This is a genomic window from Microbulbifer rhizosphaerae (genome assembly GCF_014191725.1).
Taxonomy (GTDB): Bacteria; Pseudomonadota; Gammaproteobacteria; order Pseudomonadales; family Cellvibrionaceae; genus Microbulbifer; species Microbulbifer rhizosphaerae.
In genome coordinates, this window is the sequence record NZ_JACHWZ010000004.1 from 1 (window position 1) to 47,071 (window position 47,071).

At 60.8% G+C, this 47,071-nt stretch carries 35 protein-coding genes and 2 pseudogenes; 32 read left to right on the forward strand and 5 right to left on the reverse strand.

The genetic code is table 11. From position 1 onward, the window contains the following. Positions 1–174: 174 nt before the first annotated feature. The 10 genes and pseudogenes from FHS09_RS04810 to FHS09_RS04850 all read left to right on the forward strand — a co-directional run bounded on the left by FHS09_RS04810 (position 175) and on the right by FHS09_RS04850 (position 11,940). Entirely contained in the window at positions 175–402 is a 228-nt protein-coding gene (locus FHS09_RS04810; protein WP_183457312.1) for a hypothetical protein, read from the forward strand. A 10-nt stretch (positions 403–412) separates the two neighbouring features. Next, positions 413–681: pseudogene (locus FHS09_RS04815) on the forward strand (GMP synthase (glutamine-hydrolyzing)); the annotation flags it as partial. Positions 682–903: 222 nt separating this feature from the next. After that, positions 904–3,684: an immunoglobulin-like domain-containing protein gene (locus tag FHS09_RS04820; RefSeq protein WP_246394580.1), complete on the forward strand. Its 2,781-nt coding sequence runs from the start codon at positions 904–906 to the stop codon at positions 3,682–3,684. A gap of 272 nt (positions 3,685–3,956) precedes the next feature. Continuing rightward, entirely contained in the window at positions 3,957–5,003 is a 1,047-nt protein-coding gene (locus tag FHS09_RS04825) for an ATP-binding protein (protein WP_183457314.1), read from the forward strand. Positions 5,004–5,231: 228 nt separating this feature from the next. After that, entirely contained in the window at positions 5,232–7,205 is a 1,974-nt protein-coding gene (locus FHS09_RS23070; RefSeq protein ID WP_183457316.1) for a response regulator, read from the forward strand. Further along, the gene (locus FHS09_RS23365) at positions 7,088–7,342 is read left to right on the forward strand and encodes an IS4 family transposase (protein ID WP_221191802.1); all 255 of its coding nucleotides are present in this window, start codon (positions 7,088–7,090) and stop codon (positions 7,340–7,342) included. The genes FHS09_RS23070 and FHS09_RS23365 overlap by 118 nt, the downstream gene beginning before the upstream one ends. Continuing rightward, positions 7,339–8,142 carry a substrate-binding periplasmic protein gene (locus FHS09_RS04835; protein ID WP_183457319.1) on the forward strand — a complete coding sequence of 268 codons (804 nt, stop codon included), beginning with the start codon at positions 7,339–7,341 and terminating at the stop codon, positions 8,140–8,142. Before FHS09_RS23365 ends, FHS09_RS04835 begins: the two co-directional genes overlap by 4 nt. Positions 8,143–8,291: 149 nt before the next feature. Next, positions 8,292–8,500, forward strand: a pseudogene (locus FHS09_RS22715) (IS5/IS1182 family transposase); the annotation flags it as partial. 144 nt (positions 8,501–8,644) lie between these two features. Beyond that, on the forward strand, positions 8,645–11,371 hold the full coding sequence (locus FHS09_RS04845; RefSeq protein WP_183457321.1) for a response regulator: 2,727 nt from the start codon (positions 8,645–8,647) through the stop codon (positions 11,369–11,371). Between the two features lie 152 nt (positions 11,372–11,523). Beyond that, positions 11,524–11,940 (forward strand): zinc-binding dehydrogenase, encoded by a 417-nt coding sequence (locus tag FHS09_RS04850; RefSeq protein ID WP_246394552.1) that lies wholly within the window; start codon positions 11,524–11,526, stop codon positions 11,938–11,940. Positions 11,941–12,034: 94 nt separating this feature from the next. Here the strand turns inward: FHS09_RS04850 and FHS09_RS04855 are convergent, their stop codons facing one another. The 3 genes from FHS09_RS04855 to FHS09_RS04865 form a co-directional block, all read right to left on the reverse strand. After that, entirely contained in the window at positions 12,035–13,093 is a 1,059-nt protein-coding gene (locus FHS09_RS04855) for a tetratricopeptide repeat protein (protein ID WP_183457324.1), read from the reverse strand. Beyond that, on the reverse strand, positions 13,086–14,609 hold the full coding sequence (locus FHS09_RS04860; RefSeq protein WP_183457326.1) for an adenylate/guanylate cyclase domain-containing protein: 1,524 nt from the start codon (positions 14,607–14,609) through the stop codon (positions 13,086–13,088). Before FHS09_RS04860 ends, FHS09_RS04855 begins: the two co-directional genes overlap by 8 nt. 293 nt (positions 14,610–14,902) lie before the next feature. Next, positions 14,903–16,102, reverse strand: a complete 1,200-nt coding sequence (locus FHS09_RS04865; protein ID WP_183457328.1) for a LysR family transcriptional regulator — start codon at positions 16,100–16,102, stop codon at positions 14,903–14,905. Between the two features lie 149 nt (positions 16,103–16,251). Here FHS09_RS04865 and FHS09_RS04870 point away from each other — a divergent pair, with 149 nt between their 5' ends. The 13 genes from FHS09_RS04870 (at position 16,252) to FHS09_RS04930 (ending at position 29,948) form a co-directional block, all read left to right on the forward strand. Then, the gene (locus FHS09_RS04870; protein ID WP_183457330.1) at positions 16,252–16,941 is read left to right on the forward strand and encodes a 4-carboxy-4-hydroxy-2-oxoadipate aldolase/oxaloacetate decarboxylase; all 690 of its coding nucleotides are present in this window, start codon (positions 16,252–16,254) and stop codon (positions 16,939–16,941) included. 1 nt (position 16,942) lies between these two features. Then, positions 16,943–18,052 carry a 4-oxalomesaconate tautomerase gene (locus FHS09_RS04875; RefSeq protein WP_183457332.1) on the forward strand — a complete coding sequence of 370 codons (1,110 nt, stop codon included), beginning with the start codon at positions 16,943–16,945 and terminating at the stop codon, positions 18,050–18,052. Then, a complete protein-coding gene (locus FHS09_RS04880) occupies positions 18,049–18,957 on the forward strand; it encodes an NAD(P)-dependent oxidoreductase (RefSeq protein ID WP_183457334.1) in 909 nt (302 codons plus the stop codon). The genes FHS09_RS04875 and FHS09_RS04880 overlap by 4 nt, the downstream gene beginning before the upstream one ends. Positions 18,958–18,963: 6 nt before the next feature. Further along, positions 18,964–19,983 (forward strand): amidohydrolase family protein, encoded by a 1,020-nt coding sequence (locus FHS09_RS04885; protein WP_183457336.1) that lies wholly within the window; start codon positions 18,964–18,966, stop codon positions 19,981–19,983. Between the two features lie 2 nt (positions 19,984–19,985). Next, on the forward strand, positions 19,986–20,894 hold the full coding sequence (locus tag FHS09_RS04890; protein ID WP_343057405.1) for an amidohydrolase family protein: 909 nt from the start codon (positions 19,986–19,988) through the stop codon (positions 20,892–20,894). 23 nt (positions 20,895–20,917) lie between these two features. After that, complete coding sequence (gene ligA, locus FHS09_RS04895; protein WP_183457338.1) at positions 20,918–21,316, forward strand: protocatechuate 4,5-dioxygenase subunit alpha; 399 nt, start codon at positions 20,918–20,920, stop codon at positions 21,314–21,316. A gap of 4 nt (positions 21,317–21,320) precedes the next feature. Next, positions 21,321–22,160, forward strand: a complete 840-nt coding sequence (locus tag FHS09_RS04900; protein WP_183457340.1) for a class III extradiol dioxygenase subunit beta — start codon at positions 21,321–21,323, stop codon at positions 22,158–22,160. A 213-nt stretch (positions 22,161–22,373) separates the two neighbouring features. Further along, positions 22,374–23,324 carry a Gfo/Idh/MocA family oxidoreductase gene (locus FHS09_RS04905; RefSeq protein ID WP_183457342.1) on the forward strand — a complete coding sequence of 317 codons (951 nt, stop codon included), beginning with the start codon at positions 22,374–22,376 and terminating at the stop codon, positions 23,322–23,324. A gap of 23 nt (positions 23,325–23,347) precedes the next feature. Further along, positions 23,348–24,334: an aldo/keto reductase gene (locus FHS09_RS04910; RefSeq protein ID WP_183457344.1), complete on the forward strand. Its 987-nt coding sequence runs from the start codon at positions 23,348–23,350 to the stop codon at positions 24,332–24,334. Between the two features lie 370 nt (positions 24,335–24,704). Continuing rightward, a complete protein-coding gene (locus FHS09_RS04915) occupies positions 24,705–26,102 on the forward strand; it encodes an aldehyde dehydrogenase (protein ID WP_183457346.1) in 1,398 nt (465 codons plus the stop codon). 37 nt (positions 26,103–26,139) lie between these two features. After that, a complete protein-coding gene (gene pobA / locus FHS09_RS04920) occupies positions 26,140–27,309 on the forward strand; it encodes a 4-hydroxybenzoate 3-monooxygenase (protein ID WP_183457348.1) in 1,170 nt (389 codons plus the stop codon). Positions 27,310–27,346: 37 nt separating this feature from the next. Beyond that, positions 27,347–28,909, forward strand: coding sequence for an AMP-binding protein (locus FHS09_RS04925; RefSeq protein WP_183457350.1), 1,563 nt, complete (start codon positions 27,347–27,349; stop codon positions 28,907–28,909). Between the two features lie 22 nt (positions 28,910–28,931). Next, the gene (locus FHS09_RS04930; protein ID WP_183457352.1) at positions 28,932–29,948 is read left to right on the forward strand and encodes an aromatic ring-hydroxylating dioxygenase subunit alpha; all 1,017 of its coding nucleotides are present in this window, start codon (positions 28,932–28,934) and stop codon (positions 29,946–29,948) included. Positions 29,949–30,209: 261 nt separating this feature from the next. Here FHS09_RS04930 and FHS09_RS04935 read toward each other — a convergent pair whose 3' ends face one another. Further along, positions 30,210–30,665: a MarR family winged helix-turn-helix transcriptional regulator gene (locus tag FHS09_RS04935; RefSeq protein WP_183457354.1), complete on the reverse strand. Its 456-nt coding sequence runs from the start codon at positions 30,663–30,665 to the stop codon at positions 30,210–30,212. A gap of 141 nt (positions 30,666–30,806) precedes the next feature. Here FHS09_RS04935 and FHS09_RS04940 point away from each other — a divergent pair, with 141 nt between their 5' ends. From FHS09_RS04940 to FHS09_RS04975, 8 genes are all read left to right on the forward strand, one after another. Continuing rightward, positions 30,807–31,628, forward strand: a complete 822-nt coding sequence (locus FHS09_RS04940) for a p-hydroxycinnamoyl CoA hydratase/lyase (RefSeq protein WP_183457356.1) — start codon at positions 30,807–30,809, stop codon at positions 31,626–31,628. Between the two features lie 29 nt (positions 31,629–31,657). Beyond that, the gene (locus tag FHS09_RS04945) at positions 31,658–32,980 is read left to right on the forward strand and encodes an MFS transporter (RefSeq protein WP_183457358.1); all 1,323 of its coding nucleotides are present in this window, start codon (positions 31,658–31,660) and stop codon (positions 32,978–32,980) included. Positions 32,981–33,195: 215 nt separating this feature from the next. Then, positions 33,196–35,586: a TonB-dependent receptor gene (locus FHS09_RS04950; protein WP_183457360.1), complete on the forward strand. Its 2,391-nt coding sequence runs from the start codon at positions 33,196–33,198 to the stop codon at positions 35,584–35,586. Positions 35,587–35,977: 391 nt separating this feature from the next. After that, the gene (locus FHS09_RS04955) at positions 35,978–36,943 is read left to right on the forward strand and encodes a helix-turn-helix domain-containing protein (protein ID WP_183457362.1); all 966 of its coding nucleotides are present in this window, start codon (positions 35,978–35,980) and stop codon (positions 36,941–36,943) included. 466 nt (positions 36,944–37,409) lie between these two features. Continuing rightward, positions 37,410–39,932: a TonB-dependent receptor gene (locus FHS09_RS04960; protein ID WP_183457364.1), complete on the forward strand. Its 2,523-nt coding sequence runs from the start codon at positions 37,410–37,412 to the stop codon at positions 39,930–39,932. A 65-nt stretch (positions 39,933–39,997) separates the two neighbouring features. Continuing rightward, a complete protein-coding gene (locus tag FHS09_RS04965) occupies positions 39,998–41,473 on the forward strand; it encodes a benzaldehyde dehydrogenase (RefSeq protein WP_183457366.1) in 1,476 nt (491 codons plus the stop codon). A gap of 84 nt (positions 41,474–41,557) precedes the next feature. Beyond that, positions 41,558–42,658, forward strand: coding sequence for an NAD(P)-dependent alcohol dehydrogenase (locus FHS09_RS04970; RefSeq protein WP_183457368.1), 1,101 nt, complete (start codon positions 41,558–41,560; stop codon positions 42,656–42,658). A 26-nt stretch (positions 42,659–42,684) separates the two neighbouring features. After that, on the forward strand, positions 42,685–43,590 hold the full coding sequence (locus tag FHS09_RS04975) for an alpha/beta hydrolase (RefSeq protein ID WP_183457370.1): 906 nt from the start codon (positions 42,685–42,687) through the stop codon (positions 43,588–43,590). Here the strand turns inward: FHS09_RS04975 and FHS09_RS04980 are convergent. Further along, on the reverse strand, positions 43,587–44,756 hold the full coding sequence (locus FHS09_RS04980; protein ID WP_183457372.1) for a hypothetical protein: 1,170 nt from the start codon (positions 44,754–44,756) through the stop codon (positions 43,587–43,589). The genes FHS09_RS04975 and FHS09_RS04980 overlap by 4 nt on opposite strands. Positions 44,757–45,507: 751 nt before the next feature. Between FHS09_RS04980 and FHS09_RS04985 the strand changes: the two genes are divergently transcribed. Then, complete coding sequence (locus tag FHS09_RS04985) at positions 45,508–46,800, forward strand: carbohydrate porin (protein ID WP_183457374.1); 1,293 nt, start codon at positions 45,508–45,510, stop codon at positions 46,798–46,800. Positions 46,801–47,071: the final 271 nt, after the last annotated feature.

The window sequence follows — 47,071 nt, forward strand, 5'->3', positions numbered from 1 at the left end:
GACCTCGCGGACAAGCCTACAGGGACGTATTCACGGCGTGTCCCGGAAAGGCGCACCCCGCTTCAGCTCCCGGAACTGAACCCCGAAACTTGAGTAACTATAGTACCGTCAGCAACATTTGGACTGGATAAAGGCCCTAATATATTTTGGATTTGAGCAGGGGAGGGGAGAAGAATGTATCGGCAGTTTACAGACAACCTGGTCGCGGGGCTGTCATCGCGAGCCAAGCTGGAGGAGGACCTCTATCTCCAAGTGGACAAGCTGGTGGCCCTGGTGTCGGGACAGACCGCCCTGGATAACGGCGACTACCAACCGAGCCGGGCAATTCGTAATCATTATTCGCTCGTTATTGAGGAGCACGCTCTTGCTGTTCGCAAGCTTTTGAATCAACTATTCAGATAGCCCGAATACCTTTATCGGAGAGCTGCATAAGGCAGAGTGGTATTAGAAGAGCAACTGGGGCTTTTATGGTGTTCCTGCCGGTCGAGCCCGTGGACATGTCGGCGACAGCCGACGCTACGAGTTGGTGGGCTGCGCGTCGTGGAAGCTGTGGACTTTGAGCGCACCTGCCCTACGAACTGATCGAGAAGGTCTCCAATCGCATCATCAACGAGATAGAGCATATCTCCCGCGGACCTACGACGTGTCCAGCAGCCGCCGGTGACTATTGAGTGGGAGTAGGTGGCTCGCGCTCTCCCGCCCCCCTTCTTCGTCGTCCTCTACCAGCCCTTCGAACTGCGGATTCGTCTCTCCATATTTGCCGAGCAGGCGTGTGTAAGGAGCAGCAGGTCACAATTTTCCGACGTCCTCCTTTTTGTCCGACGACGGAGTCGATATCTTTCGCGTTCGATGTAAACGATTACAGCCATTCGCCCACAGCGGCCAGATCATTGAGTGAGCAATATGAATATCGGCAGGGTCCACGGCCTGGTGCTGGCTTTATCCTTGGCCATAAGTGCCTGCGGAGGTAGCAGCGATTCCGAACATACCTTCAGCCTCTCGGCCAACCAGGCGCCGTCCATCAGCCTCAACGGCGATGCCAGTGTGCAGATAACCGTCGGCAGCAGCTACAGCGACCCGGGCGCGAGTGCCGCGGATGGGGAGGACGGCGATCTCAGCGGCAGCATTCGGGTGGACTCGACCCTGGACAGCGACAGGGCCGGCAGCTATCGCATCACCTATACCGTCACCGACTCCGCCGGCGCCAGCGTTTCGGTGACGCGCACTGTGGAAGTGGTGGCCGACTCCGAGTCGCCGCCCATTGTCACGGATCCGGGCGACCCTGAGGGCCCCGTTGTCACGGATCCAGGCGACCCTGAGGTCCGCGTTATCACGCATCCAGGCGCTCCGCTCACCCTCTCGGACCTCGAGACACTCAAAGCCTATGTCGATCAAGGCAAGCAGCCATGGAAGTCCGGCTTCGACCTATTGGCGGGGGATGGCAAAGCCCGGCTCACCTATAACATGCAGGGGCCTCGCGAGAAAGTGAGCCGCGCCCCCCACGAGAATCTGTGGCCGTGGCGCAACGACATGGTCGCGATCTGGAATCTCTCGCGGATGTGGTATTTCACCCAGGACGACAGATACGCGATGAAGGCGCGCGAGATACTACTTACCTGGGCCACCACCCAGACTGAGTTCTCGGGTCGCGAGTCGATGCTCGATCTGGGCGACTACGCCTACATGTTCGTGGGCGGCGCCGAGATCCTGCGAGGCACATGGCCGGGCTGGACGGAGGCCGACACGGCGACCGTTAAGAAGTATTTCAATGATGTCCTGATTCCCGCATCGGCCCCCTATGGCGAAATCCAGTACGGGGCCGCCAACAAAGGGGCGCTGTCCCTTGTCTCTCTTGGACTGATGGCTATTTACAATGACGACATCGAGCTACTGAACAAGGTCGTCTATCAGGTCCGCACGCTCGCCCATATCGGACTGCGCAGTTCCAACGACATTGGTATGCTCGGTGACTACCTTCGCGACCAAGGGCACGCCCACGGGCAGCTCCGGGCACTGGTTATGCTCGCCGAGGCGCTCTGGAAGCAGGGCATCGACGTCTATTCCGATTTTGACAACCGCCTGCTGGCGGCGGGTGAATACTACGCCAGGGTGAACGAACTCGTGCCCACGGAGGCTCTTCCTTTCGGCACTACCGATGCGTACTACCTAGCGGATTATACCAACCGCGGTTGGCGGGCTGCGGGGGGCGGGAACCTCCCGCTCAACCAGATATATGGCGCCTACGTCCTCCGTAAGGGGCTGCAAGCACCCTTTATCGCCCAGAGGCGCCTCTGGATGCCGGTCGACGGCAACAGTTTCATGTTCCTCAAGGACACCGACACCTCGAAGGCGGCGCCTGGGCCGGAGCTCCCCATCCCCTCCACCACCTCGATCACCTCGGGATTCAGCGGTATTGATCTTGGGGGGGCCACCCCGGCCGGCAAGGCTACTTACCATGCCGGCTTAGGAGTATGGATCGTAGAAGGAGCAGGCACCGGCACATGGTCCACAAACGACAGTTCTTACTTCGCTTACAAGGCCATCACTGGTGACAGCGCCATCGTCGCGAAAGTCGAGTCGGTTGAGTACACGCATCAGTCCGCCCAGGCGGGGGTGATGATGCGTACAAGCCTCGAAACAGGCGCCCCCCGCGCATTGATGACCGTCTCCGCCACCGGCGGCCGGGCCCAACAGAATATGCCAAAACTTCAAGTGTATGGCGGCACCAACTATGGGAACAAATCCTTCGAGGTCGCCAGCTCCACAGCCTCGTACTGGCTGAAGCTTGAACGCATCGGAAACGTCATTACCGGCTACGTTTCTCCCGATGGCACCAACTGGGCTGCCACCGATGTCGGCCGTATCAACGCCCCGGTCCCCGATACGATCTATGTCGGTTTGGTGGTCTCCTCCCTCAACAACGGTACGCTGAACAGCTCCACCTTCAGCAATGTCGAGATCACAGGCGGCGATGGTGATGCACTAATCGTCACCCCCGCTGCGCCCGCCGCCCTGCTGGCTTCGCCGGGAAATGGCGCCGTCCCGTTGCGCTGGCAGGCGTCTTTCGGAGCCACTGGCTATACGGTCAATCGTTCCACCTCAAGTGGCGGGCCCTACACAACCGTCGCGTCGGGCGTCAAGGACAGAAGCTACACGGACACGTCGGTAACCAATGGCACGACCTACTATTACACCGTCACAGCGAGCAACTCCGCCGGCACGAGCGATAGCTCTCCCGAGGACAGCGCCACACCGGTTCGCTCGCTGGTGAACGTCGCTGCCGGCGGCACTGCCAACGACAGTGCGGATGAGCCGACCAACGCCAGCAGAGCTTTCGACAAAAACTCGAGGACAGACTGGTTCTACTCGGGCGTGAGTGGCTGGCTGCAGTATGACCTCGGCCACACGGAGGTTGTCCAGCGCTATGCGCTCACCAGCTCCCGCCACCAGGACGCGCGCGATCCGAAGGAATGGCAGTTCCAGGGCTCAAACGACGGCTCCACCTGGACGACGCTTGACACGCAAAGCAATCAGGTATTCGCGGAACGCTTCGAGGTGAAGACCTACACCGTCGCAAGTCCGGCCTCCTATCGCTACTACCGGCTCAACATCACAGCCAATAATGGCGACAGCGCCTCCACGGCTCTCGGCGAATTCGGGCTGTTCGCTTCCAAGCCGCAGTGAACCCGATATTCGATTGACGTCAACAGGGGGCAAACTCTGGTCGAAAGCGGTCTTCTCCCTCGACGAGTGGCTTCTTCAAATCTGTGACGCTGGTATCCGTTTGGAGGGTGATTAAAAATTATACTTCTTCGTGGCGGCGTGTGATTGAGGCGTTTCCATATTCGCCTTTGCCTGGTTCACCAACCCCGTGATTCCTTTTGTGGACTGCATTGCTCACCCGGGTCACGACCTGCCTCCGGCGTCTTTGGACCGCAGAAAGAAGAAAAGTGTGTATGAGCAGTGAACAGGCCTTCGATCCCGAAAGTTATTCCATTTTTGTGAGCGAAGTACGGGAGCTGTTGCAGTGTATTTCCACCGGCGTGAAGCGGCCCCACAACCATATCGATTTGCACGATCTCTATCGTTTTGTCCACACCCTCAAAGGCGTGTTGGCGGTGTACGCCCTGGACGCGGCTGTGGTGGCGGCCCACAAGATGGAGGATCATCTGCACAAACTGCAAACCCTCCGGGAGCCCTTGACCAAAATGGAGCGGCTGCGGCTGCAAAAGTCGGCGCAGAAGGTGGGCAGGGAAGTTGTTGCCGGCTTGCGTAAGCTATCTGCGGCGAAGAACAGAAAATCGCCCAGGAGATCGCAGTCGAGCGAGCAATTGCGGGTGGATGCCCAGCGGTTGATTCCCATCCCTTCGCAACAGGGTCCGGCAGAAAAGCTGCAAAACCTGAAAATCCCTACCCTCTACGATAAGGTGCAGGCACCGCCTCACACCACCATGGCGCCGGTGTTAAAAAAGTATTTAGATACCGCCGATATGCTGGCGCGCAAGCTGGGCAAGAAAATCGACATCCATTTTAGCGGCGGTGAAGTGCCGTTGCCGCAAACCGGCATGACCTTGTTGTTCGCCAGTCTCCTGCATCTGATTCGCAACGCGGTGGACCACGGCATTGAACCCTCATCTAAGCGACTGGCGGGGGGCAAAGCGGAACGCGGCCGCCTGCACTTGATGGCGCGGCGGCACCGCGGCATGTTTATCCTATGCATCGCCGATGACGGCGCAGGTATCGATAGCCGCCAAGTGCGAAACATTGCCTTGCGCCGCGGCCTGATCAACAAGCGGGATGCGGCCCGCTCCAGCCAGGACGAACTGGTGAATTTAATTTTTCTGCCGGGTTTCAGTTTGAAGAAGAAGGTGACGGAAGTCAGCGGTCGGGGCATCGGCATGGACGCGGTGAAGTACGCGGTTGAAAAGCACGGGGGCCGTATCCTGGTCAAAACGGAAGTGGGCAAAGGCACCGCGATGAAGATTATGATTCCCTATGTTTGAGGTTCCAGCCTGTTGAATTTGGAGCTGCTCGACTGGCTGGTGTCGCGCGGGCAGGGACCGAGCAAGGAACGCCACCTCCACGACCCCGGCGCATTGCTCGACGCCTGGGGCCGAGGCAGGAATCGGCCTACCTTGTTGGCGGGCTTCCGGAAAAGGGCATTTATTCTTCCTATACTCCAAACATGACGTCTAGCGGGTGTGCCCCACCACACCGCGTGGGGTAGAAGTGTGCAACAGGACTTCGGCGACTTCGAGTTCCTCACCAGCATTCTTGACGCCCTCGCGGACCCTGTGTTCGTGAAGGATACGCAGCACAACTGGGTGGCTCTCAACGACGCCTTCTGCCGCTTCATGGGGCATCCCCGTGAGGATCTGCTGGGCCGCAGCGATTTCGACTACTTCCCGCACGACGAGGCCCGGGTCTTCTGGAAGAAGGACGACGTGGTGCTTTCCACCGGGCAGGAGAACGTCAACGAGGAGTGCTTCACCGGCGCGGATGGGGTAACGCGGATCATCTCGACCAAGAAGACGCGCATGAAGGTGCGTGACGAGGTCTACCTGGTCGGAGTAATTCGAGACATCACCGAGATGAAACGGGCCGAGAACGATCTCAGGGAGGCCCGGGATGCGGCCGAGGCGGCCAGCCGCGCCAAGAGCCTGTTCCTGGCCAGCATGAGCCACGACCTGCGCACGCCCATGTTCGGCGTGCTCGGATTCACCGATCTGCTCGGGGAAACCGACCTCGACCCGGTCCAGCGTGAGTACGTTCGGCTTGTCGACCAGTCCGCGAACTCCCTGCTGGGGTTGCTCAACGACGTCCTTGACTTCTCGAAGATCGAGGCCGGTGAGCTTGTCTTGGAGCAGGGCACCTTCCGCCTCGACAACGTGCTGGGGGAGTCCCTGCATTCCCACGCGGCGCCCGCGGCGGACAAGAGCCTGGAGCTCGCCTACCGCCTGCCTCCCGATCTGGCGGATCTGACGGTCGAGGGCGATCGGCTTCGCCTCCGCCAGGTCATCGACAACCTGGTGAGCAATGCGGTCAAGTACACGGACGAGGGGCACGTCGCGGTGGACGTCTCGGTCGTCTCCCGCACCGACCGGGAGCTGGTGCTCCGGTTCGAGGTGGAGGACACGGGCATCGGCATCCCGAAGGAGCGGCGGGCCGAAATCTTTGAGGCTTTCCAGCAGCTCAGGCCTCCTGCGCCCCGCCAGGGCGTGGGGCTGGGCCTGGCCATCGCAACGAGGCTGGTGGAGCGGATGGGGGGGGAGATCGGCGTTCAGAGCGAGCCGGGCCGTGGCAGCACCTTCTGGTTCACCGCCCGTCTGGGACTGGCCGGCGAGGCACCGCGCTTCAGGGCGTCGCGGGACCTCCTGCGAGGCCGCCGGGTCCTGGCGGTAGATGACTACCCCCTCAACCTGCGCATCCTCACCGAGGTCGTCGAGAACTGGGGGATGGAGCCCGTCGCAGTGGGCTCGGGCGCCATTGCCCTGGACGAGCTGCGGCGGGCAGCCAGGGCGGGCACGCCCTACGACCTGGTGCTGCTCGATCAGGTGATGCCCGAGATGTCGGGGTTGGAGGTTGCCGAGCAGATCCGCGGGGACGACACCCTGCGGGATCTGCCCATCGTCCTCCTCTCCTCGGCGGCGGTGGGACTGGCCGAGCCCGAGCGCTTCCGATCCGCCCGGATCTCGCATTCCTTGCTCAAGCCCGTCACGCAGCTTGAGCTGTGGACGGCCGTCGTCGAGGCGCTGGGGCCCCCCGCGGAGAAGGCCCCGTCCAAGGCCCGGCCCGGCGTCGTCAGCACCCGCCGGGTGCTGCTCGCGGAGGACTCGCCGGTGAACCAGGCGTTGGTCATCCGCCTCCTGGAGAAGCGCGGCCACGATGTCACTCTCGCGCGCAACGGCCGGGAGGCGGTCGAGGCCTTCGAGCCTGGCCGGTTCGACGTCTTGCTCATGGACGTCCAAATGCCCGAGCTGGACGGCTTCGACGCCACCCGAGCCATCCGAGCCGCCGAGCGGAAGTCAGGCACCCACGTTCCCATCATCGCCATGACCGCCAATGCCATGAAGGGCGATCGAGAGAAGTGTCTCGAGGCCGGCATGGACGGCTACCTCTCCAAGCCGGCCCGGGCCGAAGACCTCTACGCCGCGGTGGAGGGCGCCGGGCCAGAGCAAGCGTCGAGCGCATCCCGCCGTCGCTGAACACCCGTGCTCCGCGTGGTGCCACCCTCGGCGGCTTCCTGGGCCGCAAGCGCGACGGCGAGCCCGGCGCCAAGACCCTCTGGTGGACACTAACTTTAGAAAATATTTTCAATCAAGCTATGGAAGGATCAACATGAATCAAAAGCATCATTCCGGTGGCAAACGGTCTGCTGTAGACATTACGAAAAAGCTAAGTTTCATAATAGCGTTTTTCATATTGTGCTTGCTCTCTGATAAAGGGTTTTCAGAGAATGTAGTCGTCGGATTTGGCATCGACAAACCACCATTTGTGATTGGGTCCTCCAAGAAAGGATTAGAAATTGATATATTTCGTGAGGCGTTAGCATACAAAGGGCATACTTTGGAAGTCGTTCACTTGCCTAATAAACGACTTCAGAAAGCATTGCTCACTATACAAGGTATTGACGCGGTAGCCACAGTTCGGCAGGTACCTGGAGATGGATTATATTATGTCGATGATTTTGTATATTTTGATAATTACGCCATTTCCAGAAAAAAAGACAACTTGAAAATCAATAAAGTTTCGGATCTTGTGGGGAATTCAATTGTAGCTTGGGAGAATGCATATCGGGATCTCGGCGCTACTTTTGAAGAACTTTTCCAACCCGTTCCCCCCAAACCTTACAAGAAATATTATATCGAACATAGTAGTCAAAAGGGCCAAAATGAAATGTTCTGGAGAGGTCGATCCCAAATCATAATAGTTGATAAAGCTGTTTTTGAATGGCATCGAAAACAATTGGGTAAAAAGTATGATACAACTGCTGAGATTGTTTATCATTCTATCTTTTCAGGGAAAACCTATTTTCAAGCTGCTTTCAAGAGCAAGGAATTAGCAAAAGACTTTGAAGAGGGTTTGAAACATATAAAAAGGACTAGTATGTACGATCATCTCTATAAAAAATACACAAAATAAGCACGTGACTTCGCCGGAGCGCAAGGAGGCCCGGACTTCTTCCGTGCCCGACTGGATCAGATGATCGATCTGTGCCATCCGTTGGCAGTGCTGGCCACGCGGATGTTGTGGGTGAGGCCGCCGTGGCCATGTGATGCGACTAGATCGGGCGTTTCCGCCGCGCGCTCGGCGAGGCTGGGGAGGAATGAGGGGCTCAAGGTCACGATCAATGCGGCGGTGCGGCCGGCCGAGTTCGAGCGGGTGATCGTCAGCACCACGGTGCAGGAGAAGGCTATCGCCTGTCCGACGGACAGCCGGCTGCTGGTGATTGCGCGCCACCGGGTGGCCAAGGCGGCACGGAGTTACACTACGTTATACTACTTGAAGGGACGCTACCCGCTTGCCTTACGCTCTTGCGAGTCACGGGCTACCTCTCAACCTCTTTCCACCTGCCCCCTACTGCCAGGAACTCAGAAGAGGTGACGACTATCCTGACACAGGAGGGACGGCGGGAACCAAGCCGATGGACAGCCCGTCGGAAGTCGGAGGACATATTAAAGATATGCGGGTTGGGGAGGCACTGCGGGCATTCTACACGCGGGTGCGTAGCCAGGTCGGCCTGCGCATATTCGCCAGCGTCCTGCTGTTCAGTTTCGCGGTCACCCTGACGCTCACTGCTATCCAGCTCTACCTCGAGTATCGGCGCGGCGTCGATGCAATCGACAGCCAGCTCGTGCAGATCGAATACGGCTATCTCGGCAGCCTGCGCGAAGGCCTGTGGCGACTCGACGAGGGGTACCTGCAGGCCCAAGTGGATGGCATCGTCCGGCTGCCGCACATCCGTGCCGTCGAAATCCGCGAAAATGCAGACAGCGCTCCTCTGGTCGTGACCGCGGGCCAGCGGGCGAGCCAGCGGGCCGTGGCGAGGGAATACCCCATCTTCTATTCCGTCCGGGGCACCGAGCAGCGGATCGGCACCCTCTATGTCGAGGCGACCCTGACCGAGCTTTACCGGGAATTGCGCCGCAGCGCCCTGGTCATCCTGCTCAGCGAGGGCCTGCAGACCTTCCTGGTCTCCGCCTTCATCCTCTACATCGTCCACCGCCTCGTCACCCGCCGCCTGACGACGCTGGCGAGGTTCGTCCAAGGCTACGACCTCCGTAACCCACCGCCGCCGCTGCGGCTGTCGCGCGATCCCCAGGCGGAGGTGAAGGACGAGCTCGGCCAGGTGGCCGCCGCGTTCAATACCATGTGCGCGAACCTGCAGCGGGCCTATACCGATCTGCGAGAGCGGGAAGCGCGCATCCAGCGCCTGGTGGACTCCAACATCATCGGGGTGTTCTTCTGGACCCTGGCCGGTGAGGTCACCGCCGCCAACGACGCCATGCTCCGTATGATCGGCTACGACCGCCAGGCGCTGCGCTCGGGCCGGATCCACTGGGCCGAGCTGACGCCGCCGGAGTACGAGGCGGTCGATGCCCGGGCCGCGGAAGAGCTCCGGGCCGAGGGGGCCTGTCGGCCGTACGAGAAGGAGTTCCTCCGCCGGGACGGCAGCCGGGTGCCGGTCCTCCTCGGCGCCGCGCTGTTCGAGGGCTCCCGGCACGAGGGCGTCGCCTTCGTGCTCGATCTGACCGAGCGCCGGCGGGCCGAGGCCGAACGCGCCGCGCGCCAGAGCGCCGAGGCTGCGAACGTCGCCAAGAGCGCGTTCCTGGCCAGCATGAGCCACGACCTGCGCACGCCCATGTTCGGCGTGCTCGGGTTCACCGATCTGCTCAGGGAAACCGACCTCGACCCGATCCAGCGTGAGTACGTTCGGCTTGTCGACCAGTCCGCGAGTTCCCTGCTGGGGTTGCTCAACGACGTCCTTGACTTCTCGAAGATCGAAGCTGGTGAGCTGGTCTTGGAGAAAAGCACCTTCCGCGTCGACGACGTGCTGGGGGAGTCCCTGCATTCCCACGCGGTGCCCGCGGCGGACAAGAATCTGGAGCTCGCCTACCACTTGTCTCCCGATCTGGCGGATCTGACGGTCGAGGGCGACCGGCTTCGCCTCCGCCAGGTCATCGACAACCTGGTGAGCAATGCGGTCAAGTTCACGGACGAGGGGCACGTCGCGGTGGACGTCTCGGTGGTCTCCCGCGCCGACCCGGAGCTGGTGCTCCGGTTCGAGGTAGAAGACACGGGCATCGGCATCCCGAAGGAGCAGCGGGCCGCAATCTTCGAGGCTTTCCAGCAGGTCAGGCCTCCCGCGCCCCGCCAGGGCGTGGGGCTGGGCCTGGCCATCGCAACGAGGCTGGTGGAGCAGATGGGGGGTGAGATCGGCGTTCAGAGCGAGCCGGGCCGTGGCAGTACCTTCTGGTTCACCGCCCGTCTGGGGGTGGCCGGCGAGGTACCGCGCTTCAGGTCGTCGCGGGACCTGCTGCGAGGCCGCCGGGTCCTGGTGGTAGATGACTACCCCCTCAACCTGCGTATCCTCACCGAGGTCGTCGAGAACTGGGAGATGGAGCCCGCCGGAGTGGGCTCGGGCCCCATGGCCCTGGACGAGCTGCGGCGGGCTGCCAGGGCGGGCGCACCCTACGACCTGGTGCTGCTCGATCAGGTGATGCCCGAGATGTCGGGGTTGGAGGTTGCCGAGCAGATCCGCGGGGACGACGCCCTGCGGGATCTGCCCATCGTCCTCCTCTCCTCGGCGGCGGTGGGGCTGGTTGAGCCCGGGCGCCTCCGGTCCGCCCGGATCTCGCATTCCTTGCCCAAGCCCGTCACGCAGCTTGAGCTGTGGACGGCCGTCGTCGAGGCGCTGGGCGCCCCCGCGGAGAAGGCCCCGTCCAAGGCCCGGCCCGGCGTCGTCAGCACCCGCCGGGTGCTGTTCGCGGAGGACTCGCCGGTGAACCAGGCGCTGGTCATCCGCCTCCTGGAGAAGCGCGGCCACGATGTCACTCTCGCGCGCAATGGCCGGGAGGCAGTTGAGGCCTTCGAGCCCGGCCGGTTTGACATCTTGCTCATGGATGTCGAGATGCCCGAGCTGGACGGCTTAGACGCCACCCGAGCCATTCGAGACGCCGAGCGGGAGTCAGGCACCCACGTTCCCATCATCGCCATGACCGCCCATGCCATGAAGGGCGATCGAGAGAAGTGTCTCGAGGCCGGCATGGACGGCTACCTCACCAAGCCGGCCCGGGCCGAAGACCTCTACGCCGCGGTGGAGGGCGCCGGGACAGGGCAAACGTCGAGCCCATCCACCCGGCGGAGGTAGACGTGGATATACTGCGCGAGGCAGACGCCACCTTTACCAAAGAGCTGCACAAGGCGACTGGTACCACAAGACCAGCCAGCGATTGAATCAGCTTTCTTGTTGCGCCGTGCGCTGCAGGCGGCTGAACGACCAACCGAGTGCTGGCACGATGCATGCCCCGTGATTCTGCGATCGCCGGTATCAACCGGACGCGCTCGCCAGCCTGGGGCGAGCAGGTTAGGGATCTGACGAATGGGCAGGGGGCCCACTTGATGATCGACGTTGGCGGAGCGGAAACATTGACGCACGCGGCTGATGCACTGCATATGGGGGGGCACGTAGCTGTGGTCGGATATGTATCCGGCCCCGAGATACGATTGGACCTGCGCCCCCTCTTCATCGGCAGACGCGCCCGCGTGCACGGGCATACTGTCGGTTCCCGCAAGCAGTTCGAAGCCATGAACCGGGCAATAGAGGCTCACGGGTTGAATCCGGTCATCGATAGCCGCTTCGGGCTGGAAGACCTTGCCAGTGCCTATGTGCGGGTCCGCTCCGGCGAGGCTTTCGGCAAGGTGTTAGTGACGCTGTAGAGGACAGCTACGCCGCCGAGAACGGCGAGCGCATAGGCTTCTACGCCCAACTGGCCTGGGTCAGCCCTCGTTGATAATTGAGCTGGAGTAGGGCCTAAAATTCGGCGGTGGGCGATGCCGACAGGGCCCGCAGGTTTTGCAGTACTTTTTCGGCCCGGGCGATGCTGGCCAGCAATTCGACGTTGTCCGGGTCCAGGGTTTTGGCTTCCCGCCAGACGTCCAGAGCCCGGTCGATATCGCCCTGGCTGTACAAATCATTGCCCCGCTTGATCGCGGTTTTGATCCGGACGTTTAACTGCGTCCGGAACTGCGATTGCAGGGGCAACAGTTGCGGATGTCGCGGCGAGCGTTGCCGTAGCCGGTTCAGATGTTGTCGCGCGCTGAGCAGATCGCCGGCGTCCAGCGCCTGCTGCAATGCCACGACAGCCCCATTGTCAAAGGAAGCCTTGGCAGGTTGGCGTTTCGCCTGGCGAAGCTGGCGGTCGGCCAGGGCCAGGTCGCGTTCGATGTCGTCCTGCTTATCGTCGTCGCCGTACAAACGCTGTGCAATCTGCAAACCGCGGCGGGCCAGCGCATAGTCCCGCCGTTCCAATGCCCGCTGCGCATAAAGCTGCAGCTCTTTTGCCGATTTACGGCATTTGCGGTGATAACTGTTCAGTTCCAGCCAGGTCAGCGGGCCGGGGCCTTTGACCTGCCGCAGGCGCTGGTAGGCCTCGGCGTCTTTCAGCAATCGCTCGCCGCGATGGATCGCCAGTTCCGTGCGCACCAGCTCTTCGCGCAACTGGCGCCGCTCGGCCAATTTCTGCCGCGCCGAGCTCAGTATCCGGCTGTCCGGCAACGCGTGGGAGGCATGACGAAAAATCCCGTCGGCGCCGCGCCAGTCGTCCTGTTGCTCCAGCCGGCTCGCGGCGCGGATTACGTCACGCTCGAACTGCCGGAGGCTGCTGTGCAATTGTTTGATTTGTTGTTGCTGAACCGAGGTCGCAATATCCAGTTTCTGCAGCCGGTCGAGTTCGGTCGACTGACGGCGGACCTGTTGCAGCGCGTTGGGCGGAAAACCTTCCAGCGCCTGCTGCTGCGTCGGTATAAGGCTGCAGGCCGGCAGCAGCGGCAATAGCAGCAGCCATAGCAGCAGCGCTGACCGGCTAGGCATGGCCGACAGCCCGCCGGTTCTGCTGATCGGACCGATAGTTCAGCACTTCCTGCAGATTGGCCTGCAGCAACGGCTGAAATTTGCGATGGATATCCTGCACCGTGTAAATCCTCACCGGCGCCGACTTGCCGCGGATCGGCAGTGTCTGCCCGGCCTGGGCGATGACGCGGGACTGCAGAGTGTGAAACAGTTCTTCTCGCATAATGATTTGATCCGGTCTGGCCACGGAGCATAACCTGGAAGCGAGGTTGACCGCATCCCCGACCACGGTGTATTCCATCCGGTCGTCGGAGCCCAGGTTGCCGGCCAGCATCGCGCCGTAGTTGATGCCGATGCGAAAATGCACCTCGGGCCGGCCGTCGGCGCGGCGCTGCTCGTTTAACTGCGCCGCCAGCCGCTGAATCAATATCGCGCAGCTGACCGCGTTGAATGTGTGCTCGGTATCGTCCTCCAGCACGCCGAACGCCAGCATCGCACAGTCGCCGATAAATTTGTCGACCACGCCTCCATACAACGAACAGGCGCTTGAAATATAAGAGAAATATTCGTTTAACAATTCGGAGACCTGACTCGGCTGCAGCTTTTCCGACATCGCAGTAAAACCGACGATATCGGCGAACAGCACAGTCGCCTCGACCGGCCGGCTGACGAGGCGGATCTCGTCCAGGTTGGCCAGTACCTTGTCGGCGACGTTTTTCGACACATAGCGTGAAAAAACCTGCTCCACTTGCGATTTTTTCAACAGCCCGGCCGCCATATTGTTGAAACCCTCGATTAAAAAGCCGATTTCGTCGTTGCGCCGGTCGTCGAGCCGGACCCCCAGGTCGCCGCGGTCGATGGCCCGGGTGGCTTCCATCAGATGGTGGATCGGCAGCGACAGTCGCCGGCTCAGCCAATAGGCCAGCAGGGACGCCAGTAGGGTCATGGCCAGCGTAGCGTAGATAATCGCGTCGCGGGCCCTGGCCGCGGCCTGATCCATCAGCGACGCCGACAAGGTCACCACCGCCGACCCGACCCGGATGTCCTGGTAGGTGGCCGGTGCGATAAAGCTGATCAGCCGTTCCGGCGGCCTGTCCGCCGTCTGCAGGAACCAGGGCCGGGATATGACCCCGGTTGAATCGAAAACGGTATCGGCCCGGTCCGGCTGGATACCGGCCGCCGACAGCAATTCGCCGTTATGGGTATAAATACCGGCGCCGAGGACTTTTTCATCCTGACCCAGGTTGGCGGTGAGCATGCGCAGGTTCAGGCCGTCCTCCGACAAAATCGGCTCACTGGCCAGTTTCGCCAGTTGCAGCGCCATGGTATGGCCGAAATCTTCCAGTTGCGCGTGCATCAGGCGATTCTGGTTATTGCTGATGAACAAGCCCAGGCTCGCCATCCCCAGCACCAGCAACAGGGTCATGACCAGCGCCAGTTTGAACGCAATCGGGATATGGCCGGGTAACAATCGATACAGGCCCGATTGTGACACGCTGATGATGGGCCGCAGGGCGACTTTGATCTTAGTTTTCAACTGGCGTGTTCTCCATTATTCGTCATGCATTAGCCCGGCGAGCGAGAATAGGACTATAACAGCTCTTGGGCGGCGGCAAGACTGCGATACTCTAGGCCCGCCGCCGACACCGGCCGGCGCCCGAAGTCCGGGCCCGGTGAGCGTGTGAGATAGCCCAATCTATTGATCTGGCAATAGTTCGGATATCCTGCAATGGGTGGGTGTCACAGAGGTTTTTGATCGCCTCTGGCCGGTGAGGCATGATGCGAAGCCTCGCCAGGTGTTTGACAGCGGTGTTTCGGATAGCGCGGTTGTCAGTCGCGCTGGGTCGAGAAATCGTGAAGCAATTCGATAAACCTCGCCTGCACAGCGGTGGGTTTCCAGTCGTTGCGCGTGGTAATGCCAATGGCGCGAGTGGTGCCCGCCAGGGGGGTCGGCATCACCGCCAGCAGCCCGGCTTTCACATCCACTTCCACCTGTCGCGCGGGTAACAGCGCGGCCCGATCGGTATCCCGTAACAAGCTCCGGATAGCGACCAGCGAGCTGCACTCGATCACGTGCTCCGGTGGTGTCAGCTTCTCGCGCTGGAAAAAGTGGCTGAAAGCTTTCCGGGCGGGGGTCCGCTCACGCGGGGCAATCCAGTCCAGTTGACTCAGTACCCTGGCACTGGCCCGCCGTTTCGCCAGCAGGGGGTGGCCCGGCCGCACCACGATGTACAGAGGGTCGTCGAACAGAACCTCCTGCCGGATATCCGGGCTGGGCAGGGGGTGGCGCAAGGCGCCCACGATCATGTGGATCTGGGCATGTAGTAATGCGTGGAGTTGTTCATCGTAGGGGCCGTCAACAATTTTCACCCGCGTTTCGGGGTAAACCTGCAATAAGCGGGAGACTGCCTGGGGCACCATGCGTGTCCGGGCCAGGGGCAGGCTGCCCACTGCCAGACTGGCGACCAACTTGCCCCCGGTGAGTGAGCGCACCTCGTCAAAACCCTGCCGTATTTCATCGAAGGCCAGGTTGGCGTAACGCGCCATCTGCCGCGCCCGCCAGGTGGGCTCGACACCGAAGGGTGAGCGGCGAAACAGCTCCTGGCCGCTGACGGTTTCCAGCTCCCGCGCCGCGCGCTGTACGGTGGGCTGGCTCAGGCCCAACTGGTTGGCGGCGTGACTAAAGCTGCCGGTGTTCACCACGGTGATCAGTGCGCGCAGTTGCGCTACGGTCAGCAAGCGCCGTAATCCCTGTTGGCCGCCGCGCCCGGTAGCCTCGCGCTCCAATTGTTTCAGCCAGGCCAGGCCGCGCTCGACGCGTTCCAGGTAGACCCTGCCCGCCGCCGTTGGGAATACGCCGGAAGTTGTGCGATTAAATAGTTCGGTCCCCAGCATCCGTTCAATGCCGGAAAGGCCCTGGGTAACGGCGGATTGGGACAGGTGCACGGAGCGAGCCGCCGAGCTGATACTGCCGCTGTGACCCGCCTCGGCGAGGGCAGCCAGATGCCGCAGGTTGGGAACAGTGTCCATGGTCACTCCTTGTCGAGAGCACCATTATAGAAAAATCTAATGGGGTATGACAGTAATCGAACAAAGCATTTCAAGCGCTTTGGATAATAATGAGCAGCATCCGATTTGCAGTTTTTAGTAACTGTTCATAACAAACAGGAGGAGGCTGGATGGGCGTCTGCGTAACCAATATTGAGCGCGTCCCCGAGGATATCGCGGCGCAATATGCCGGCGCCGAAACCGCAACCGTACACGAGGCGCAGGGTCGCAAGGGGCTGATGGCTTCATATATGCGCCCTATCTACCGCCCCGCGAAAATCGCCGGCCCCGCGGTGACCTGTGAGGTGGCTCCGGGAGACAACTGGATGATCCATGTGGCGGTGGAACAGTGCCGGCCGGGGGATGTGCTGGTGGTTTCGCCCTCCAGCCCCTGCGAGGACGGTTACTTCGGCGACCTGTTGGCGACATCCCTGAAGGCGCGGGGTGTACTGGGTCTGGTGATCGACGCCGGCGTACGGGACATTGCCACCCTGACCGAAATGGGTTTTCCTGTCTGGTCGCGGGCGGTGTTCTGCCAGGGCACCGTCAAGGAGACCGTGGGTAACGTCAACATCCCCGTGGTTTGCGCCGGCGCGCTGGTCAATCCCGGCGATCTGGTGGTGGCGGATGACGACGGCGTGGTGGTGGTGCCCCGGCAGGGCGCCGCGGAAGCGGCGGAGAAAATACGCAAGCGCCTGATCAACGAGGAAGAGAAGCGCAAGCGGCTCGCCGCCGGCGAGTTGGGCCTGGACATCTACAACATGCGCGAACGCCTGGCCGAGAAGGGGCTGCGTTACGTGGACTCCCTGGAGGACCTGTAAGTTGCAAGCCGCGATTCCCTGTTCGGTGATGCGGGGGGGCACTTCCAAGGGGCTCTATTTCCGCGCTTCCGATTTACCTGCCGAGCCCTCCGCCCGCGACCGCCTGTTGCTGGCGGTCATGGGCTCCCCCGATGCGCGCCAGATCGACGGCATGGGTGGGGCGCATCCGCTGACCAGTAAAGTGGCCGTGGTCGGTCCCTCCCAGCGTGACGATGCCGACGTGGATTACCTGTTCCTGCAGGTGGTGGTGGAGCGCGCCGAGGTCAGTGATGGACAGAACTGCGGCAATATTCTGGCAGGCGTCGGTCCCTTTGCCATAGAGCAGGGCATGGTGCCGGCGGGAGACGAATTTACCGACGTTCGCATCCATATGGTCAATACCGGCGCCCTGGCCATCGCGCGGGTGGAAACCCCCGGTGGAGGGGTCCGGTACGAGGGTGATGCCCGCATCGACGGCGTTCCCGGCAGCGCGGCGCCGGTACTGCTCGATTTTCTCGATATCGCGGGCTCCAGTTGCGGCGCCATGCTGCCGACCGGCAACGCGGTGGACAGCGTCGAAGGCGTGGCGGTGACCTGCATCGACAACGGTATGCCGGTAGTACTGATGCGGGCGGCGGACTTCGGTATCAGCGGTGCGGAATCTCCCGCGGAACTCGAGGCCAACTCGGATTTGAAGCGGCGCCTGGAGACCATACGGCTTGCCCTGGGGGAGCCTATGCAGCTCGGCGATGTATCGGACAAAACCGTACCCAAGATGTGCCTGGTTTCGCCGGCCCGGAACGGTGGTGCCGTCTCCACCCGGACCTTCATCCCCCACCGGGTGCACGAGGCCATTGGCGTGCTCGGCTCGGTCAGCGTGGCCACCGGCTGCCTGCTGCCCGGATCGGTGGCGCAACAGGTCAGTGGACTCACGCCACAGGATGGCGCCACGCGGATGGATATCGAACACCCCACCGGGTTCTTTACGGTGGAAATGGACGTGGCCGGCAGCGGCACGGTATCTGGTTTTCAGGTGCGACGAGCCGCCCTGTTGCGCACTGCCCGCCTGCTGATGCGCGGCGAGGTCATGGTGCCTGGGGCGGTGGTGGATGCGGGGATAAAAACGGTATGAGTGCGATTCGACAGGTGGCCCTGCTGGGGCTGGGTGAAGTGGGAAGCATCCTGGCGCGGGATCTGTTGGTCCAGGGTGGTATCGCCCTGCGGCTCTGGGATCGGCAGTTTGATGACCCCGGGTCGGCGCCCAGCCGTACACGGGATGCACTGCTGGCGCTGGACGGGGTGGGCGCGGCAGACAGCGCGGGGGAAGCGGCGGCCGGCTGCGAGCTGGTTATCTCCGCCGTGACCGCCGACCAGGACCTGGCCGCCGCAGCGTCGGTGCTGCCGGGCTTGCCTCAGGGCTGCTGGTTTCTCGATCTCAATTCGGTGGCGCCCTCGACCAAGCGCAGCGCGGCCGACCTGATCGATGCCGCCGGTGGCCGCTACGTGGAAGCGTCCGTCATGTCCCCCATCGGCCCGCGCCGCATTCGTTCACCCATTCTCCTGGCTGGGCCGCACGCGGAAGCCTTCGAGCCGCTGGCCCGGCAGTTGGGTTTTGCCGGCGCCAGCTTCTATTCCGCCGAGCCGGGGCGGGCCGCGGCCACCAAAATGTGCCGCAGTGTCATCGTCAAGGGAATGGAAGCGCTGGTTTCCGAGTCTCTGCTCGCGGCCCGGCACTACGGCGTGGAGGAGGAGGTTCTCACCTCCCTCAACGATCTGTTCCCGCACCCCGACTGGGCGCAACACGCCCGCTACCTGATTTCCCGCACGCTGGAGCATGGTGTTCGCCGGTCGGAAGAAATGCGCGAGGTGGCTCGGACCGTTGCTGACGCGGGGCTCGATCCCTGGATGAGCCGCGCCTGCGTCGAGCGCCAGGCCTGGGCGCCGGGGTTTGCCGATGCGCTGTCGGAGGAGGAGCTTGTCCCCATGCTGGATCGCATTCGCACCGATTTCACGTCCTCTACGACCAAGGGAGAATAAGGGACCATGATTATCGATTGTCACGGCCACTACACCACCGCCCCCGCGCCCCATCAGGCGTTTCGCGAAGCACAGCTGGCCGCTTTCGAAGCCGGCAAGCCACTGCCGGAACTGCCGCGGATCAGCGACGACGAGATCCGCGAGAGTATCGAACAGAATCAGCTGCGCCTGCTGCGCGAGCGCGGCGCGGATATGACCATCTTCTCGCCGCGCGCTTCGGCCATGGCCCACCACCTGGGGGACGACGCGGTGTCCCAGCAGTGGACCCGCGCCTGCAACGACCTGATCAAGCGGGTGGTGGATCTCTATCCCGAGACTTTTATCGGCGTCTGCCAGTTACCCCAGTCGCCGGGCGTGTCCATCACTCACTCCATCGCCGAGCTTGAGCGCTGCGTGAACGAACTGGGTTTCGTGGGCTGTAACCTGAACCCCGATCCCTCCGGCGGACACTGGACCTCGGCGCCGCTCACCGACAGGAGCTGGTATCCGTTCTTCGAAAAAATGGTGGAACTGGACGTGCCGGCGATGATCCACGTGTCCGGCTCCTGCAACCATAATTTCCACGCCACCGGCGCCCACTATATCAATGCGGACACCACCGCCTTTATGCAGTTTATCCAGGGGGACCTGTTCAGGGATTTCCCGGACCTGCGTTTTGTCATTCCCCATGGCGGCGGCGCCGTGCCTTACCACTGGGGACGCTACCGCGGCCTGGCGGACATGCTGAAACAACCCCCACTGGATGAGCACGTGATGAAAAACGTGTTCTTTGATACCTGCGTGTACCACCAGCCGGGCATCAATCTGTTGTTCGAGGTGATCGATATCGACAACATCCTGTTCGGTTCGGAAATGGTGGGTGCCGTGCGCGGTATCGACCCGCAGACGGGCAATTATTTCGATGATACGAAGCGCTACCTGGACAACTTGAATCTCAGTGAAGAGCAGCGCTACCAGGTCTTCGAAGGTAACGCGCGCAGGGTTTACCCGCGGCTGGACAAGATGCTGAAAGCGCGGGGGGTGTAAACGTGAGCGAAACAAACACAGCGCCTTCGCCTTTTACCATGGACGCCGACTGGCTGCCGTTCCACCCGTCGCCGAGCAAGCCGCGGTTTGTACCGCCCCCGGGCGCGGTGGATGCGCACTGCCATGTATTCGGCCCGGGCGCCCGGTTTCCGTTTGCGCCGGAGCGCAAGTACACACCCTGTGACGCCTCGAAGGAGCAGCTCTGGGCACTGCGGGACCACCTGGGCTTCAGCCGCAACGTTATCGTACAGGCTACCTGTCACGGCACCGATAACCGCGCCCTGGTGGACGCCCTCGAGCACTCGAACGGTCTGGCGCGGGGCGTGGCGACGGTGAAGAACGATATCACTGACGACGAGCTGGCCGAACTCCATGCGGCCGGTGTGCGCGGTGTGCGTTTCAACTTCGTCAAACGCCTGGTGAACGCCTTGCCTTTCGATGTGCTGGAGAATATCGCGCAGAAGATCAAACCGCTGGGCTGGCACATTGTTATCTATTTCGAGGCCCGGGAGCTTCCGGAGTTGTACGATTTTTTCACCGCGCTGCCGACGACCGTGGTGGTGGACCATATGGGCCGGCCGGATGTCAGCAAGCCCGTGGACGGCCCCGAGTTTGAACTGTTTGTCAAACTGCTGCGGGAAAACCCGAACTTCTGGTCCAAGGTCAGTTGCCCGGAACGGCTGTCGCAGCAGGGACCGCCGGCTTATGCCGATGTGGTGCCCTTTGCGCGGCGCATCGTTGAAACCTTCCCGGACCGGGTACTGTGGGGCACCGACTGGCCCCACCCGAACATGAAAAGCCATATGCCGGACGACGGCCATCTGGTGGATGTAATTCCCCGAATCGCGCCCACTGAAGCGCTGCAGCACAAACTGCTGGTGGATAACCCCATGCGCCTCTACTGGAATTGAGAACCGACGACTGAGAGAACCCTATGTCCCTGGACAAACCCTACGCCGATATACCGGGCACCACTGTCTTCGATGCGGACATGGCGCGTGTCGGTTATCACCTGAACCAGTTTTGCATGTCGCTGATGAAGGCGGACAACCGGGAGCGATTCAAGGCGGATGAGCGCGCCTACCTGGACGAGTGGTCTATGACGGAAGCGCAGAAGCAGGCGGTGCTGGACCGCGACTACAACCGCATGATCGACCTCGGCGGCAACATCTATTTTCTCGCCAAGATTTTTTCCACTGACGGTCTCAGTTTCCAGCACGCCGCGGCCACCATGACCGGTATGAGCCAGGAGGAATACGCACAGATGATGTTGTCCGGCGGCCGCTCGCCGGAAGGCAACCGCTACCTGAACGAAACCTCCGGGGGAGACTAAAACCATGGCCAGAATAACCGCGGGCGTTACCACCTCCCATGTACCGGCGATCGGCGCCGCCATCGATCTCGGCAAAACACAGCAGGAATACTGGGCGCCGCTGTTCAAGGGCTACGAGTATTCCAAGCGGTGGATCGGGGAGCAGAAGCCGGACGTGATCCTGCTGGTCTACAACGACCACGCCTCCGCCTTCAGCATGGAGCTGATGCCCACCTTCGCCATTGGCACCGGGGAGAAATTCCAGCCCGCGGACGAGGGTTGGGGCCCTCGTCCGGTGCCGGAAGTTGTGGGGCATCCGGAACTGGCCGCACATATTGCCCAGTCCGTGATCCAGCAGGACTTCGACCTGACCCTGGTCAACAGGATGGACGTGGATCACGGGCTGACCGTGCCCCTGTCGTTGATGTTCGGCCAGCCCGGGGCCTGGCCCTGCAAGGTGATCCCCATCGCCGTCAATGTGGTGCTCTATCCGCCGCCCTCGGGGCGCCGCTGTTACGAACTGGGCAAGGCGCTGCGCCGCGCCGTGGACAGTTTCGACGGCGATCTCAATGTGCAGGTCTGGGGCACCGGCGGCATGAGCCACCAATTACAGGGGCCGCGCGCGGGCCTGATCAACCGCGAGTTCGACAACGATTTCCTCGAGCGCCTGGTAAACGACCCGGAGGGGCTGTCACAAATGCCCCATGTGGAATACATGCGGGAGGCCGGCTCCGAGGGCATCGAACTGGTGATGTGGCTGGTCATGCGCGGCGCACTCGACGACAAGGTCACCGAGAAACATCGCTTTTACCATGTGCCCGCCTCCAACACCGCGGTGGGGCACTTGATTCTGGAAAATTCTTAAATCTCAAGTTTCGGGGTTCAGTTCTGGGAGCTGGAGCGGAGTGCGCCTTTCTGGGACACGCCGTGAATACGTCCCTGTAGGCTTGTCCGCGAGGTCCCTCTCGCAGACAGTCCCAGAAAGGCGCACTCCGCTCCAGCTTGTGCCGCCGGCAGGCATCTCGAACTCCGAAGCTTGAGTTAAATCTGGATACCGATTTCAGCAGGAGTCACAGTTATGAAAATTGCACTGGCCGGTCCCGGCGCCTTTGGCATCAAGCACTTGGATGGCATACGGAAAATCGACGGTGTGGAGGTGGTCTCCATCATCGGGCGAGATGAGGAAAAGAACCGCCAGGTGGCGGAAAAATACGGTGTGGCTCACACCACTACGGAGCTGGAAGAGAGCCTGGCCCTGCCGGAAGTGGACGCAGTCATCCTGTGTACGCCGACGCAAATGCACGCCGCGCAGGCCATCCAGTGCATGCGCGCCGGCAAGCACGTGGAGGTTGAAATTCCCCTGGCGGACAGCTGGGCGGATGCGGAAGAGGTACTCAAGGTACAGCGGGAGACCGGCAAGGTCTGCATGGTGGGTCACACCCGCCGCTTCAATCCCTCCCATCAATGGCTGAACAAAAAGCTGCGCGCCGGCGAGCTGCACATCCAGCAGATGGATGTGCAGACCTACTTCTTCCGCCGCAGTAACCTCAATGCCCTGGGCGAAGCGCGTTCCTGGACCGACCACCTGCTGTGGCACCACGCCGCCCACACGGTGGACCTGTTCCAGTACCAGACCGGCGATGAGGTGATCGCGGCCAATGCCGTCGAGGGTCCCATCCACCCCGAACTGGGCATTGCCATGGACATGTCCATCCAGTTGAAGACCCGTGCGGGTTCGATCTGTACGCTGTCGCTGTCGTTCAACAACGACGGCCCCCTCGGCACTTTCTTCCGCTACATCTGCGACAAGGGTACCTACATCGCGCGTTACGACGATCTGGTCAACGGTAGGGAAGAGCCCATCGACGTGTCCCGGGTGGACGTGTCCATGAACGGCATCGAGCTGCAGGACCGCGAATTCTTTGCCGCGATCAGGGAAGGGCGCGAGCCCAACGCCAGCGTTGCCAGTGTGCTGCCGTGTTACAAGGTACTCTACGACCTGGAACAGCAGTTGGAAGATGCCAAATAACGAGCCGAAAAGGGGAGGGAGTGATGCAGCGCCGTATCGCGGACTGGCAGGGGCTCGCCATAGGCCTGGGCTGTATGAACCTGAGCCACGCCTACGGCACGCCGCCGGATCCGGCGGATGCCGGGGAGCTGCTGTTGCGGGCCCATGAATTGGGCGTGCGTCATTTCGATACCGCGGCCCTGTACGGTTTTGGCAGGAACGAAGAACTGGTCGGCAAGGTGCTCAAACCGCTGCGCGGCGAGATATTCCTCGCCAGCAAATGCGGTATGACCGGGGTGGACGGCAAGCGGGTGATCGACGGCCGGCCCGAGACACTCACGGCCACGCTTGAGGAAGCCCTGCGGCGCCTGCAGACGGACCATATCGATCTCTACTACCTGCACCGCTGGGACAAATCCGTGCCCATCGAGGACAGCGTCGGCACCATGGCGCGGATGGTGGAGCAGGGCAAAATAGGCGCGATTGGCCTGTCGGAAGTCTCCGCCGATACCCTGCGCAAAGCGCATTCAGTGCACCCCGTCGCGGCGGTGCAAACCGAGTACTCCCTGTGGACCCGCAATCCGGAAATCGCTTTGCTCGATACCTGCCGGGAACTGGGTACGGCGCTGGTGGCTTTCAGTCCTCTGGCCCGCGGTTTCCTCGCCGGTTCAGTCACTGATCCGGAGGCGCTGGAGCCCCGGGATATCCGCCGCAATATGCCGCGCTTTCAGTCACCGCACTTCGCGGTCAACTGCCGTTTGCGCGACGGCTTCCGGGAACTGGCCGCGGAGGCGGGCTGCACCATGAGCCAGTTGGCGCTGCGTTGGCTATTGGAGCGGGACCCCTGCGTTATCCCCATTCCCGGTACGAGGTCGCTTGCCCACCTGGAAGAGAATCTCGCCACTGCCTCCGTCGGGGTCAGCGAGGACATTCTGATGACGGCCTCGCGACTGATCGGGCCCAATACGGTCAGTGGCCCGCGGTATGGGGCGGCTACCCAGGCGGAAATTGATACCGAGGATTACGTTTGATCCGAATGGTACTAAGTTAAGGCTTTGGGGCGGACCTGCTGCCGGGGCTTCTTTGCGGGACACGGGCTGGGAGCCCCCCCCCGTGAATACGTCCCTGTAGGCTTGTCCGCGAGGTCCCTCTCGCAGACAGTCCCGCAAAGAAGCCCCGGCATCAGGCCCTTCGCATCAAGCTTATTGGCTTAACTTAGTGCCATTCACGTCTCTGATCCGAAGCACGGAGACGTCGGGTAGCAGCCCCTTTTCCCCAGCTATTTTGGGGGTGCAATATCTCCGAAATTATTGTAATGTTTCATAGCAATATATGAGGCGGGCGTCGTTATCGGCGCCCGGTGCGATGAGACAGAGGTAATAACAATAAGAGAGGCCGCTCATGAATTTCCAACGTATCAATCCCCTGACCGGGGAGGTCGCCAGCTCTGCCCGGGCGATGTCCATCGAGGAAGCACAGGCTGTTTGTGATACGGCAGGCGCCGCCAGCGCGGAGTGGGCCGCAATGGGCCCCAACGCCCGCCGGGCCGTGCTGGTCAAGGCCGCGGATGCCCTGGAGGCGCGTCGCGGTGACTTTGTCGAGGCCATGATGCAGGAGGTCGGTGCCACCGAGGGCTGGGCCGTGTTCAACCTGATGCTGGCCGCGGGGATGGTCCGCGAGGCGGCGGGCCTGACCACGCAGATTGCCGGCGAAGTGATTCCTTCCGACAAGCCCGGCTGCGTCGCCATGGCTGCCCGTGAACCGGTGGGGGTGATCCTCGGTATCGCCCCCTGGAATGCGCCCATCATCCTCGGCGTGCGCGCGATTGCCGTGCCCCTGGCCTGCGGCAACAGTGTCATTCTCAAGGCATCGGAGATCTGCCCTCGCACCCATGAACTGGTGGTGGAGGCGTTTGCCGAAGCGGGCTTCCCCGAAGGGGTGGTCAATGTGGTCACCAATGCTCCGGAAGATGCCGGTGGTGTGGTCGGTGCCCTGATCGATCACCCGGCGGTGAAGCGCATCAATTTCACCGGCTCCACCCGGGTCGGCAGGATCGTTGCCAAACGCGCGGCGGAACATCTCAAGCCCTGTTTGTTGGAGCTGGGAGGCAAGGCGCCGCTACTGGTACTGGAGGACGCGGATCTCGATGAGGCGGTGAAAGCTGGTGCTTTCGGCGCCTTTATGAACCAGGGACAGATCTGTATGTCCACCGAGCGCCTGGTGGTCGTGGATGCCGTGGCGGACGAGTTTGTCGGTAAATTTGCGGAAAAGGCCTGCTCCATGCCGGCGGGGGATCCCGCCAAGGGTGAAACGCCCCTGGGTGCGGTGGTGGACAGGGAAACCGTCAACCGCGTCAACGCTTTGATCGACGACGCCGTGGCGAAAGGGGCCCGCTTGGTAGCCGGTGGCAAAGCGGAGGGGGTGGTGATGCCGGCGACTGTGCTGGATGGCGTGACCGCCGACATGGACATTTACCGCGACGAGAGCTTTGGCCCCATCGTGGCGATAATCCGCGCCGCGGATGAGGAGGATGCCATTCGCATTGCCAACGACAGTGAGTACGGGCTATCCGCGGCGGTGTTTACCCGCGACAGCGCAAGGGGCTTGCGGGTCGCGCGCCGTATCCGCTCGGGGATTTGCCATGTGAACGGGCCGACGGTGCACGACGAGGCGCAAATGCCTTTTGGCGGTGTGGGGGCGTCGGGCTACGGGCGCTTCGGTGGCAGGGCGGGTATCGACCAGTTCACTGAACTGCGCTGGATTACCCTGGAAACCGAGCCGGGGCACTATCCCATCTGAGCCGCCCGGTTCAGCCTGTCACCTGCGGAGTAATTTGATGAAAACCCAAGTCGCGATTATTGGAGCGGGCCCCGCGGGGCTGATGTTGGGGCACCTGTTGCGCCGGGCCGGTGTCGCCTGCGTTGTCGTGGAGCGCAGGTCGCGGGAGTACGTGGAGGGGCGCATTCGGGCTGGGGTATTGGAGCGCACCACGACGGATATCCTCGATCGCCTGGAAATCAATCAGCGCATGCACGGCGAAGGCCTGCCACACGACGGCTTTTATCTCGCCGATGGGGAGCGCCTGATCCATATCGATGTTGCCCGACTCACGGGCAAGCAGGTGATGGTCTACGGCCAGACAGAGCTGACCAAGGACCTGATCGCGGCGGCACCGGGGCGGGATCTCGAGATCATCTGGGAAGCCGGGGATGTGGCCCTGCACGATGTCGAAAGTGACGCTCCCTCCGTCACTTTTCTCCGGGACGGTGTACAGCAACGGTTGCAGGCGCGGGTTATAGCCGGTTGCGACGGCTTCCACGGCCCCTCGCGCAAGGCGATCCCCGGTAGCCGGAGGAGGGAGTACGAACGGCTCTATCCCTTTGGCTGGTTGGGTATTCTCGCCGAGGTGCCGCCTTGCAACGATGAACTGATCTACGCCAATCACGAGCGCGGCTTCGCCCTGGCTTCCATGCGCTCGAACACCCGCAGCCGTTATTACATCCAGGTGCCGATCGATGAGCCGCTGGAGGCGTGGCCGGACGATCGCTTGTGGGATGAGCTGGCTTTACGCCTGGGGCCGGAGGCTGCCGCGCGTTTGACCCGCGGCCCGTCGCTGGAAAAGTCCATTGCGCCCCTGCGCTCCTACGTATTCGAGCCGATGCGCCACGGCAACCTGTTCCTCGCCGGTGACGCCGCCCATATTGTGCCCCCCACGGGGGCCAAGGGTTTGAACCTGGCCGCTTCCGACGTGGCCTACTTGTCCGACGCACTGATCGGCTGGTTTACCCGCGATGACGAAGAGGGGCTGAGACATTACGCCAGCCGCGCATTGGCGCGTGTATGGAAAGCCGAGCGCTTCTCCTGGTCGCTGACCCGCCTGATGCACCGGTTCCCCGATGAGGGCGCCTTCGAGCGGCGCATGCAGTTGGCGGAACTGGATTACATCGCCTCGTCCACCGCGGCGCAGACGGCGATTGCGGAAAACTACGTCGGGCTGCCCCTTTGATAAACGGTGGCCGTTGATGTCAACAGGAGACCAGCGTATGCAATCGCATTTGACATCCACCCGCGGCATTTCGGATTCGCTACCCCGCTACGATTCCCTGGTGGCCATGCTGTACGCTTCGGTCGAACGCACACCGGACCGCACCGCGTTGATCTGCGAAGGGAGAAGTCTGTCCTACGCTGAACTGGGCCGGGCAGTGACCGGTCTGGCCCTGCGGCTGCGGGAGGCGGGCCACACCGGGGAACGGCTTGCCGTGATGTTGCCCAACAGTATCGAAACCGTGGTGGCGAGTTTCGCTGTTATGGCCGCGGGGGCGCAGTTGGCTCCGCTGAACCCTTTCTTTACACACCGGGAACTGCTGCCCATCGTATCGGCGGCGGAGTTTGCGGCCATCATCTGTAGTGAAGAGATGCGGGAGAAGGCCGGGGCGCTGGCCTCGGAAGCCGGGGTGAAATCTGTCCTGCCCCTGGTCCAGGGCGATGTCGATCGACTGTCATCCGGCGCGCAAGCCGGGGCGTGCGAGCCCTTGCCGGCGCCCGGTTCCCCGGCCCTGCTCATTCACACCGGGGGAACCACCGGCGCGCCGAAAGGGGTTGATCACACTCACCGGTCGCTGCTGTTTTCCATTTACCAGCACGCCACCATGTGGCCCATGGAGTTCGGTGGCGAGCGCTTTCTCAGCGTCGCCCCGATGTTCCATATCTGGGGCCTGGGTTACGCCACTTTTGTTCCCGTATATGCCAGTGGCACCAACATCATCGTGCCGCGCTATGACCCCGAGCGGGTACTGAGGGCACTGGCGGACCACAAGGTAACGGTGTTTGGCGGTGGTCCCGCGCCTATCTATGCCGGATTGGCCAGTCACCCGCTGACCAATACGCTGGCGTTTTCATCGTTGAAGTACAGTCTCACGGGAGGCGCCCCCAGTTCCGCCGAATTGCATCGCAAGTGGCGCGAGTTGACCGGTTGCGATCTCTATGAGGGCTGGGGCATGTCGGAAGGGGCACCGCTGTGCGTCAACCCGGGCGACAGGGAGCCCCGCCCCATGTCGGTGGGCCATCCCGTGCCGGAGACGGAACTGCAGATCGTGGACCTGGAGCGGGGCGATCGGGTGCTGCCCCTCGGCGAACGCGGCGAAGTGCGCGTGCGCGGCCCCCAGGTGATGCGGGGCTACCGCAATCGTTCCGGGGAGACTGCCGCCACACTGCGGGATGGCTGGCTGTACACCGGCGATATCGGCTACGTGGATAGTGAAGGCTATGTCTACCTGGCGGACCGGAAAAAAGACATGATCATCTCCGGGGGTTACAACGTATACCCGCGGGAGGTGGATGAGTGCCTGGTGACCAAACCCGGTATCGCCGAGGCGGCGGCGGTCGGGAAACCGGAGGAGCGCCTGGGTGAAGTGCTGGTTGCCTTCGTGGCGCTTGAAACAGGTGTTTCCATGTCCGAGGAGGATGTACTGACTTATTGCGCGGAACGTCTGGTCAAGTACAAGCGGCCGGTAGAAGTACATTTTGTAGACAGCCTGCCGCGCACCGGTGTCAACAAGATCGACAGGCTGGCTCTGCGAGAGATGGCGATTTCGATAATGACATGATCAACCCCCGGAGGAGGAAGCTATGTATCCCCAGAACCAATGGTATGCGGCGGCCTGGAGCCAGGACGTCACCAACGAACCGTTGGCCCGGACCATCTGCGGAGAGGACATCGTCCTGTACCGGCAACCGGATGGCAGGGCCGTGGCACTGGCCGACCGCTGCTGGCATCGCCAGGCTCCGCTATCCATGGGAAGGGTGCTGGACAACGGCGACCTCCAATGCCCCTATCACGGTCTGGAGTTCAATGGCGAGGGTGTCTGTACGCGCGTGCCCAGCCAGGAGTGTCCACCCAGGAAGGCGCGAGTCCGCGCTTACCCGTTGAGCGAGCGACACCGGTTTGTCTGGGTCTGGATTGGCGACGCCGACGAGGTGGATGAACGCCTGATCCCCGGCCTGCACTGGAACGATCACCTGGACTGGGTGGGAGAAGGCGGCACATTGACTATCGCGTGTAATTTCAAATTACTGGTCGACAATCTGATGGATCTGACGCACGAAACCTACGTGCATTCCACCACCATCGGTGACGAGAAACTGCCGGGGGCACCGGTCGACACCTCGGTGGAAAACGGCGAGGTCAGTGTCCGCCGCGTTATTCCCGATCACGACCCGGCGCCTTTCTGGAAGGCGGAAATCGCTAACGCGCTGGAATATCAGGGTCACTGTGACCGCTGGCAGATTATCCGCTTTATTCCGCCTTCCTGTATCGCCATCGACGTCGGGGTTGCCGTGGCCGGAACCGGTGGCCCGGAGGGACATCGCGAGCAGGGGGTCAACGCTTACGTGATCAATGCCATCACGCCGATAGACGAGCGCAATACGCTCTACCTGTGGAATTTCGTGCGTAATTTTGATCGCGGCAACGCACAGCGGACTGCCGATATTCAGAAACGGATTGAGGGCGTGTTTCTGGAGGATGTGGCAATGCTGGAGGGGCAGCAGAGAGCGATGGACAGAGGCGGCGAAACTCGCATGGTTACTCTCAAAATCGACTCGGGCATCGCTGCTGCGCGCCGTATGATTGACACCTTGATCTAGGGCCTGTTTACACTAAATTCGATGGCCGCGTTGTGTCCTGTACAGGGCACAACCCGGGGGGACGGGGCCGTTTTTCCACAATGCTGCGTTGCAGTTCGCTTATGTGGAATGACCACACGGCGCTCACTGCGCCTTGCCTTGCGAAAAAACGGCCTCCGTCTCAGCTATCGAATTTAGTGACGCCCTAAAATAACCACTCATTCCTGGCTGTCGGTAAGAGAGTATCGGTGGAAGTTTGCGGGACATGCCGTGAACAGATCCCTATTCCGACTCAATCGTGTCCAGGTGCTGCCACAGCTCCCGGATGCGCTCGGTCAGCTCCCGCCTTTCCCGTTTGCCCAACAGGGCAAAACAGCGCTCCTCATGCTCCGCGATAGCCGAAATCACCTTTTTGTAGACGCGTTTGCCCCTGGCGCTGAGTGTCAGTGCCAGCGAGCGCCCGTCCTTGCGCGCGGTTTCCACCAAGCCCTGTTCGACCAGGCCCGCGATAAGTGGGGCCATGTTGGCGCGTTTGATGGACAGAATTTTGCCAATCCGGCTTTGGGTAATGCCGGGATTGGTGGATATCTCCATCAACACCGTGGCTTCGGTAGGGCGCAGGTCCAGGCTGTCCAGTGATCGGGACAGGTCGGCCATGATCAGAACAGATAGCCGGCGCAGATGGTAGCCCAGCAGGTTGTCGGTGGGGTCGCTCAGGGGAGGGCGCTTTGTCGTCATGTCAGTCAGTTCTATCAGTTGCGGTTGCGATTATTAAATGCTATGTTTTATAGCATAACTGGCAGGCGCATGGTGCACCTTCCCATTATCACCGTATCGACCCCTGCGGGTCACTATCCGCCTTTATGAATGGAGAGCAATATGACTGATACAGTAGCCTGCGACGTGCGTAACCGTATCGCGTGGGTGCGATTCAACCGCCCTGAAAAGCGCAATTGCATGAGCCCGACCCTGAATCGCCGTATGCGTGAGGTGCTGGACGAGCTGGAATTCCGCGACGACGTGGGGGTACTGGTGTTGACCGGGGAGGGTTCGGCCTGGAGCGCGGGCATGGATCTCAAGGAATACTTCCGCGAAACTGAAGCGAAAGGTCTGGGCGCCGTGCGCCAGTCCCAGCGTGAGGCCTACGGCTGGTGGCAGCGCCTGCGCTGGTATCAGAAGCCAACCATTGCCATGGTGAACGGCTGGTGTTTTGGCGGCGGCTACGGGCCGCTGTTCGCCTGCGACCTCGCTTTTGCCGCCGAGGAGGCGACCTTCGGTCTCAGTGAGATAAACTGGGGCATCCTGCCCGGCGGTGGTGCAACGAAGGTGGCGGTGGAACTGATGGGCTTCCGCAATGCCATGTATCACGCCATGATGGGGGAGAATATCGATGGGGCCAAGGCCGCCGAGTGGGGCCTGGTGAACGAGGCCTTGCCCCTGGCCAGGCTGAAAGACCGGGTCATCGAGGTGGCTACCGTGCTGCTGGAGAAAAACCCGGTGGCCCTCAAGGCGACCAAGGACGCCGTGCGCCGGGTGGGTGAGATGACCTACGACAACGCGGAGGATTACCTGGTGCGGGCCCAGGAGGCCGCCAACAGTTTCGACAACGAGGGGCGCAAGGAGGGCATTCGCCAGTTTATCGACGACAAGACCTACAAACCCGGCCTGGGGGCCTACGAACTCAATATGCAGGGTGATTGAAAGCTCACTCACTGACACGGGAAATAATAATGACACCATCCCCACAGCAATTGCTCGACAATGCGCCGATGAGCCGCCTGCAGGTCATCGCGGTAATCCTTTGTGTCCTACTCAACGCACTGGACGGCTTCGACGTATTGGCCATCAGCTTTGCCGCGCCGGGCATTGCCGACGAGTGGGGTATTTCCCGGGGAATGCTGGGTGTCGTATTGTCGATGGAACTGATCGGCATGGCGGTCGGTTCGGTGGTTCTCGGCGGCGTCGCTGACCGGGCGGGGCGCAGGCCGACTATCCTCGGCTGTCTACTGATCATGAGCAGCGGTATGTTTCTCGCCTCCCTGGCCCGCGACGTATACATGCTCTCGGTCATCCGCCTGGTCACGGGCCTGGGTATCGGCGGTATGCTGGCGGCGACCAACGCCATGACCGCGGAGTGTTCCAACAACCGTTGGCGCAATGCCAATGTGGCGATCATGGCAACCGGCTATCCCCTGGGGGTGATCGCGGGTGGTTCGATCGCCTCGGTGCTGTTGGCGAGCTTCGACTGGCGGGCCGTGTTCCAATTCGGCGCGGCTGTCACCGCGCTGATGATTCCCCTGGTTTGGCTGTTCCTGTCCGAGTCCGTCTCCTATCTGTTGCAGCGCCGCCCGGCGGGAGCCTTGCCGCGAATCAATGGCATACTGGCGCGCATGGGACATCCGCCGCTCGCCTCGCTGCCGGAAGCGCCCGCGCAGGTGCGTCGCGCTTCCTGGTCAGAGTTGTTTTCTCCCGGCTTGGCATCTACCACGATATTGCTGACCGTGGCCTATTTCACCCACATCATGACGTTTTACTTCATCCTGAAGTGGATTCCGAAAATCGTGGTGGACATGGGTTTCTCCGCGTCCCTGGCCGGCGGCGTGCTGGTCTGGGCGAATGTGGGGGGCGCCACGGGCTCCATCCTGCTCGGCCTGTTGACGCGCAAATTCAATGTGCGGGTCCTGGTGCTGGGGGCCCTGTTGGGGGCAGCGGTCATGGTCTGCGTGTTCGGTCGGGGGCAGGCGGATCTCACGCAGTTGGCCCTGGTGGCCGCGGCGGCGGGCTTTTTCACCAACTCAGCCATCGTCGGTATGTACGCTATCTTCGCCCAGTCCTTTCCCACGGAAGTGCGTGCCGGGGGCACGGGCTTTGTTATCGGCCTGGGGCGGGGCGGCGCAGCCCTCGGGCCCATCGTCGCCGGCCTGCTGTTTGAAAGTGGCCAGGGTCTGTCCAGCGTCGCCTTTGTCATGGCCATGGGGTCACTGGTCGCGGCGATGATGATGTTGTTGTTGTTGCTCCGGCGCCGCAAGGCTGGTGTCCTGTCACACGTCTAATGACGCATTAGTGCCTGAATCTGTTGCGGCCGCGACTCCGCGCAACCCTATATCTGCATTTCATAATCCGGTGACTTTTACTGACAGAATATCCTATAAATTGAAGTGCTATGAGTTATTGCAATATATTTATTGATAGCTACACTGTATAGCAGTCGTATGACGAGCTGAAGTTCCGTTGCTCATAAAGATAATAAAGACGCGGAGGGAAGTTCATGAAACAGTGTGTACCGGTATCGGTGTTGTTCAACCGTAATTTCCTTGCCACGAGCCTGGCCCTGGCTTCCCAGGCGGGCCCTGGATCGCACGCCCTGGCGCAGGAGGCCTCTGTGGTGCCCCTGGAGGAAGTGGTTGTGACTGCCCGGCGGCGGGCGGAGAACCTCCAGGACGTGCCGATTTCGGTGACCGCCATGTCTGCCGAGGCACTGGAGCGGCGCCAGATCTTTTCCACCGTGGACCTCGACCGGGCCACCCCGAGCATGCAGTTCACCAGCTACGGGCAGCTCTCCGGGAACAATGCCGCGGCGGTCGTATTCATTCGCGGTGTTGGCCAGCTTGACCCCACACCCGCGGTGGATCCGGGGGTAGGCTTCTATATCGACGATGTTTATATGGGGCGCTCGGTGGGTGCGGCCATGGATTTTTTCGATATCGCCGATGTTCAGGTGCTGCGGGGTCCCCAGGGAACCCTGTTCGGCCGCAACACCATTGGCGGCGCGGTTATCGTCAACTCCCGCCTGCCGGGTACGGAGTTTGGTGGAACTATCAGCGGGGAACTCGGTGACGACAACCTGTACCAGGTTTATGGCGTCGTGGATCTGCCGGTCAATGGGGACTTGGGGTTGCGCCTGTCGGCGGGCACGCGCAAGCGAGATGGTTACGTTACGCGGGAATTCGACGGGCAGGACCTGGGCAACGAGAACGGTTACACCCTGAAGGGAACATTGCGCTGGACGCCTTCGGATTCCCTGGACGTGATTCTGCGGGCCGACTATACGGAAAAGGATGAGCACGGCTCACCGTTTGTCTTCAAGGGTATCAACACCAATGCGCCGGTGCCGGCTATTGTCAGTGTGGCCGCCGGCTGCCCCGGGGCGACCATGCCATTTGCGCCGCTGGAGCCCGGTGACCCGCGCTTCGGCGCCCCCTTTGTTCCCGATACGGATGACCCCCGCTGCGCCAACAATCACTACGATAAAGGCCCTTATACCAACGGTGGCACTGCGCCGGTGGAAAGCACTTTTGAAGGTTATGGTTCCTCGGGTACCCTGGCCTGGCAACTGAACAACGCCCTGGAATTGCGTTCGATCACGGCCTATCGGGAAACCGACTGGACGGGCATTCGCGATGCGGACAATACACCTTTCACCCTGATCACTACGGATTACACCAGCGCATCGGAGCAGTTCAGCCAGGAACTGCGCCTGAGTTTTACCTCGGACCGGGTGCACGGCATAACGGGGTTGTACTATTTCGACGAGGACACTTCTGATCGGGTGACGGTGCCCTTGGCCTTTCCGCCGGCTCCCCCTTTTATTGCATCGCTGCTGAACGGCGGCCCCGGTACCCGCGACCTCCAGTTTGTCGACCTGAGCACCGAGTCGACGGCGGTATTCACGGAGTGGACCTACGACGTGACGGATGCCCTCAGCCTGACCGGCGGCCTGCGCTACACCGATGAGGATAAATTCATGCAGGGGGTGGTATTCAATCTGTTCCCGGCCACCGATCCCGATCCGGACCCGCTGCCGAATGCGGCCATCCCCGACGGTGGGCCGTTATTTATCCGCCCGGACGAATATACCGAGAACTTTCAGAAAATGACGGGCTCGGCCAGCCTGACGTACAACTGGGCGCCGGAGATCATGACCTATCTCAGCTACGCCGACAGTTTCAAATCCGGCGGTTTCAACCAGCGCTACAACAGCCCCACGCCGGACTTTAACCCGGTGACATTTGATGAGGAAACGGTGGAGTCCTATGAGTTGGGCATCAAGGCCAATATTGGTGACAGCCTGCGATTCAACGCCGCCATTTTTTCCTCTTCCTACAGCGACATACAACTCATCTATCGTCAGGGCGTGGTGCCGCTGTTGTTCAATGCCGGCAGTGCTTCCATCGACGGGTTTGAACTGGAATTCACCTATGCGCCCAACCTCAGCCTGATTGTCGATGGCGGGTTCAGTTACCTCGACGACTCGATTGAGGACATCATTGAGATCCCTGGGGCGGACGCCACAGTGGGGCCGGACAACAGCCTGCCCTTTACACCGGAGTGGCAGGGGAACCTGGGCATTGGCTACAGCTTCACCTATGGCGATGGTCTGGAATTGACCCCGCGAGTTGATGTGGCCTACACCGATTCACAGTTCTTTGATGCTGCCAACACCGAACTCACCGCCCAGAACGACAGCGTCACCACCGTTAACGCCTCTATGACGCTGAGCGCACCCGGCACCGGTTGGCGGGTCACACTGCGCGGGGATAACTTGACCGATGAGCTGTATCCGGTACAGGGCAACGCATCGCTGGCTACTCTGGGTTATGGGGAAATCGTCTACGCCCGGCAGCGCAACTGGACGCTGTCTGCGGCCTACGATTTCTAGTGCGAATCTTCGGCAAGCCTCACAGGACTTGGCTTGAGCCGGGCGACCGCTCGGCTTTTTTTTACCGGGGCAGGGCATGCGGTTGAGAGCCTGCGAATGGGAGTGACCGGAACTGGCTGAGATGTCCGGCACCAGTTGATATCAGGAAAACACTGAACCCGAATGGGACTAAGTTAAGCGATGAGCTTGATGCGAAGGGCCTGATACCGGGAGCTGTTTGCGGGACTGTCTGCGAGAGGGACCTCGCGGACAAGCCTACAGGGATGTATTCACGGCGTGTCCCGCAAACAGCTCCCGGTAGCAGGCCCGCCCGAAAGCCTCTTAGTGCCATTCACACTGAACCCTAATTAATTACATAAAAACTAGCTCCCGTAAACCAGTGGAGGATTCGATGAGTCCTATCCTGCGCGTCAATACTGCAACCGTCGCCCCGCAGCGGCGGCTGGACTACTGGAATGACCACGTGGCCAGCCTCTATGCCGGCATGTCAGTGGACAGTACAGCCAGTAATTTCTCTGCCCGCCTTTTGCACGTCAACGTCGGGCGCATCGGCGTTATGCGCGCGTTCTCTGATCAGGCGATTGTCCGCCGTAATACCAGCAGTACCCACGTCCCCGGTGACCAGGATATCCTGAAGATACATTTGCAGAACCGGGGCACCAGCATCAATCGCCAGGGGCGGCGGGAGGCGTGGTTACAAGTGGGGGATTTGACCGTCTGTGAAAACCGCTCTTCCTATATGATCGAGCCTTCCTCCGAAAGCGACATGTTTGCTCTCGAGCTACCTCAGAATCTGGCACAGCAGTACTTTCCGGATATTTCCGCGCGTATCATGCAGCGTGTCACGGCCTTCTCGCTGCACGGCCGCCTGCTGTTCAATCTGTTGAACACCATTTACCAGGAATGCGATCCCGGTTACCGCGAGGATATCAACCTCGATGACCTGGAACCCGTACTGCTGGAGCTGCTGAAGCCGGTGTTGAGCAATCCCTGCGATGGCAACGTCGATATGGGGTCAAGCAAGACCAGAGACTCGCTACAGCGACTGAAAACACTGGTGCAACAACATCTGCTGAATCCCGAACTGGGTACCGAGATGCTGGCCAATGAGGCGGGCATGTCGGAGCGACGGGTACAGGCACTGTTTGCCGAACTGGGTACGACGCCCACCTTCTATATCCGTGATCAACGCCTCGACTGGGCCGCGGAACGTTTGCGGTACGACCTCGACCATCCGGTAACCCGCATCGCCCACAGTGCCGGATTTAACGATTCGGCCTATTTCAGCCGCTGTTTTCGTCTCCGCTATGGCGAGACACCCAAGCGCTACCGTGCGAGGCCAGCAGTGTTTCGTTAAATACGGATCAGTCCTGAATGGTACTAACTCAAGTTTCGGAGCTCAGACCGAGGGCTCCGGTCCGTATGGCCCTTTGCGGGACACGAGCTGGGCGCCCCCCTATGAATACTTCCCTGTACGCTCTCCACGGCCATCCATGGCCGCAGAAGGTCCCGCAAAGGGCCATACGGACCGGAGCTGTGCAACCCCCAACCTTCTGAACTCCGAAACTTGAGATACTAAGTTAAGTGGAATCCCCCTGTAGGAGCCTGCTTGCAGGCGAATTGAGGTCGCGGCAAGGCACCGGGAATGTTCGCCTGCAAGCAGGCTCCTACAGCGCAATCTTCAGGGGCAGGAGCAGCTCGGGGCTTAACTTGGTGCCATTCGGATCAGTCCTCTTTTTTTTCGCCACAGTACAAGTTTGCTGCCGCCCACCCTCCTATCATCACACCATAAATATAAATACGATAATGGGAGAAGGCAGCATATGACAGTGAACAACTATCGGGTTGGCAGGTTACTCCTGCTGGGCGCGGCGTCGACACTGACACTGAATGGCTATGTCTCGGCACAGCAACTGGAAGAGGTAACGGTCACCGCGCAAAAGCGCACCGAGAATATACAGGACGTTCCCATTGCCATCAGTGCCTTCAGCGCCGACAAGCTGGAGGAAAAAGGCGTGACCAATGTGTCCCAGGTCTCGGATTTCACCCCCAATATCCAGATCGACCGGGCCTCGCCATTCGCCGGCTCTTCAACCATTATCAGCGCCTTTATCCGCGGTATCGGCCAGAACGATTTCGCCTTCAACATGGAGCCCGGTGTCGGCCTGTATGTGGATGGTGTCTACTATGCGCGCACCGTGGGTGCCGCCATCGACCTGCTGGACGTGGAGCGGGTGGAAGTACTCAAGGGGCCCCAGGGCACCCTGTTTGGGCGCAATACCATTGGCGGGGCTCTGCATGTGATTACCCGCCGCCCCGGCGATGAGCTGATGGCCAAAATGGAGGTCACCGCCGGCAGCTATGACCGACTGGATGTCCGCGGCACTTTAGATGTCCCGCTGGTGGACGACACCTTGTACTCCTCGGTGTCATTTTCCTCCACCGAGCGGGACGGCTATCAAAAGCGCATTCCCTTTGACCCCTCCGCGGTGAACGTGGTCAATCCGGTGACCGGGTCCACCTACAGCGGGGACAGCTTTGTCACGGACTCCGATCTCTATGTCCGCGCCCGCGACAACGCCGGCGGCGGCCGGCAGGGAGGCGAGGACAGCACCAGCCTGCGGGGCAAATTACTGTTCACACCCTCTGACGATCTGGAGGTGAGTCTCAGTGGCGATATCACCCGGGCCCGCGAGGAAGCCAACGCCACCACACTGGTCGGTACCAATGGCCTGGGTTTCCCTTTTGCACTGGCCTACAACAGCTGTGTCGACGGTGTTGACCCCTCGACCATTGCCCTGGGCCCCGCACCGACCTTTGCCCTCGCCGGCATTTGCACTATCGACCGCGGCCCGGTCAACCAGCCGCTGTCAGATACCAGCAATCGCTTGCCCTGGGGTGATCATTTCATCACCGGCGACAAGGACAGGAGCTATTCCACCGGCAGCAACTATTCGGACGTCGACACCTGGGGGCTGAACACCACGATTGACTGGTCTATCAATGACACGCTGGCGCTCAAGTCCATCACCTCGTATCGGGAGCTGGAGTCCGTATTCGGCGTGGATATGGATGGCTCGCCGCTGGGCTTCCTGGATACTTCGTTCACCATGAACCAGGAACAGTTCTCCCAGGAGTTCCAGCTCAACATCGATGCCTTTGACAGCAGGTTGCATTCGGTGCTTGGAGCCTACTACTTCCAGGAAGAGGGCGATCTGCTCGACACCGTGACTTTTGGCTCCGGTCTGGTGCAGGTATTCGGCCCCAACGAGCTGGAAAACAAGGCCTACGCCCTGTTCACCCACAACAACTATCAATTGACGGACAATCTGGGCCTGACTTTCGGGATTCGCTATACCGAGGAGGAAAAATCCTTTACCGGCGGCCAGAGAGAAGTCAGTGGCTTTACCTCGCTGTTTGTCAGCAACTTTGGCTTCCCGCCGCAGATCTTCCCCGGCTTCGCAGAGGGGGACCTGGAGTTGCTGTTCCCGCCGGGCGAGAACGAAAAGGATTTCAATGACACCTCGGTGCGCGTAGGGGCGGAATACCTTATCGGCGAGGATACCCTCACCTATGCTTCCTTTGCCCAGGGCTACAAGACCGGTGGCTGGACCACTCGCCTGGGGGTACCGATGGCGGTATCAGCGGCCCTGGCACCGCCCGGCGTGGTGGACCCGGTAAACCCGCCCGAACACGATTCTGAAACGGCGGAAACCTGGGAAGTGGGCATCAAATCGGAATTGTTTGACCGCCGTCTGCGCCTCAACCTGGCCCTGTTTACCACCGACTACGAGGATATCCAGGTAGTGGCGGCACCAGCCTTCACCTTCGGCGTCCCCTGGTTCTTCAATGCCGGCAACGCCCGCATCCGCGGTGCGGAGCTGGAGATGGATGCCAGCCTGACGGACAATTTTATAGTCAACGGCAGCTTCGGCTACCTGGACGCGGAATACCGCTCTCTCGATGATATAGCGCTGGCCGGGGGCATCACCCTGGATCACCAGTTGATGAACGTTCCCGAGCAATCGGCCAATATCGGGGGCACATATACCCTGGGCCTCGCCGGGGGCAGCCGCCTGCTGTTGCACGCGGATGTGATCCACAAAGGCAAGATGGCCCGCGACCTGGTCAACACGCCGGCGTTGATCCAGGACGGTTTTACCACGGCCAACGCCTCCATCACTTTTGAACCGCCCGCTGCCAACTGGCAACTGGTGCTGGGTGGCCAGAACCTCACCGACGAGCGCTACATCGTCACCGGCAACGCCAATAATGCGGTGGGAGCGACCACCGTCACCTATAGCCGTCCCCGGACCTGGCACATGACGTTAAGACTTAACTACTAGCACTCGTAACACTGGAGCCGCACGCCGCGGCTCCTTTTTGCCATTATTCCAGGAGTATCGACAACATGTCCCTATCTGCATCCGACAAACTGTTGAGTGACTTGCGCTGGCGGGACCGGCTGTTCAACGGCAACTGGTTGCCCTCCCAGGGCGGAGTCTGTGAGGTAGTTGAACCGGGTACCGGCGAGCCCCTGTCCAGCGTCGGGTTCGCCAATGCCACCGACGTCACCACCGCCTGCGCCGACGCGGCCAAAGCCCAGGCCGAGTGGGCCGGCCTGGGAGCGCGCGAACGCGCCGACCTGTTTCGCAGGGCGGCCAATATCCTGCAACAGAACTTCGACGAGCTGTCTGTGTATGTCGCCCGCGAGACCGGCGGGATCATCCCCAAAGGCCAGCATGAAGTCCGCGAAGCCATTGCCATTCTGCACCATGCCGCCGCGCTGGCGCAGCAGTCTTGCGGCGAGATACTGCAGAGCCCGCCGGGGCGCCTGAGCCTCGCGCGGCGGGTGCCGCGGGGTGTGGTGGGGATTATCTCGCCATTCAATTTTCCCCTGGTGTTATCCATGCGCGCGGTGGCCCCGGCGCTCGCCTGTGGCAATACCGTGGTGCTCAAACCCGATCCGCAAACGCCGGTATCCGGCGGCTTCATGATCGCCCGCGCCTTCGAGGAGGCGGGCCTGCCCGAGGGTGTGTTACACGTCCTGCCGGGTGCCGCGGAGGCCGGGGAGGCGCTGTGCACGGATCGCCACGTGCAGATGATCCAGTTCACCGGTTCTACCGCCGTGGGCCGCCGGGTGGGTGAACTGGCGGGCAAACACCTGAAGAAAGTCTCCCTGGAACTCGGCGGCAACAACGCGCTGATTATTCTCGACGACGCCGATCTCGATGTCGCCGTCAACAACGCCGCCTGGGGGGCCTTCCTGCACCAGGGACAGATCTGCATGGCCGCCAGCCGTATCTTCGTGCAGGAACCGATTCGCGAGGCCTTTACCCGCAAGCTGGCGGAAAAAGCCGAGCAGCTGCCGGTGGGCAATCCCGCCGCCGGCCAGGTGGCACTGGGCCCGCTGATCAATGAAAAGCAGTTGCAGCGGATCAAATCGATTATTGCCGATTCCGTTGCCGCCGGCGCCAGGATCGAGGCTGGCGGGGAGCATGAAGGCCTGTTCCATCAAGCCACAGTGTTGTCGGGCGTCAAACCCGGTATGCGCGCGTTTGACGAGGAGTGTTTCGGCCCGGTCACCAACATCATCGGGTTCAACACCGACGAGGAGGCACTGCAGCTGGCCAACCAGCATGAAGGCTCCCTGGCCGCGGCGGTGATCTCGCCGTCGGTGGGGCGAGCCATGCGTATCGTCGATCAGCTCAAATCCGGCCTGGTGCATGTCAATGACCAAACCGTCAACGACGACGCCAACAACCCCTTCGGTGCCCCCGGCGTGGCCGGTGCCGGCTCATCGGTGGGCGGCCCCGCCGATATCGATGAATATACCCGCTGGCAGTGGCTCACAATCAAGGATACGCCGCCGCAATACCCGTTTTGATCCCGTGACTACTCTCCCCTCTCCCGCTTGCGGGGGAGGGGCCGGTTGGGGTGAGTAGTTATCCCGTTTTTATCGGAGACCAATATGAAAATAAAAGCTGCTGTCTGCCGGGCACCGAACACGCAACTGGACATAGAAACCCTGGATTTGGAAGAACCGCGCGACACCGAGATCCTGGTGCGCGTGGTGGCAACGGGCATCTGTCATACCGACATTGTGGTTCGGGACGGCCTGTTGCCGACCCCGCAGCCGGTGGTCCTCGGCCACGAAGGTGCCGGCGTGGTGGAAAAGATTGGCAAGGCCGTCAGCAAGGTGGCGGTCGGCGATCATGTGGTCATGACCTTCAACTCCTGCGGCCATTGCCCGAGTTGCCTGGAACAGGCATCCAGCTACTGTTACGAGTTCTTTCCCCGCAATTTTTTCGCCACCCGCGCCGACGGCAGCAGTGCCCTGTCACGCAATGGTGAACCGGTCCACGGTAATTTTTTCGGGCAGTCGTCGTTTGCCAGCCACGCTCTGTGTCACGAGCGCAATATCGTCAAGGTATCGCAAGAGGTGCCCCTGGAATTGCTTGGACCCCTCGCCTGCGGCGTACAGACCGGCGCCGGTGCCGTGATCAACGCGCTCAAAGTCACCGCCGGTAAATCCTTTGCCGTGTTTGGCACGGGTTCCGTGGGTTTATCGGCCATCATGGCCGCGCGCGTAGTCGGTGCCACCACCATTGTCGCCGTCGATGTAAACCCCGATCGCCTGGATTTTGCCCGCACGATCGGTGCCACCCATGTCATCAACTCCCGCGACGGCGGCGCCAGTGAGCAGCTTGTCGAACTCACCGGCGGCGGTCTGCATTATGCGCTGGATACGACCGGGCTCGCCCCGGTCATTCGCGAGGCGGCGCTCAGTCTCGCCCCCAGGGGAACCTGTGGCGTGCTCGGCGCCTCCCCTCCGGGCAGTGAAATCGTGCTCGACGAAGTGCATTTCATGAGCGGCGGTCGCCGTTTGGTCGGCATCGTCGAAGGGGAATCCAATCCCGATGTGTTTATTCCCAAACTGGTGGAATTGTACCGCCAGGGCCGTTTCCCCTTTGACAAAATGGTGAAGTTCTACGCCTTTGACGACATCAACGAGGCCATCCACGATTCGGAAATCGGCAAAACCATCAAACCCATTTTGAGAATAGGCTGAGGGCCTGTCAAAAAAAGGAATCAGTTATGCCTTTGCACCCCATCGCCCAGGCCATTATCGAGCAACTGGAAGCCCAACCCCCATTGCACACGCTCACCGTGGAGGCCGCCCGCGAACACTTGAGGCAATTCGCCCGGTCCCAACCACAGGGTGAAGCTGTCGCCGCGGTGGAGGACCGGTTGGTCCCCGTGGGCGATGGCGAAATCCCCATTCGTATCTACATCCCTCACGGGACAGGCCCCTTCCCGATAGTGGTATATTTCCACGGTGGTGGCTGGACGATCGGCGATTTGGACACTGACGATACAACCTGCCGGGCAATCACCAACGCAGCGGCGAGCCTCGTGGTCTCGGTGAACTATCGTCATGCGCCGGAATACAAGTTCCCCACAGCCGTGGAGGACGCCTATGCATCGGTGTGCTGGGTCGTCGACCACGCCACCGGGTTCAACGGGGACCCGGCCAGGCTGGCCGTGGCCGGCACCAGCGCCGGCGCTAACCTTGCAACGGTCACCACACTGATCGCACGGGACCGGGAGTATCCAGCCATAGCCGGCCAAGTACTACAGGTACCCGTCACCAATCACGCATTCGACACCCCTTCCTATCAGGATTGCGCCACTGGCTATGGGCTGGAACGTGCCACCGGTGAGTGGTTTTGGCACAACTACCTGCGCACCCCGGAAGACGGCGCACACGAGTACGCGTCGCCGCTGCGCGCGGCCAGTCTTGCCAGGTTGCCGGCAGCACTGATTATCACCGCCGAGTTCGATCCGTTACGCAGTGAGGGCGAAGCCTATGCCAGGCGTCTGGAGTCGGCGGGCGTGCCGGTAAGCTATCATTGCAAAAAAGGTATGACGCATTTGTTCCTCGGCCCCGAACCCATGGACGATATCGCAGGATTTCTTGGTTCTTTGTTCTTACTGATCTAATCGCCAGAGGAACACGCTGCGATACGGTTTACCTTGATTTGGCCATCGGTACCGGAGTGGGCCCAGACTACATCACCATTTGCAGCGGTTTTCATATCCTGGAAATTATCAATGCTCAAAGAAGTAGTGACAGGACCTTCGATAATTTCTCCGCTGATTGCATCTGCAACGGCAATAATTAGATTGCCGCCCGCGCGCCATCCCAACAGCAATTTGTCTTGAGCGTAGGCTGCCATATACGCGCGGAATGGATAGGTTGCATCAAGGTTCTCCGCTTCGTTCACCGTAAGCGTTTGTGCCATGCTGGATTGTGCATCTTCAAATTTCCCCAGCTTCAGCACGAGGTCCTCGCCCTCAGTTTGTATATAGTTAAACCAGAAACCATACTCGCTGGGCACCAGACCGCCCAATGCGCGTCCGGTTGGGTCGGAATCGTCCAGCCAGCTTGTATATGCTGGGGACGTCAGATTGCTAAAACGGGCCAAACGCATTGCGTTGGGGTAGGCATCTCCATGACAACTGGCTGCCCATGTGAAACCATTGTGCGCCAAACGCACCGACCAACTATGACTACAACCCCAATCCCAACCGCCATTGACCGGGGCTCCTGACTCCGCATCCACAAATTTCAGGGTATCGCCTGCATGAATATCAACTTCGCCGGCTTCTCCTGGTCGTTCTGTGGACATCGCGGAGCGGTAGTAAACACCTACTTCATAGCCATTGGTTGCGAGACGGGCTGTGTGGCCGTACCACCAAATAAACTGCGCTCCAACTGAATCGACATTGGCCTTTTTGGTGAGTGTCGTTCGAGCCCTTAGATCTCCTGTGGCATTCAGGAGCACGACATCCATTTTTCCGCACACGTTCTCGTCCGGAGTCTCCTCACCACGACAGTACTTGGGTGAATAGATGTCCGGATCATTTTCCATGATCGCCAGAGCAAAACCATTCTCGATTGCGATTGCATCGTGAACTTCAAGACCGGCTAACGAAGGCAGGTTCGCAATAACCTGATCAGCAGCGTCAAGTTTTCTTAACTGAATGTCCCCTGTACTGCGCTCTGTCCAAGCCAGTAAACTTTCATCTTCGGGAAGCGGGGCGAGAATGGCTGGGGTGTATTCATTGTTTACAGCGGGGTTATAACCTTCGCCCAGGTTGACCACTGTTTGCCGCCAACGATCATCAAGCGGAGCACATGATGTTTCTCCACCAGAAGAACTGCTCGAGCTCGAGGAACTACCAGAGGAAGTACCGTTTGAACCTGATGAGCTTGTGGAACTACTTGAGCTTGAGGAACTCGAGTCGGAGGAACTGCTCCCACCTCCACCGCAACCGACGAGGAGAACCAATACAGACGCACTCAAAGTGTGGTACGCAGGCTTGAAGAAATTTTCCATCTATTTGGGCCAGATTGCTAAAAACGTGGAATTTAGTCACTGGGCGCAAAAAAATCGACCCATTAGTCGACATTAGAATGGATAATTTACTCACAAGCGGGGAATGCAAAACGATTAATTCGCAGTTTGAGAAGTACAACACAATTTAACCTCCGCTGTAGCAGGGCTTAATGGCCAGTGTGCCGGTTCCGGATATCTGCTGCGGCATTCGGACAATACACCGGCTGGGCGGCAAGGTGCCGGGGCTTTTCCGGATGTGAGGACGGCTCGGTGTAACGCGCTATGGAAACCGTCGTCTTTATAATCGCTGGGTGTACCTGCCCTAGGAGCTGAGCGAGAAAGTGTCCAACCATATCGTCAAAGGGGTGGTTTACAACGTCTTCAGCAAGCCGCCGGCCACCATTGAGCAGAGTAGGGCCATTGCCGGGTTGCGGCGGGTTTTTGGCACTAATCGTGGAATGCAAGACCTGATTCAGGGCTGCCGGCTATATATAGCGGCATTCGGGTATGGCTGTGAATGACTGACCGAATCGGGGAAGGAGGCGTTTTTTCTTCCTATACTCCCATCATGAAAAAGATCGCTATTTGTTCTTCTTTCGCCTCTTTCTTTGCCGTTTCGCCGCTTTTTGCTTCCGATGACGTGTCGACCCCCTACTTTGATCGCCTCACGGGGTTCTGGGATGGCCGGCGCACCGAGCTTTCCGAACAAGGTTTTGAATTCTTCGCCTATTACAACGCGATTATCGCCTCCAACGTTGCCGGCGGCATCCGCTCCGAGACCAACTATGCGGGCGATATCTTCACCGGCATAAATCTCGACCTGGAAAAGTACTTCGGCTGGAAGGACACCGTCTTCACCCTGTCCGCGGTCAACAAACACGGCAGCGACATCACCCCGTCGGTCGGCAGCCAGTACAGTGTCATGCAGGTCGTGGGCGGGCAGACGACTTTCCTCTACAACGTCACATTGGAAAAAGGCTTCGCCGATGACGACATCCTGGTGAAATTCGGTCGGATGACCGCTGGGGACGATTTCGTCGGCTCGCCGTTCTACACTTATTCGCTCAACAATGCGGTTAACGGGCAGATCCGCGCCGTCGGTTTCGACGGTGTGATGACCGCCTATCCCTTCGCCGTGTGGGGCGGGAGGGTAAAGGCGAAGCTCGCCGAGGAGCACACCCTGCAGGTGGGTCTCTTTCAATTGACGGACGACATGTTCGATCCCGATAAGCACGGCCTCGACTTCGGTTTTTCCAGTGACGACGGCGTATCGATCTTCCTGCAATACGACTGGACGCCGAAGCTCAAGGGCCGTCCGGCACGCTTCTTCGGCGGCTTGAATCAAAACATCGGCTTCGACATGGATAAGTTCAACAGCCCGGATACCCTTGACCGGTTCACTCGTTTCTACGGCGGCGCGGACTACCAATTCTGCAGTGAGGCGCCCGGTTCGGAGGAGGGGCTGTACCTCTTCGCGACACTGGCCTACACCTCCAAGGAGGAAGTGGCGATCATCCCGGTGCAGTCCAGCCTCGGCGTCCACTACAAGGGCCTGTTCGCCGAGCGCCCGGATGACCGCACGGTCTTCTTCGTGACCTACGGTCAGTTCAGCGACGACTATTCCGACGAGCAGGTCGCCGCTGGGGGCAGTGCAGTCGACTACGAAATGGTCTTCGAACTCGGACACCGCGTCCAGGTGGCCCCCTACGCCTACATCCAGCCCGATATCCAGTTCATCAAGAATCCCGGCGGCACCGGAAAGATCGCCGACGCCACCGTGCTCGGTGTGCAATTCGGCGTAAATTTCTAAAAAGTGCCGAGGTGCGCCTGTATCTGACAAGCTTTCCACAGTGTCAACTTTCCACCGCAAGCCCATCAGTTAGCAAAATTTCTTGCCAAGTCCGATCTATTACGGTTTGTAACCCATTGATTTTTAAGTACTTCTAGCTTTGGTTAAATTTTCTTCACAAAAGGGTTACAACGAAGTCACGGGCGCTGGCGGGATTTTCCCGGAGTTTGCTCACAGAGATATCCACAGATTCTGTGGGCAAAACTGCGCGTATGGCGAGCCCTGCTCGCCG

What these genes read in the sequence shown, in the direction of transcription:
- FHS09_RS04810 (WP_183457312.1), top strand. Translation starts at nt 175, where the DNA reads ATGTATCGGCAGTTTACAGACAACCTGGTCGCGGGGCTGTCATCGCGA.
- FHS09_RS04820 (WP_246394580.1), top strand. Translation starts at nt 904, where the DNA reads ATGAATATCGGCAGGGTCCACGGCCTGGTGCTGGCTTTATCCTTGGCC.
- FHS09_RS04825 (WP_183457314.1), top strand. Translation starts at nt 3,957, where the DNA reads ATGAGCAGTGAACAGGCCTTCGATCCCGAAAGTTATTCCATTTTTGTG.
- FHS09_RS04835 (WP_183457319.1), top strand. Translation starts at nt 7,339, where the DNA reads ATGAATCAAAAGCATCATTCCGGTGGCAAACGGTCTGCTGTAGACATT.
- FHS09_RS04845 (WP_183457321.1), top strand. Translation starts at nt 8,645, where the DNA reads ATGGACAGCCCGTCGGAAGTCGGAGGACATATTAAAGATATGCGGGTT.
- FHS09_RS04850 (WP_246394552.1), top strand. Translation starts at nt 11,524, where the DNA reads ATGCCCCGTGATTCTGCGATCGCCGGTATCAACCGGACGCGCTCGCCA.
- FHS09_RS04855 (WP_183457324.1), bottom strand. Translation starts at nt 13,093, where the DNA reads ATGCCTAGCCGGTCAGCGCTGCTGCTATGGCTGCTGCTATTGCCGCTG.
- FHS09_RS04865 (WP_183457328.1), bottom strand. Translation starts at nt 16,102, where the DNA reads ATGGACACTGTTCCCAACCTGCGGCATCTGGCTGCCCTCGCCGAGGCG.
- FHS09_RS04870 (WP_183457330.1), top strand. Translation starts at nt 16,252, where the DNA reads ATGGGCGTCTGCGTAACCAATATTGAGCGCGTCCCCGAGGATATCGCG.
- FHS09_RS04880 (WP_183457334.1), top strand. Translation starts at nt 18,049, where the DNA reads ATGAGTGCGATTCGACAGGTGGCCCTGCTGGGGCTGGGTGAAGTGGGA.
- FHS09_RS04885 (WP_183457336.1), top strand. Translation starts at nt 18,964, where the DNA reads ATGATTATCGATTGTCACGGCCACTACACCACCGCCCCCGCGCCCCAT.
- ligA (WP_183457338.1), top strand. Translation starts at nt 20,918, where the DNA reads ATGTCCCTGGACAAACCCTACGCCGATATACCGGGCACCACTGTCTTC.
- FHS09_RS04900 (WP_183457340.1), top strand. Translation starts at nt 21,321, where the DNA reads ATGGCCAGAATAACCGCGGGCGTTACCACCTCCCATGTACCGGCGATC.
- FHS09_RS04905 (WP_183457342.1), top strand. Translation starts at nt 22,374, where the DNA reads ATGAAAATTGCACTGGCCGGTCCCGGCGCCTTTGGCATCAAGCACTTG.
- FHS09_RS04910 (WP_183457344.1), top strand. Translation starts at nt 23,348, where the DNA reads ATGCAGCGCCGTATCGCGGACTGGCAGGGGCTCGCCATAGGCCTGGGC.
- FHS09_RS04915 (WP_183457346.1), top strand. Translation starts at nt 24,705, where the DNA reads ATGAATTTCCAACGTATCAATCCCCTGACCGGGGAGGTCGCCAGCTCT.
- pobA (WP_183457348.1), top strand. Translation starts at nt 26,140, where the DNA reads ATGAAAACCCAAGTCGCGATTATTGGAGCGGGCCCCGCGGGGCTGATG.
- FHS09_RS04925 (WP_183457350.1), top strand. Translation starts at nt 27,347, where the DNA reads ATGCAATCGCATTTGACATCCACCCGCGGCATTTCGGATTCGCTACCC.
- FHS09_RS04930 (WP_183457352.1), top strand. Translation starts at nt 28,932, where the DNA reads ATGTATCCCCAGAACCAATGGTATGCGGCGGCCTGGAGCCAGGACGTC.
- FHS09_RS04935 (WP_183457354.1), bottom strand. Translation starts at nt 30,665, where the DNA reads ATGACGACAAAGCGCCCTCCCCTGAGCGACCCCACCGACAACCTGCTG.
- FHS09_RS04940 (WP_183457356.1), top strand. Translation starts at nt 30,807, where the DNA reads ATGACTGATACAGTAGCCTGCGACGTGCGTAACCGTATCGCGTGGGTG.
- FHS09_RS04945 (WP_183457358.1), top strand. Translation starts at nt 31,658, where the DNA reads ATGACACCATCCCCACAGCAATTGCTCGACAATGCGCCGATGAGCCGC.
- FHS09_RS04950 (WP_183457360.1), top strand. Translation starts at nt 33,196, where the DNA reads ATGAAACAGTGTGTACCGGTATCGGTGTTGTTCAACCGTAATTTCCTT.
- FHS09_RS04955 (WP_183457362.1), top strand. Translation starts at nt 35,978, where the DNA reads ATGAGTCCTATCCTGCGCGTCAATACTGCAACCGTCGCCCCGCAGCGG.
- FHS09_RS04960 (WP_183457364.1), top strand. Translation starts at nt 37,410, where the DNA reads ATGACAGTGAACAACTATCGGGTTGGCAGGTTACTCCTGCTGGGCGCG.
- FHS09_RS04965 (WP_183457366.1), top strand. Translation starts at nt 39,998, where the DNA reads ATGTCCCTATCTGCATCCGACAAACTGTTGAGTGACTTGCGCTGGCGG.
- FHS09_RS04970 (WP_183457368.1), top strand. Translation starts at nt 41,558, where the DNA reads ATGAAAATAAAAGCTGCTGTCTGCCGGGCACCGAACACGCAACTGGAC.
- FHS09_RS04975 (WP_183457370.1), top strand. Translation starts at nt 42,685, where the DNA reads ATGCCTTTGCACCCCATCGCCCAGGCCATTATCGAGCAACTGGAAGCC.
- FHS09_RS04985 (WP_183457374.1), top strand. Translation starts at nt 45,508, where the DNA reads ATGACTGACCGAATCGGGGAAGGAGGCGTTTTTTCTTCCTATACTCCC.